Below are 55,252 nucleotides of genomic sequence, written 5' to 3' on the forward strand. Positions count from 1 at the left end.
GACGGCCATGAGGGGGAGGATCCAGATGCGCCCGGCCACCGACGCCTTGATCGTGATCGACATCCAGAACGACTTTTGCCCCGGCGGCGCGCTGGCGGTGGCGGATGGCGATGCGATCATCCCCCGCGTGAATGCCCTGATGGATGATTTCGCAACCGTGGTGCTGACGCAGGACTGGCACCCGGCCGATCATGCCAGCTTTGCCGCCAATCACCCCGGCAAGGCCCCGTTCGAGACGGTGGACATGCCCTATGGTGCCCAGACGCTGTGGCCTGCCCATTGCGTGCAAGGCACGGATGGCGCCGCCTTTCACCCGATGCTGCGCACCGATCCGGCGCAGCTGGTGATCCGCAAGGGGTTCCGGTCCGGCATCGACAGCTATTCGGCGTTTTTCGAGAATGACCGCACCACGCCCACGGGTCTGGAGGGGTATCTGCGCAATCGCGGCGTGACCTCGGTGAGGCTGGTGGGTCTGGCGACCGATTTTTGCGTCGCGTTTTCCGCGCTGGATGCGGCGCGGCTGGGCTTTGCGGTGACGGTCGATCTGGCCGCCTGCCGCGGGATCGACCTTGGCGGATCAATGGACACCATGCGGGGCGCCATGATCGCCGCCGGTGTGGCGCTGGAGGGCTGAATGGACATTGCAACCCGCGTTCACAACCACAACTGGAAGATCGACCCGATCGTGCGGTCACTGATCGACACCGACTTCTACAAGCTGTTGATGTGCCAGTCGATCTATCGCAACAAGCCCGACACGACCGTCGAGTTCAGCCTGATCAACCGCACGAAATCGGTGCGGCTGGCCGATCTGATCGACGAGGGCGAATTGCGCGAGCAGCTGGACCATGTGCGCTCGCTCAGCCTGCGGCGGGGCGAAAGCACCTGGCTGCGCGGCAACATGTTCTATGGCAAGCGCCAGATGTTCCGCCCCGATTTCATGGAATGGTTCGAGGGGCTGCGCCTGCCGCCCTATCATCTGGAAAAGCGCGACGGACAGTACGAGCTGACCTTTGAAGGCAAATGGCCCGAGGTCATGCTGTGGGAAATCCCCGCGCTGGCCGTGCTGATGGAACTGCGCAGCCGCGCGGTTCTGAAAGGCATGGGCAAGTTCGAGCTTCAGGTTCTTTATGCCCGCGCCACCAGCCGGCTTTGGGAAAAGATCGAACGCCTGCGCCGGCTGGATCGGTTGAAGATCGCCGATTTCGGCACAAGGCGGCGGCACAGCTTCCTGTGGCAGGACTGGTGCGTCCAGGCCATGCAGGAAGGTCTGGGCGACAAGTTCACCGGAACCTCGAACTGCAAGATCGCCATGAACCGCGACATCGAGGCGATCGGCACCAATGCGCATGAACTGCCCATGGTCTATGCCGCACTGGCCCGCGACGATGCGGAACTGGCCGAGGCCCCCTATCGCGTGCTGGCCGACTGGCACGAGGAACACGAGGGCAACCTGCGCATCATCCTGCCCGACACCTATGGCAGCGAGGGGTTTTTGAAGCGGGCGCCCGACTGGCTGGCCAGCTGGACCGGCATTCGCATCGATTCCGGCGATCCGGGTCTGGGCGCGGAAACCGCGATCCGCTGGTGGCAGGAACGGGGCGAGGATCCGCGCCGCAAGCTGGTGATCTTTTCCGACGGGCTGGATGTGGACAAGATCGAGGAGCTGTATCACCAGTTCCTTGGCCGGGTGAAAGTGTCGTTCGGCTGGGGCACCAACCTGACCAATGATTTCCGCGCTCTGGTGCCGAACGATGCGCTGGCGCCCTTCAGCCTGGTGTGCAAGGCGGTCGCAGCGGACGGACGGCCCACCGTCAAGCTGTCGGACAACCCCAACAAGGCGATGGGACCGGCCGACGAGATCGCCCGCTACAAGCGCGTCTTTGGCGTGGGCGAGCAGACGGCGCGCGAGGTGCTGGTCTGACCCTTGTGCGGGGCCGGGCTGATCCTGTTCGGGCCCGCAGGCGGCACTTGCCGCATGTGGTGATCGCGGTCGCCTCTTTGGCCGTGGCGCCTTTGGCAGAGGGGGGCCTCCGGCGGGGATATTTGGGTCAAGGCGAAAGATGGGGGCGGGCGCGCCCCTGACTTCCCCTTGACTTCGGGCGCGCCCCGCGCTTTCACGGCGCGGTCACGAAAGCCCCGCGGAAAGGGAAGCCCATGCACGCCTATCGCAGCCATACCTGTGCCGAACTGAACAGCGCGAATGTCGGGCAGGATGTGCGCCTGTCGGGCTGGGTGCATCGGGTGCGCGACCATGGCGGTCTGCTGTTCATCGACCTGCGCGACCATTATGGCGTGACGCAGGTTCTGGCCGATGCCGACAGCCCGGCGCTGCCCGCGCTGGAGCGGCTGCGCGCGGAAACCTGCGTGCGCATCGACGGCAAGGTCAAGGCGCGCGATGCATCGCTGGTCAACCCCAAGCTGCCGACCGGCGAAATCGAGGTCTACTGCACCTCGGTCGAGGTGCTGGGGCCGTCGGACGATCTGCCGCTGCCGGTGTTCGGCGAGCCGGATTACCCCGAGGAAACCCGCCTGACCTATCGCTTCCTCGATCTGCGGCGCGAGACGCTGCATGCCAACATGATGCTGCGCTCGAACGTGATCCGGTCCATCCGCAACCGGATGTGGAACGCGGGCTTCAACGAATTCCAGACGCCGATCATCACCGCCAGCAGCCCTGAAGGGGCGCGAGACTTTCTGGTGCCCAGCCGTCTGCATCCGGGCAAGTTCTACGCCCTGCCGCAGGCGCCGCAGCAGTTCAAGCAGCTGCTGATGGTGTCGGGCTTTGACCGCTATTTCCAGATCGCGCCCTGCTTCCGCGACGAAGACCCGCGCGCCGACCGCAGCCCGACCGATTTCTACCAGCTGGATCTGGAGATGTCGTTCGTCACCCAAGAGGACGTGTTCGCCACCGTCCAGCCGGTGATTCAGGGCCTGTTCGAGGAATTCGGCCGCGGCCGCCCGGTCAGCACCGACTGGCCGCGCATCGCCTATCGCGATGCGATGCTGTGGTATGGCTCGGACAAGCCCGACCTGCGCAATCCGATCAAGATGCAGGTGGTGAGCGAGCATTTCCGCGGCTCGGGCTTTGCGATCTTTGCCAAGCTGCTGGAACAGGACGGCACCGAGATCCGCGCCATCCCCGCCCCGACGGGTGGCAGCCGCAAGTTCTGCGACCGGATGAATGCCTTTGCCCAACAGCAGGGTCTGCCGGGCATGGGCTATATCTTCTGGCGCGAGGAAGGCGGCCAGATGGAGGCGGCCGGCCCCCTGGCCAAGAACATCGGCCCCGAACGGACCGAGGCGATCCGCCAGCAGCTGGGCCTTGGCGTCGGCGATGCGGCGTTCTTCCTGGGCGGCAAGCCGGAAACCTTCGAGGCCGTTGCCGGCAAGGCCCGCAACGAGATTGGCCGCGAGCTTGGGCTGACCCAGACCGACCGCTTCGAATTCGCTTGGATCGTCGATTTCCCGATGTACGAAAAGGATCCGGAAACCGGCAAGGTTGACTTCAGCCACAACCCGTTCTCGATGCCGCAGGGCGGGCTGGATGCGCTGAACGGCGATCCGCTGAAGGTGCATGCCTATCAGTATGACCTGGCCTGCAACGGCTACGAGCTGATTTCCGGCGGCATCCGCAACCATACGCCCGAGATCATGTTCAAGGCCTTTGAACTGGCCGGCTATGGCAAGGACGAGGTCGAAAAGCGCTTTGGCGGCATGGTCAAGGCGTTCCGCTATGGCGCCCCGCCCCACGGCGGCTGCGCGGCGGGCATCGACCGCATCGTGATGCTGCTGGCAGACGAGGCAAACATCCGTCAGGTGATCCTGTTCCCGATGAACCAGCGGGCCGAGGATCTGCTGATGGGCGCCCCGTCCGAGCCCACGAACGATCAGCTGCGCGATCTGCGCCTGCGCGTGCTGCCGAAAGACGCCTGATGCTGGCGGATCTGCGCGCGGCCGGGTTCGACGTTCTGGCGCTGAACCATGCCGAGGCGATCCTCAGCCATGACTTTCCCGACGAGCTGGGCGGCCTAGTGGCCGCCCTTCGCGCTTTCCGCGTCGGCATTGCCGAGATGATCGGCGGGGGCGGCGGCGAAAGCGGCCAGACCCGCCGCCTGCGCCATGCGCTGACCGATGCCGGATGGCACAAGCACAAGTTCGGCGTGCTGACCATCGTCGACGGGTTTGAACGCGCTTCGATCAGCCACGAGGTCGATCACGTCCGCTTTGCCCGCAATGGCCGGCTGGCGCTGGAGATCGAATGGAACAACAAGGACCCGTTCTTCGACCGCGATCTGGAAAACTTCAAGCGCCTGCACGCCCTGTCGGCGATCAGCCTTGGCATCATCGTCACCCGCGGCCGCAGCCTGCAAGAGGCGCTGCTGCCCCGCATCCGCAGCTGGATGGACGCGCAGGGCCTTGCCTCCGAGGATGATCTGGACCGGCTGGGCATTTCGGAACGCACCACCGCCCAGCGGCGCGCGGTCGCCGCACAGGTCGCGCGCGGCACCGGCTTTGCCGAAGCCTTTGCGCGCAAGTTCGTCGCGGACAAATTCGGCGCCGCCAGCACCCATTGGTCAAAACTGGAAGATCGCGTCAGCCGCGGCGTCGGCAATCCCTGCCCGCTTCTGTTGATCGGCCTGCCCGAAGGCACCCTGTCGGACACCACACCGCAACTGCCCCCTGAACCGGACCTCTTCGCCTGATCGGCCGGCGCGGCCTCATTTCGCCTTGATCCAAATATCCCCGCCGGAGGCCCCGGCCCGCCACAGGCGCACCGCCGGGGATGCGCTGCGCATATCTCCGGCCAGCTCCCTCGCCAAACCGGGCGCAGGCCCGCCCCCCGGTCCCTTCCTATTCCGCCGCCATGCCGGAATTGTAGCCGTAGGTCTTCCAGGTCGGCTTGTAATCGGCATCCGCCTGGTTGCCCCAGACCGTCCAGCCTGGCCGCACACCGCGCCCGAACAGTTCCAGATAGGGCCCCCAGGAGCAGGATTCGATGATCTCGTATTGCTCGTCCGGCTTGCGGGAATGTTCGCGCTTGCGGGTGGACAGGAAATTCACCTGCCGCCGCCCGGCTTTCAGCGTCCGGACACTCTTGCCCCGCGTGCCGAACAGGATGATTTCCGTCACGTTACGGAAATAGAACCCCACGCCGCGACCGTCGGATCCGCCGTCCTTGCGTTCCTTGTGCCAGATCAGGTTCGACTTGTATTCGAACCCCCAGGCCGACAACACCTGAAGCCCTTCGGGCAGCAGCGCATTCGGCACCCAAAGGTAGCAATGCGCCCGGTCCTCCAGGTGCTCGGCCACCGGCAGGGCGCAGATATCTTCCAGCGTCATGGTCGGATAGCGCGACAGCCGCCGGTGTTCCGGCGCCACCTTGCCGGTGCGGTTGGCAAAGCGCCATGGCGGATCGGCCATCACGCAACCGAACCTGTCGGAGCCAAGAAAGCGGCGAAGATCCTGGATTGCGTCAGAGGTCATGGGCACAGATCGCGGGCAAGAGGTGTCCGGCCACTGTGAACAATGCCGGAACCGGAGTAAAGCGCCGATTGCCCCCGGGCAAGGTTGTGCCTGCCGACGAATGCGGTATGGTTGCCCCATCGCTCCCGACGAGGCCGCCGGAACCGCAGATGCCCCGACCAAGCCCCAATGCCGCCGGAGCACTTCTGGCGCTTGCCGCCTTCGGGATTTTCGCGACCCATGACGCGCTGATCAAGTCGCTTGCAAAGACCTATTCCCCGATCCAGATCGTGTTCTGCATCGCGCTGTTCAGCTTTCCGCTGTTGCTGGTCATGCTGGCGCGCGACAGGGTCAGCGGAACGCTGCTGCCGATCCACCCGCGTCTGATGATGTTTCGCGGCGTCTCGGTTGCGGTGTCAGCCCTGTCGGCGTTCTATGCCTTTTCGGTGCTGCCGCTTGCCCAAGCCTATGCGATCCTGTTCTCGACCCCGCTGATGATCACCGTGCTGGCCATTCCCCTGCTGGGGGAACGGGTCGGCCTGCGCCGCGCGCTGGCCGTGGCGGCAGGGCTGTGCGGGGTGCTGATCGTGCTGCGCCCGGGCAGCGCCGATCTTTCGCTCGGGCATCTGGCCGCGCTGACCTCGGCCACAGCCGGGGCCTTGAATGCCATCATCACGCGGCGGATCGGGCGACGCGAACGCTCGGCGGTGATGCTGCTTTATGCGATGGGCGGGAATTTCGTGCTGATGGGGCTGGCCATGCCCTTCGTCTATGTGCCGATGCCGGGGCCGGACATCTCGGTGATGATCGTCATCGCGGCGATGGCCTTTGCAGCTATGCAGCTGATCATCATGGCCTATCGGCGCGGCGAAGCGGTCATCGTCGCCCCGATGCAATATTCCCAGATCCTTTGGGCGACGGTCTATGGCGCGCTGTTCTTTGATGAACTGCCCACCCCGACAACCCTGATCGGCGCCGGACTCGTGATCGCAAGCGGTGTCTACATCCTGCTGCGCGAATCGAACGCGCGCACATCAGAGATCCGCCCCGTGCTGGGGCCGGACAATGGCAAGCCACCCACACTTTGACCGCATTATCCCCCTTGCGTTCCGCCCGCGAAGGGTTTACCCCGCCGCTCACGGTCGGAGCGTAGCGCAGCCTGGTAGCGCACCTGCTTCGGGAGCAGGGGGTCGGAGGTTCGAATCCTCTCGCTCCGACCAAGTCAAAATCCCGAAATCGTCGTGAATATCGCAGCACGCTGGAGCTGTCCTGGCAGCCAATGCGGGCCGATTCCGCTGCGCGCGTGGCGGCGGTCATCGAAGCCAGCCCCCTTTTGTCATGCACCGCATTCACGCGGCAAAACGTGGACCTGTGGGGCACCGCGCGGGCAGGGTCAACCCGTCAGTGCCGCCTTCAGCAGCGTGAACAGCCAGTTCAGCCCCGGATCAGCGGCAAAGGCCTCGTGCACCCAGAAGTTCACGTCAAAGGGCGGCACGTCAAAGGGCAACTCGCGGTGATCGAATTCGCCGTGGCGGTTGGTCTCGACCAGCACCGACACCGGAAACAGCGCGGCGTGATCGGTGCGGCGGATGATCTCGGGCAGGATGGTAAAGTGGTAAAGCTGCGCCGCCATGCGGTAGGGCAGCCCCAGTTCCGCGACCCGCTGCCGCGCCATGCGATAGCCGGTGGCATCGGGTGCGACATCCAGAAAGGTCAGGGACGAAAACGCCTCGACCGTCCAGGGCTGGCTGGCCAGCGGATGACCGGCGCGGAACAGGCAGATGATGCGGTCGGTGGTCAGGTGGCGCCCGACGCATCCGGCGGCCCCCAGCAGCGGCTGATAGCCGACCGCCGCATCGACCTGCCCGGTGCGCAGGGCCGCCGCCAGATCATCCGGCGGCACCCGGATCGACCGCACGCTGACCCCCGGCGCCTGCACCTGAAGCGCGGCCAGCAGGCGCGGCAACATGACGAATTCGCCGGTATCGGTCAGGGCGATGCGGAATTGCCGTGTCGCCGTTGCGGGATCAAAGCTGCGCGCCTGCCGCATGGTGCCCGCGACCAGATCCATCGCCTCCTCGAAGGCGCCGCGCAGGCCGATGGCGGTTGGTGTCGGCTCCATCGTCTTGCCGCTGCGCACGAAGAGCGGATCGCCGAATTCGTCGCGCAGCCGCTTGAGCGCGTGGCTGACAGCGGGTTGGGTCAGGCCCAGACGTTTGGCCGCAAGGGTCAGGTTGCCGGCATCCCAGATCGTCAGGAACACCTTGATCAGGTTCAGATCGAACCGCAACAGTGCCTTGCTGTCCATGCCGCCCCCGCCCGCCTGCGGCCCGATGTTACGGGAAGGCGCGCGGCGGTTCGAGCCCCAGAAGCACCTGCCCGGCCTGTTCGATGGTCAGGTCGGTCACCGCCGAATGCTGCGTGACCACCATCGCATCGCGCATGTAGCGCTGCATGGGGTTGGTCTTGGCGATCACGCCCATGCCGGCCAGACGCCAGGCAAGCTGCACGACCTCGGCCCCGACCTGCGCCGCGTTGGTCGCGCTCAGCCGCATCAGCGTGGTCTGTTCCAGCGAGACGGGATCGCCCTTGAGGATGCTGTCCCACGCCGCCTCGGCCGCCTCGTAGAAGAACGCCCGGGCAGATCGCAGCTTGGCCTCGCATTCTGCAATACCCGACAGGAAATAGCTCCGCTCGCACAGGCGCGAGAAGCCGATGTTGATCTTCTTGGCGCCGGATACCGACTTGGCATGTTCGATCGCCGCGCGGGCAAGGCCAAGGTTGCAGGCGGCATGGACCTGCGCCTGATAGGCCATGGCCGGATAGCGATAGAGCGGCTCGTCGATCACGCCGGGCGCGCCGCGTTCGCAAATCCACAGATCGGGATAGAACTTGTTGCTGACGGTGGTGTCATGGCTGCCGGTGCCCTGCATCCCCGAGACGTCCCAGGTCTCGATGATCTCGACCTCGGCGGCCGGGGCGACGGCCATCATCACCATCGGCGCATCGTTCGGGCCGGCGTTTTCGCGCTGGCCCAGGATGCCGACGCCGATCCAGTCTGCCCCCATGCAGCCCGAGGCGAACTTCCAGCGGCCCGAGACATTCCAGCCGCCGTTCACCCGCTCGGCCTGCTGCACCGGGTGCAGTCCGCCGGCAAAGACCTGATCGGGGCCGGTGGCATACATGATTTCCTGCGCGGCAAGCGGCAGGGCGGCGGTATAGGTATTTGCCGATCCAAAGGCTGCGACCCAGGCGGCCGATCCGTCAACCGTGCCGATCTTGTCCACCATCTTCAGGAAGTGATGCGGCGCCATCGCATCGCCGCCAAACCGGGCCGGGGTCGAGGAACGGAAGATCCGCGCCTTCTTCATCAGCGCGATCACATCGCGCGGGATATGGCGCAACTGTTCGAATTCGGCCTGACGTTCGGACAGAACCCGCAGCAGCTCTGCGAATTCCGGCGTTTCGGTGGCCTTGGCAGGATCAAAGCTGGCAACAGGGGCGCCGGTCTGGGCGCTGGTGCGGTCGATGGCGGTCATGGCGCGTTCCTTTGCTGATGTCTCAGCATGCGCCAGGTTATTTTATTCTTCAAATTCATAATAATAATCATGCAGATTAGCTGTATCTATAGTCAGGCGCGCTGGCATCGTCTGGAAACAGGCGCTGGCGCAACCGTCCGCCCGCCGATGCGGCAATGCGCAGAACGCGCCGCCGATCCCGCTCCATCGCGGCATCCAGCAGCCCTTGCAACGCTCCGCGCGCCTTGAGGTGCGGCACAAGGCCGGAATGGTCGAGATCAGGGAACAACACCTGATCAACCCCCGGCTGGCGCGGAAAGCGCAGCGCATGGGGCAGATCGTCCTGCGCGCCATGGAACAGCCAGGCATGACCGCGCACCGGCAGGGGGGCCACCGGCCAGCGCAGCTTGGGCAAGGCGTGGGTCCAGCGCGCCCAGCGGGTTTCCCCCGGCACGACGCCCGGCGCGACAGACCATTGCGGCGAGAACGCCAGCACCACATCCACCGGCAAGACCTGCGCGGCCACCAGCGCCGAACAGCCGCCCATCGACAGCCCGATCGTTGCGATTCGGGTGACCGGGGCGCGAGCTGCCATCAGCGCCAGCGCCTCGGTCAGCACATCCTCGAACCCCGGCGCATTGGCCCAACTGCGGCTTGCATCCGTCACGAACAGCGCGCGGCGCCCGTCCTGCCCCCGCGCGGTCGCCACGAATTCGGGGGACGGGACACGCCCCGGATCATGCCCGACCGAGGAAAACGCGATCACCAGACCCCCGCCCTCGCCATCGGCCAGATCGACCACATAGGGCGGCCGCGCGATCAGCCGGATCAAGGGGGTGGGCGGGCGGCGGGCGGTCATGTCATCTGCTGCATCTGGGCTTGCCAGCAGATACCACACCCGCCCCGATAATCGAGCGCCCGATCGAGCGGACAGGGTGCCGCAAGGCCCCCGGTGTTCCGATACGCAAGGCGCTGCGGGTGCTGCAAGCCGAAGGGCTGGTCGAAATCCGGCCAGGTCGCACTGGCGGGGCGCGGCTCACGCCCCCCAGGAAACGGCGCTGCTCGGGGCTCTGCACGGGACGCGAGGGGGAAACGCTGGGCGATATGGCCGCCACCGCAACCCGCAATCTGGATCAATCCGCCAGCCGCACAAAGGCAAATCTGACGGCCATTTCATCATCGTGACCAGGATCGAAGGACCATGACCGCCTGTATCGGTCGATCCGACGGGCGAAATTATGCCGGGATCGCAGCAGCAACCCGATGGCGCCTTGCAAATTGCAAATTACACGCATAGGGTGAAATTTCTGGTAATCTGCCCTGCGTGCGACTGGGATTCGCGTTGAACTTTCTTCCCTCATATCGGAAAGGCCGGTTATGACAGTGCAAGATCGCGTCAACGAGCCAACCATATAATTCGCGCTGCTGACACTGGCCCGCGAATGCGAAGAGGCGTTCGCGCCGCTGCTGGCAGCCAAAGGCGCCACGCTTGAGGTTGCGGTGGCGCTCGGGGCCGGCAAGTTGCGCCGGGGCGATCCCTTTCGTCTGCGCGAAACGCTTGACCTGCTGCTGGAAAAACCGGCCGACGGGGCAGAAACCGTTCGGCTGTTCTTCAGCGGCCGCCCCGAACGCCCGCTGACGATCGAGCTGTCAGGCGTGCCGCCGCCAACCTCTCGCATCAGGGAACTTGTGGCCCGGATGCGCGGCAAGATCGAAGATACGCCCTCGGGCTCCATTCGCCTGACGCTTCCCTTCGGAACAACCGACAGCAGCAGTCTCGTTCGCGGGCCTGCCTCTTCCACGACCGCCCCGGCACCCTTTGCCGGCCTGCGATTCCTGATCGCGGATGACAGCCCAACGAACCTGATGGTCATGCGCGAGATGCTGGCAAACACCGGCGCGACCATCACCTCTGTCAGCAATGGCGCCCAGGCGCTGGAGGCCTGGCGCAATTCCCCGCTGGACATGCTGCTGCTGGATATCGCGATGCCCGTCATGGATGGGCTGACCGCACTGCGCACCATCCGCGCCGAAGAAAACGACCGGGGCCTTGCGCCTATCCCTGCAGTTGCCGTGACGGCGAATGCCCTCAGCCATCAACTGGACGAATATGTCGCAGGCGGCTTTGACAGCCATCTTGCCAAGCCCTTTCGCCGCCAGCAGTTGATCGACACCATCTCGGCGCTGCGCGAGCGGGCCTAGCGGCCGCTCCGGCGCGAAAGTTCGCGCACCATTCATCTATTGCCGGTATCCTGACCCACGATCGCACTCTTGGGTTGCGAGGTCGCGTGCAATCTGGTCCACATTCCAACAGCAAAGACACGACAGCCGAAAGCCACCCCCCGCATGATGCAGTGTTTCCGCCCGCATATCATCGACGACAGGGTGGTGTTCACATTCCTCGTCATGCTGGGCGTCGTTGGCGTTGCAATCTGGCTGCGCAGGCAGAAGGGCTTTTTCGGCAAGCAGAATTTCCTGATCGCGCTTGGCGCCATGGCGCTGTGGCTGATCGGCGGCGCCATGGAAATGTCGCAGGTCTCGCTGGAATGCACGGTGTTCTGGGCAAGCGCCAGCTGGCCGATGATCGTGCTGTTGCCGACGGCCTGGTCGTTCTTCCTGATGGAATACTGCTTTCCCCATATCGCGGAACGCGTCCGCCCGCTGGAACGGGCGCTGCTGATCGCCGGGCCGGTCACGGCACTGCTTGTGGCGGCGACCAATCCGCTACACCAGATGTTCTATGGCCCCGACACCCGGCTGGAGCAGGCGGAAGACATACTTTCCGGTCAGTTCGATCACGGCCCGCTGTTCTATCTGCTGGCCGGCTATCTTTACATCTTCCTGGGATATGCCATCGCCCAGACCCTGCTGGGTGCCTTGCGCGCCCAGCGGCCGTTTCGCACCTTTTTCAGCGCGCTCTTTGTCATCACGCTGGTTCCGGCCATCGCGAACCTGTCCTATCTGCTGTTCGGCGTGACGGTCTTTGGCTTTGACCCGACCCCCTTCGCCTTTTCCGCCGTGCTGACGGTGCTGGCGCTGCTGATCGTCAACAACCGGCTGATGGACACCGACGCCATCGCGCGCAACGTGCTGTTCTACATCGTGCCGGACCCGGTGATCGTGATCGACCCCGCCGGCAACCTGCTCAGCGCCAACCCCGAAGGGCGCCGGCTGATCGGCACCGATCACCCGCAAGCCGGGCTGCCGCAACAGGCGGCCGACTGGCTGGAGCCGCTGGTGCGCGCCATCCTGACCGGCAAGCCCGACGCGCTTTGTGTCCAGACCGTCGGCGGGCGCGATTATTCCGTTTCGGTCGCGCCGATGACCCGGCCGCTGAATGAAAAGGCGGCACCCGTGGGCTGGGTGGTGCGGATGCACGACGTCACGCAGCGTCAGCAGCTGCAACGCGCGCTCAGTGCCGAACGCGATCTGCAGGCCGCGCTGACCGAAACAAGCCTGGCAGGCCTGCTGGCGCTGGACGAAACCGGCACCTTCCTGTTCGTCAACGCCGAGGCCGAGCGGATTCTGGGCATCCGCCTGACACCCGGCACCCCTATCCGCCATGACGATCCCGAATGGGATATCCGGCTTCCCGATGGCAACAGCATCCCCGGCCTTGACGACATGTTGCGCCGCGCCCTGATTGACGGCACGCCGATCCGCGATGAACGCCTGTCGCTGATCCGCCGATCGGATGGCGAGCGGCGCATCGTCTCGCTGAACGCAACGCATCTGGCCCCCGAACGCCACAGCCGGGTGCGCATCGTCTTTTCCATTGCCGATGTGACCGAGCAATATCGCCACGAACAGCACCTGACCGAGGCCGTTCAGCGGGCCGAGGCTGCAAGCCGCGCGAAATCGCAGTTCCTTGCCAATATGAGCCACGAGATTCGGACCCCGCTGAACGGGGTTCTGGGCATGGCCGAGGTGCTGTCCGATGCCGTCACCACACCGGAACAGCGGGCCATGGTGGCCACCATCCGCGATTCGGGCGAATTGCTGCTGGCGCTGTTGAACGACATTCTGGACATGGCCAAGATCGAGGCGGGCAAGATGGTGCTGGAAAGCGCGCCCTTTGCCCCGATCGACCTGGCCGAGCGGATCGACACCCTGTTCTGGCGTCAGGCCGATGCCAAGGGCCTGTCCTTTTCGGTCATGGTGCCGGGCGGGGCGCTGCAATCGCGGATCGGCGATCCGCATCGCCTGCAACAGGTCATGCAGAATCTGGTCAGCAATGCCGTCAAGTTCACTGTCTCGGGCGAAGTGCTTGTCACCCTGTCGGACGCCAGGGACGGCGCGCTTCACTTCGAGGTGCGCGATACCGGCATCGGCATGACCGCCGAACAGACCGCGCGGATCTTTGACGAATTCGAACAGGCCGATGGCAGCACCACCCGGCGCTTTGGTGGCAGCGGGCTGGGCATGGCCATCGTGCGCCATATCGTCGAGGCGATGGGCGGCACCATCGCTGTCGAAAGCCAGCCGGACAAGGGAACCACGGTGCGCGTCCGCTTGCCGCTGCCGATCGCCTAGGGCTGCCCCTTGCAACCCGCCGCGCCGCGCCCCATCCTGCGCGCAACATACGAGTGGGGCATGGGTATGGTGACGCAAAGCGGCTGCGAACTTGTGGTGATCGGCCTGGGCGCCATGGGCAGCGCGGCGCTGTATCAGGCCGCCCGGCGCGGCGCGCGGGTGATCGGCATCGACCGCCACGCCCCGCCGCATACCCTGGGCTCGACCCATGGCGAGACGCGGATCACCCGGCAGGGCATAGGCGAGGGTGCGGACTATGTGCCGCTGGTGCTGCGCGCGCATCAGATCTGGGACGAGCTGGAAGCGGCCACCGGCACCCGCATCCTGACCCGCTGCGGCGCGCTGTTGATCGCGCGTCCGGGCGATACGGCCGACCGTGGCCTGCGCACCGATTTCCTTGGCCGCACGCTTCAGTCGGCCAGGACCTTTGGTATCGCGCATGACGTGCTGGGCACCGACGATCTGCGCCACCGTTTCCCGCAATTCGCCATCGCAGACGACGAGGTCGGCTATTTCGAACCCGGCGGCGGCTGGGTCAGCCCCGAAGCCGCGATCACCGCCCAACTGACCGAGGCCGCGCGGATGGGCGCCGAGCTGCGCACCCAAACCATCGTCACCGGCATAAGCCAGCATGGCGCCGGTGTGGTGGTGACACTGGCCGATGGCGCGACGATCCAGGCGGATCGGGCCATCCTGTCGGCCGGGGCCTGGGTCGCGGATTTCCTGCCATCCGCGATGCGCCCGCTGTTCCAGCCTCATCGCCAGATGCTGCACTGGTTCGCCCTTGAGGCCCCGGACCTCGCGCCGACCTGGGTGAACGGCCCGGTCTACATGTGGCCGCACGGCGATGGTCAGGACGATTTCTTCTACGGCTTCCCCAGTCTTGACGGTGGGCTGACGCTGAAGGTCGCGAACGAGCAATACGATGCGCTGGTCGATCCGAACGATTTCAACCGGCAGGTCGGCGCCGATGAATCGCGCCGCTTCTTTGACCACAGCCTTGCCGGGCGCTTGCGCGGGCTGACCCCGCAGGTCGTCAAGGCATCGACCTGCCTTTACACGGTGACGCCCGATTCCGCCTTTGTCATCGACGATCACCCGGATATGGACCGCGTTCAGCTTGTCTCGCCCTGTTCGGGCCACGGGTTCAAGCATTCTGCCGCAATCGGCGAATGTGCGGCGCTTCGCGCGCTGGACGGCACCAGCCCGATCGACCTCTCGGCCTTTGCCCTGTCGCGGCAGACCGGCGGCTAGGGCGCCTCGGCCGGCGGGCGGATCAGCGGGGCCGCGGCGATCACCATGGGCATCAGCCCCGCGCCGCCCCGCGCCAGGTGATCAAGCAACCGGCCCCGCATCCGCGGATCCCAGAAATCGTTGATATGACCGGCAAGGCCCGCCACCCCCTCGGCCTCGGGTTTCGAGGCCATGAAGGTGGCGATCTGGTTCGCCATGCGGATCAGTTTTGCATCGCCCTGATCCATGGCTATTCTGCCGCCGGAAGGATGCGCCGGGCCTGCGCGGCCTGGGCGGCATAGTCCTTTTGCCAGTCCGTCGGGCCGTTCGAGGGGCTGACCTGCACCGCCGTCACCTTGTATTCCGGGCAGTTGGTCGCCCAGTCCGAATAATCGGTGGTGATGACATTGGCCTGCGTCTCGGGGTGGTGGAAGGTGGTATAGACCACACCGGGGGCCACGCGGTCGGTCAGGTTCGCCCGCAGGGTGGTTTCGCCCGATCGGCTGGCCAGCCGCACCCAATCGCCGTCACGGATCCCGCGCACCTCGGCATCATGTGGGTGGATTTCCAGCACGTCCTCGGGGTGCCAGGCTACGTTGTCGGTGCGCCGGGTCTGGGCGCCGACGTTGTATTGCGAGAGGATGCGCCCGGTGGTCAGCAGCAGCGGATAGCGCGGCCCGGTCTTTTCATCCGTCGCGACATAGTCGGTGCGGATGAACCGGCCCTTGCCGCGCACGAAGCCATCGACATGCATCAAGGGCGTGCCCTCGGGCGCCGCCGCATTGCAGGGCCATTGCACCGATCCCAGCCGGTCCAGCAGATCATAGGTCACCCCGGCAAAGCTGGGCGTGGTCGCCGCGATCTCGGCCATGATCTGTGAAGGGTGCGTATACCCCCAACCCGCGCCCATGGCATTGGCCAGCATCTGGGTGACTTCCCAATCGGCAAACCCTGCCTTGGGCGCCATCACCCGGCGCACCCGGTTGATGCGGCGTTCGGCATTGGTGAAGGTGCCGTCCTTTTCCAGAAAGCTGGATCCGGGCAGGAAGACATGGGCATAATTCGCCGTCTCGTTCAGGAACAGATCGTGGACGATCACGCAGTCCATCGCCGCCAGACCCGCCGCGACATGGTGGGTGTCGGGGTCGGATTGCAGGATATCCTCGCCCTGACAGTAAAGGCCGCGGAACGTGCCCTCGACCGCCGCGTCCAGCATGTTGGGGATGCGCAGGCCCGGTTCATGGTCGATGGGAACGCCCCAGGCGGCCTCGAAGATCGCCCGCACCTCGGGGTGTTTGACATGGCGATAGCCGGGCAATTCGTGCGGGAACGATCCCATGTCGCAACTGCCCTGCACGTTGTTCTGCCCGCGCAAGGGGTTCACCCCCACGCCGGGGCGGCCGATATTGCCGGTCAGCATTGCAAGGTTCGCAATGGCAATCACGGTGGTGGACCCTTGCGAATGCTCGGTCACGCCCAGCCCGTAATAGATCGCCGCATTCCCCCCCGTGGCATAGAGCCGGGCCGCCGCGCGGATTTCGGCTGCGGGAACGCCGGTGACGGATTCCACCGCCTCGGGGGAATGGCGCGGGTCCGCGATGAATTCGGCATAGTCCAGAAACTCGTTCCAGTCGCAGCGGTTGCGGATGAACCCCTCATCATGCAGCCCTTCGGTGACGATCACATGCGCCAGCGCCGAGACCACGGCCACATTGGTGCCGGGTGTCAGTGCCAGATGATGGACGGCGCGGTAATGCGCGCCTTCGACCGTTTCGGTCCGGCGCGGGTCGATGACGATCAGCTTGGCCCCCTGCCGCAGTCGCCGTTTCAGGCGGCTGGCAAAGACCGGATGCGCGGCCGCCGGATTGGCCCCGATCACCAGCGCCACATCGCAATGATCCACGCTGTCGAAATCCTGCGTGCCCGCGCTGGTGCCATAGGTCTGGCCCAGCCCGTAGCCGGTCGGCGAATGGCACACCCGCGCGCAGGTATCGGTGTTGTTGTTGCGAAACACCGCGCGGGCCAGCTTTTGCACCAGATAGGTTTCCTCGTTGGTGCAGCGGCTGGAGGTGATGACCCCGATCGACCGCCGGCCATGGCGTTCCTGAATGGACCGCAGGCGCGTCGCGGCGAAATCCAGCGCCTCGGCCCAGCTGACCTCTTGCCACGGGTCGGTGATCGCCTCGCGGATCATCGGCTTCAGGATGCGGTCCTTGTGGGTGGCATAGCCCCAGGCAAAGCGGCCCTTGACGCAGGAATGGCCGCGGTTGGCCTTGCCCTGTTTCCAGGGCACCATGCGCACCAGCTCCTCGCCGCGCATCTCGGCCTTGAACTGGCAACCGACACCGCAATAGGCGCAGGTGGTCAGGACCGACCGCTCGGGCGCGCCGATCTGGATCACGGTGTTTTCGGTCAGGGTGGCGGTCGGGCAGGCCTGCACGCAGGCGCCGCAAGAGACACAATCCGACGACAGGAAATCCGCCGCCCCGGTGGAGACCCGGCTGTCCCAGCCGCGTCCGTCGATGGTCAGCGCAAAGGTGCCCTGCACCTCTTCGCAGGCGCGGACACAGCGGTTGCAGACGATGCATTTCGCCGGATCATAGGTGAAATAGGGGTTCGACTGATCCTTGGGCAGCCAGTCCGGGTTCGGCTCGCCCGAGGTGTTTCGCGCGCGAAAATGTGTTGCCATTTCATTAACTTGCGGCGAGTCATACCGCACCTCGCGCAGGCCGACCGCCCCGGCCATGTCCTGCAGTTCGCAATCGCCATTGGCCGCGCAGGTCAGGCAATCCAGCGGGTGGTCCGAGATATAGAGCTCCATCACCCCGCGGCGCAGCTGTTTCAGCTTGGCTGTCTGGGTGTGAACCTTCAGCCCCGCCGCCACCGGGGTTGTGCAACTGGCCGGCGTGCCCGCGCGGCCCTCGATCTCGACAAGGCACAGACGGCACGATCCGAAGGCCTCAAGGCTGTCGGTCGCGCACAGTTTCGGCACGCTGATGCCGATTTCCGCCGCCGCACGCAGGATGCTGGTGCCTTCGGGCACCGTCACCGCAAAGCCGTCGATTTCCAGCGTGACCATGGTGGTCGACCGGCTGGCCGGCGTGCCCATGTCGCGATCGGATGGCAGGATGAAATCCTTCATTCGGCAGCCTCCCGGTGGGGGATGAAATCGCCCGGAAAATGGGTCAGCGCGGACATCACCGGATAGGGGGTAAAGCCCCCCAGCGCGCACAAGGATCCGGCCTTCATCGTCTCGCACAGATCGGTCAGCAGCGGGATTGCGGCGGCGTCGCCTTGCGCGATCCGGTCCAGCGTTTCGACACCGCGCACCGCGCCTATCCGGCAAGGGGTGCATTTGCCACAGCTTTCGATGGCACAGAATTCCATCGCAAAGCGGGCCATCTGCAACATGTCGGTGCGCTCATCGACCACTGTCAGGCCGGCGTGACCGATCAGCCCGCCGGCCGCGGCGAAATGTTCATAGGTAAAGGGCGTGCCGAACAGCGCAGGCGGGAACCAGGCCCCCAGCGGCCCGCCCACCTGCACCGCCTTGACCGGCCGGCCCGAGGCCGTGCCGCCGCCGATATCGTTGACGATCTCGCCCAGTGTCAGACCAAAGGCTGCCTCGAACAACCCGCCAAAGCGCACATTCCCCGCCAGTTGCAGCGCCATGGTCCCGCACGAACGGCCCATGCCGAAATCGCGATAGAACGCGGCCCCCCGATCCAGGATCACCGGCACCGAGGCCAGCGAGATCACATTGTTCACCACCGTCGGCCGCCCCAGAAATCCCTGCAGCGCCGGCAATGGCGGCTTGGCGCGCACCACGCCGCGCTTGCCTTCAAGGCTGTTGAGCAGGCTGGTTTCCTCGCCGCAGACATAGGCCCCGGCGCCAACCCGGACCTCGATGTCGAAGGCATGGGCCGATCCAAGCACCGATGGCCCCAGCACCCCCGCCGCGCGGGCAATGGCGATGGCGCGGCGCATCTGGTCCACCGCCCCCGGATATTCCGACCGAATATAGACATAGCCCCGGTCGGCCCCGACGGCGATGCCGGCAATCGCCATGCCCTCGATCAGCGTGAAGGGGTCGCCCTCCATCAGCATCCGGTCGGCAAAGGTGGCGCTGTCGCCCTCGTCGGCATTGCAGACGATGTATTTCTGCGGCCCCGGCGCATCGTGAACGGTCTGCCACTTGAGGCCGGTGGGAAAGCCCGCCCCGCCCCGGCCCCGCAGGCCCGAGTCGGTGATCTGCCGCACCACCTGCGCGGGGGGCATTTCCAGCGCGCGGCGCAGGCCCCGCAGGCCGCCGTGCTGTTCGTAATCTGCGATCGACAGCGGGTCGATCACCCCCACGCGGGCAAAGGTCAACCGGGTCTGACGGGCCATCCACGGCAGATCGTCCGTCCGCCCCAGCGCCTTGGGGTGCGCGCCGGGCGCATCGAACAGCGCAGGAACATCGGCAGGTTCCATCGGCCCAAAGGCAAGCCGGCCCTGATCGGTTTCCAGCTCTACCAGCGGCTCGAGCCAGATCATCCCCCGGCTGCCATTGCGCACGATGGCCACGTCCAGCCCGCGCGCCTTTGCTTCGGTGCGGATCGCGTCGGCCACCTCATCGGCGCCCAGTGCGCGGGCGGCAGTATCCATGGGAACATAGATCCGCATCAGTCCAGCCCCGCGACAATCCGGTCCAGCCGGGCGGCATCCAGCCGGGCGACTGGCCGGCCATCCACCATGGCCGCAGGACCGCAAGCGCACAGGCCCAGACAGAACACCGGCTCCAGCGTCACGCGGCCATCGGGGGTGGTGCCGTGCCAGTCCAGCCCCAGACGATCGCGCGCATGATCGGCCAGCGCGGCGCCGCCCACGGCCTGACAGGCCTCGGCCCGGCAGATCCGCAGCACATGGCGCCCGGCCGGCGCCTGCCGGAAGTCATGGTAGAAGCTGACGACGCCATGCAGCTCGGCCGCCGGGATCGGCAAGGCCTGCGCGATCTGCGGCAGCACATCGGGGGGGATATGGCCAAAGGCCGCCTGCACATCGTGCAGGATCGGCAGCAACGGCCCTTCGGCGCCGTGATGGCGCGCGACGATTTCGGCGACCGCGGCCCCGCGCGCGGATGCCGGCTCGGCGTCATGGGTCATCTGAACTCTCTCCCTGACGCCAGCATAGGCGCGCACCCCGCCGCGCGGCAAATCAAAGATCGCGCCAGCCGGCCGCAAAGGCGATGCACCGTGATATGATGACGCGGCCGGGGCAAAATCCTCACCCCCGCGTCACATGCCGGGTATAGTGAGAAAGCCCCAGACACGACACCACAAGGAGAATGGCCATGGATCTGCGTTTCGACGGCAAGACGATCATCGTGACGGGGGCCGGCTCTGGCATCGGCGCCGCGACCGCCGAGGAACTGGCCAGCAGCGGCGCAACCGTGATCGTGGCCGACCTGAACCTTGCCCATGCCGAAAAGATCGCCGCAGACATCGCGGCCAAGGGGGGGAAGGCCCATGCCGTGACGGTGGATGTCGCCAAGGCCGAAAGCGTCAAGACCATGGTCGAGACTGCCGTTGCCAGGACCGGCGCGCTGCATGGCATCGTCAACAATGCGGGCATCGGCGGGCCGCAGGCGCCAACGGGCGATTACGACCTGTCGGGCTGGCAAAAGGTGATCGACATCAACCTGTCGGGCGTCTTTTACGGCATGCGCTTTGCCATCCCCGAGATCGCCAGGGCAGGCGGCGGCGCGGTGGTCAACGTGGCCTCGATCCTGGGGTCGGTCGGGTTTGCGAATTCGGTCGCCTATGTCAGCGCCAAGCACGGCGTGGTGGGCGCGACCAAGAATGCCGCGCTGGAACATGCGGCCGCAGGCGTTCGGGTCAATTCGGTTGGTCCGGGCTTCATCCACACGCCCATGGTCGAAGAGGCGCTTGATGCCGACACGCTGAAGTTTCTGGAAGGCAAGCACGCCCTCAATCGCCTTGGCCGGGCCAATGAGGTGGCGGCGCTGATCGTGTTCCTGCTTTCGGACCGGGCAAGCTTCATCACCGGATCCTATCATCTGGTCGATGGCGGTTATACCGCCCAGTGACCCGACCAGTGACCCGGGGGCCCGCAGGTCATCCCTGCGGGCCCCCCGTGGTTACACCAGCCCGGTCACCACCGCACCGACAAAGGCAACATTGGCCAGCACCATCAGACCCACGGCCAGCGAGCCCAGATCCTTGGCCTCTTTCGCCATGCGCGACCAGCCAGGCGAAAGGTGATCGACCAGAACCTCGATGGCGGTGTTCAGCGCCTCGGTTGCCAGCAGCGCGCAGAACAGCGCGGCAAAGCCCAGCCAATGGCCAACCCCGGCGCCGGCCCAGATCAGCAGCCCCACCCCCACCGCACCGCCCAGCAGTTCATGCCGCGCGGCGGTTTCGCCCATCAGCCGCCGAAAGCCCGCCAGCGAATAGCCCGTGGCATCGATCAGGTGCATCAGGCCGCCCCGCGGGGGGACGACCTTGGGCTGAGCGTCGTTATCTTGTGCCTGCGGCATCAGGCCCCCTCCTTGGTCCGGCACCCTGCCGTCAGATCAAGGCCAGAATCGCGCACCGAGGTGGTGATGTCCAGCAGGCCCAGCACCGTGTGGAACAGGTTGTCATGGCTGACCGGGCGGTCACCCAGCTTGCTCAGGCAGGCCTGGTCCAGCTTCATCGTGCTGCGGAACGTGTCGCCCAGCCACATGACAAAGGGAACCTTGGTCTGCACTTCGGGCGCCATGAAGCGGGGGGCGGCGTGCAGGTAAAGCCCGTCCTCGCCCAAAGATTCGCCGTGGTCCGACATGTAGACCATGGCAGGCAGCACCCGATCCGACGCCGCCATCATGTCGATGGTCCGCGACAGCACATAATCGGTTTCAAGGATCGTGTTGTCATAGGTGTTCACGATCTGCTCTACCGTGCAGTCCGAAAACTGCGCCGTGCTGCATTCGGGCTGGAACACCGCCCGCGCCGGCGGATAGCGCAGGTAATAGGCCGGGCCATGGCTGCCGATCATGTGCAGCACCAGCACGGTGTTGCGCTCCATCGTGGCGATGGTCTTTTCGATCAGCGGCAGGAACGCTTCGTCCGTGCACTCGCCCGTGCAGGCCTCGGGCGAAAGGGTGGCGTCGACATGGCTCCAGCCAAGGCGCGCGGCGATGCGCTGATCGCCCGTGTTGTTGTCATACCACGCAACACCCAGCCCGGCATGGCCCAGCACGTCCAGCAGGTTTTCTTCGCTCAGAAAGCCCATGCGGCTGTATTCGGCCTGCGTGAGGCGCGAGAACATGCAAGGCAGCGAAACCGCGGTCGAGGTGCCGCAGGCCGTCACATCGCTGAAGTTGATGACACCCCGCTTGCGCAGTTCCGGCGTGGTGTCGCGCGCATAACCATTGAGGCCGAAGTTCTGGGCCCGCGCGGTCTCGCCTGCAAAGACGACCAGCAGCACCGGCTTGTCCGCCGCCGCCAGCAGCGGGCCGGGCCGGGCATCGGTGCCCAGCGGGCGGGCAACGGGATCGGCGGTCTTCCACTGCTCGCGGGCAAAGCGCACGAATGCATTGACCGTGGCGCCCGGCTGATAGGCCGCCATCAGGTCATGCCGCTGGCGCAGGGCGGCGGAAAACGACTTGTAGTCGGCAAACAGCGCACCGGCCATCAGAGCAAAGGCGATGCCCACGCCTGCCGGCCAGCGCCACAGCTGATGCCACGGCCCCAGCCGCCGCACCCGCGGCCAGAAGATCAGGGCAGCCGGCACAATGCCCGTCAGCACGATCTGACCGACCGCGCCCCAGGTGATCAGATGCCGCCCTTCGGCCACCGTGGTCTGAAAGACGTTGCGGATCATCTCGCGGTCGATCAGCACGCCAAAGTTGCGCTCATAGTAATGCGCGCCGGCCGCGATCATCACCAGCAGGGCAGCCGCCGGCTTTTGCAGCCGCCAGGGGCCAAGCAGTTCCAGCAGCAGCACCGTCAGCGCCCACACGCCCGCCCCGAACAGCACGGGCTGCATCGTCGAGCCGGGGAAGACATGCACGACCCGTTCCCAGAACCCGCCGTTCAGGACAAGCATGATATAGCTGGCCACGATCAGGTTCAGGGTTGTCTGCCCGATCATGGGCCGTGGCAGCCGGAACCCGGCTGGCGGTGTCTTGGTGTCGTCGGTCATGTGATGCATCCGTTCGGCTGTCGTTGCTGCCCGAACCCGTGGCGATCCGTTGCCGGAATCGGTCCTTCCGGGCGCCGGTCCTGTTGCGCCCAGATCGCGCCGCCAGCTTGCACCAGCCTTACAGCGGGCGACAGGATCGCATTTTTCTGTCGCCCGGATGCGGCGGGGGCGGTATGCAGCACCATGCGCCTGCTTCTGGTCGAAGATGCCCCCGATCTTGCCCGATCTGTCCTGCAATTCCTGCGGGCCGAAGGGCATGCCGTGGATCATGCCCCGGATGTGGCGACCGCACTTGCGGCGCTGGACGTTGCGGACTTTGCCTGCGTGGTTCTTGATCTTGGCCTGCCGGATGGCTCGGGGCTTGCGGTGCTGCGCCACCTGCGCCGCAAGGGGGACCGCACGCCCGTCATCATCGCGACGGCCCTTGACCAGATCAGCGACCGCATTGCGGGGCTGGATGCCGGGGCCGACGATTATGTCAGCAAGCCCTATGATCTTCAGGAACTGTCCGCCCGCATCCGCGCCCATGCCCGCCGCGCACAGGGCGTGCCGGAAACGCGCCTGCATGTCGGCACGCTGGAAATCGACCGGGCCGCCGCGCGGGTCTGGCGCGCTGGGACCGAGATTCGGCTGACCTCGCGCGAATGGGCGCTGCTGGATGCGCTTGTGGGCGCGCGGGGGCGGGTGCTGGCGAAATCGGCGCTGGAGGATGCGCTCTATGCCTTTGACACCCCGATCGAGGGCAATGCGGTCGAGGTCTATGTCTCGCGCCTGCGCCAGAAACTGGGCGCCGATGTGATCGAGACCCGCCGCGGGCTTGGGTATATCGTGCCATGAGCCCCGCGCCCGATCGCCCCTGGTCGCTGCGCCGCCGCCTGACGCGGCAGGTGGTCGGGCTGGTGGCGCTTGGCTGGGCGATCACCATCGCGCAGGCGGTCCACATGCTGGACCGCGAGATCAACGAGATGTTCGACGAGGAACTTTCGGCGCTGGCCGAGGCGACGGTGCTGTTCCTTGATGCCTCGGGCACCGGAACCATCGCGCGCGAGGTCGGGATCGAGACCAACGATGGCGAACGTGTGCTGCGCACCTATGCGCTTGGCGGCACGGAACCGCCCGCGTCCTGGGCGCCGCTGACCCGCGACGGATTTGCCGACAGCAACGGCTGGCGCATCTTGCGCCATACCAGCGAAGGCACGGTGATCGAGGTTGCGCACAAGCGATCCTGGCGGCGCGAGGAGATGTTCGAGGCCGCAACCGCCTTTCTGGTGCTGATCCTGCCGCTGCTGATCGGGCTGGTCTGGGCGCTGCGCCGTGGTCTGGCCCGCGGGCTGGCCCCGGTCGAGCGGTTGGCAAAGACGGTGTCCGGGCGCCGACCCGACGATCTGTCGGCCATGCCTGCCGAGGGCTTGCCCACCGAACTGCACCCCTTGGTGGATGGCATGAACGAGCATATCGCCCGCATCGAGGCCCTGCGCCATGCCGAGCGGCGCTTCATCGGCCATGCCGCGCATGAATTGCGCACCCCCATCGCCGCTGTGCGCGCCCGGCTGAACCTGTCGTCCGACCCCGAGGCGCAGGCCGCGCTGCCCATTCTGGATGCCCTGACCCGCCGGACAGAACGCCTGCTGCAACTGTCCCGCGCCGAGGCAGGGCTGGGCCTGGGCCGTGGCCCTGCCGATCTGATCCAGGTGCTGCGCCTGCTGATCGACGAGCTGCGGCCCCGTGCAAAGGGCCGCATCCGCATGGATGACAGCGATCTGGACTGCCTGATGGTGGCCAGCGATCCCGATGCGCTGGCGATCTTGCTGCGCAACCTGCTGGAAAACGCCATCGAACATGGAACCGGCGACATCACGATCCGCGTCAGCCCGGCCGCCGACGTGACATTCGAAAACACGACCACCCGCACCGCATTGCTCGATGACCCCTATCAGAAGGAACCGGGATCGGCCGGGTCGGGCCTTGGGCTGTCCATCGTGACGACGCTGGCCTCGGCCCTTGGGGCAACGGTGGACAAGCAGATCCGCAATGGCCTTGCGACCGTGACCGTCCGGTTGCCCCCGGCGGCCTAGCGGCGGATCGTATCCACCGGAAAGGCGGTGGTGAACTTCACCCGCTCGATCGCCAGATGCGAGGTGATCTCGCGGATCGGCACTTCACCGGCCAGACGCTGGCACAGCTGGTCAAAGGCCGCCATGTCGGCCACGGCGATGCGCAGCAGATAGTCATTTTCCCCCGCGACGCGCCAGACCTCCATGATTTCGGGGATGGCCGCGACGACGGCGCCAAGCCGCTCGCGCCATTCGGCGCTGTGATCGGGGGCGCGCAGGATGACGACCGCGCAAACCCCCAGCCCCAGCGCCTGCGGGCTGGCCAGGGCCACGCGCCGTTCGATCACCCCGTCGCTTTCCAGCCTGCGGATACGCTTCCAGCACGGGGTGGACGACAGCCCGACCTGATCGGCGATCTGCGCCACCGATTGCGTCGCATCGCGCATCAGTTGCGCCACGATCTTGCGGTCGATCAGGTCCAGCGCGGTCATGCAAACCTCCTTGGTTGGGGGCAGCATGACTCATTATCAACAAATGTCCAGTGATTATGTCGTTATTCTTTGGGCTGGGCAGGCAGGCGCAGGGCAGGTCGGAGAATTATATTCTATAATCACGACAAAGAATGGCGAGATTATTCCATTGCTAATCACTACTGACTTGGTCGATATTTAACCCATCAGATGTGTCATCAGCCGGAAAGGAGACGCCCATGACGCAGATCGTCCCGCTTGCTCCCGCTGCCCGCAACCGGGCTTCGCTGAGCATGACCATGCCCATGACCTGCACGATGCCCCGCCACGGCGGCCCCGCCGGCCGCCTGTCCCGGAGGATCGCGCGATGACCAGTCACCCCAGGAATGAGCCCCTGATGCTTACCACCATCCGCATGTCACGCCATATCAGCGCGCAGGGCCCCAAGATCCACGATCACGCCGATGGCCGCGTGACCATCCGCGATGGCGCCCGCACCCTGACCGGCTGGCCGGTTGCCCGCGTGATCCGCAGCGCGATCGCCATTCTGGCGCTGTCGGTGGCCGCCCTTGGCGGCGCGCCGCAGGCACGGGCCGAGGCGCTGCTGAACGTCAGCTACGACCCCACCCGAGAGCTTTACCGCGACGTCAACGCCGCCTTTGCCAAGCACTGGCAAGACCAGGGCCATCCGGCCCCGCGCATTGAAACCTCGCATGGCGGATCGGGATCGCAGGCCCGTTCGGTGATCGAGGGGCTGAAGGCCCAGGTGGTCACGCTGGCGCTGGCCTCGGACATCGACCGGATCGCACAGGCGGGCAAGCTGCCCGCCGACTGGCAGGCCAGCCGGCCGCACAATTCCTCGCCCTATACCTCGACCATCGTGTTCCTGGTCCGCAAGGGCAACCCCAAGGCGATCAAGGACTGGGGCGATCTGGTGGCCGAGGGCGTCGAGGTGATCACCCCCAACCCGAAAACCTCGGGCGGGGCGCGCTGGAACTATCTGGCGGCCTGGGCCTGGGCGGAAAGGAACGGCAAGGATCCGAAAGCCTTCGTCGGCGATCTGTTCCGCCATGTGCCGGTGCTGGACAGCGGCGCCCGCGGCGCGACCACCACCTTTGCCCAGCGCGGCATCGGCGATGTGCTGCTGGCCTGGGAAAACGAGGCCTATCTGGCGCTGAAGGAACTGGGCGCGGATCAGTTCGACATCGTCGTCCCCTCGGTCTCGATCCTGGCCGAGCCACCCGTCGCGCTGGTCGAGGCGAATATCGAGACGCCGGAACAGCGCGCGCTGGCGAATGCCTATCTGGACTTCCTGTATACGCCCCAAGGGCAGGCGCTGGCCTTCAAGCACTACTACCGCGCCTGGGATACCTCGGCCGCCGCCCCCGAAGATGTTGCCCGCTTCCCCGCGCTGGATCTGGTCGACATCGGCCACTTTGGCGGCTGGGCGAAGGCACAGCCGGAACATTTCGGCGACGGCGGCATCTTCGATCAGATCTACACCGGGAAGTAGGATCATGGCCCTGATCCAGCGCTCCCCCATGCCCGGCCTCGGGCTCAGCATGGGGATCACCCTGACGATGCTGTCCATCGTCGTGCTTGCCCCCATCGGTGCCCTGCTTGTTCAGGGTGCCGGCTTCGGCCTTGCCGGACTTTGGGACACGATCAACCGGCCCCGCGTCTGGGCGGCGCTGTCGCTGTCGTTCCGCCTGTCGCTGCTGGCGGCGGCGTTCAACCTGTTCTTCGGCATCCTCTTGGCCTGGGTTCTGGTGCGCTACCGCTTTCCGGGCCGCCGGTTGATCGACGCGGCGGTCGACCTGCCCTTTGCGCTGCCAACGGCAGTGGCGGGCATCGCGCTGACCGCGCTTTATGCCCCGAACGGCGCCTTTGGCAGCCTGGCCCGCGAGATCGGCTGGAAGATCGCCTATGGCCAATGGGGCATCTTCATCGCGCTGGTCTTCGTCGGCCTGCCCTTCGTTGCCCGCACCGTACAACCCGTGATCGAGGAAATCGACCGCGAGGTCGAGGAAGCCTCGGCCACGCTAGGCGCCTCGCGCGCCTATACGCTGCGCCGGGTGATCTGGCCGATGCTGATGCCCGCCGCGCTGACCGGCTTTGCGCTGTCGCTGGCGCGGGCGGTCGGGGAATACGGCTCGGTCATCTTCATTGCCGGGAACATCCCGCTGAAGACCGAAATCGCCCCCCTGCTAATCGTCATCCAGCTGGAAGAGTTCAACTACAACGGCGCCACCGCCATCGGCCTTGCCATGCTGACAATCAGCTTTGCGCTGCTGCTGGCCATCAACCTTATCCAGATCTGGAGCCGCCGGAGGATCGGTCATGTCTGATACCACCCTGCCCCGCCCCCTGTCGGCCGTGACCGAGCCGCGCGCGATCCGCCTTGCGCTGATCGGCCTTGCGGTGGGGGGCCTGATCCTTCTGGTCTTCGCCCCGCTGGCCGTGGTCTTTGCCGAAGCCCTGGCACAAGGATGGCTCGCCGCCCTTGCCAGCCTTGGCAACCCCGATGCGCTGGCGGCCATACGGCTGACGCTGACCGTCACCGCCATTGCCATGCCGCTGAACGCCGCCTTCGGTCTTGCCGCCGCCTGGTTCATCACCCGCTTCGACTTTCGCGGCAAGGCATTGCTGATCACGCTGATCGACCTGCCCTTCTCGGTCTCGCCCGTGGTCGCGGGGCTGTGCATCGTGCTGCTGTTCGGCGCCAATTCCGCGCTTGGCGGCTGGCTGGTGGCAAACGGCCACCCGATCGTCTTCGCCCTGCCCGGCATCGTGCTGGCGACCCTGTTCGTCACCTTCCCCTTTGTCGCGCGCGAGCTGATCCCCGTGATGATCGAACAGGGCCGGTCCGAGGAAGAGGCCGCCCTTACCCTTGGCGCCTCGGGCTGGCGGGTGCTGTTCACCGTCACCTTGCCCAACATCCGCTGGGCGCTGCTGTATGGCGTGCTGCTGTGCACCGCACGGGCCATGGGCGAATTCGGCGCGGTTGCGGTCGTCTCGGGCAAGATCCGCGGCCAGACCGCGACCATGCCTATCACCATCGAGATGCTCTATAACGAATATCTCTCGGTCGCCGCCTTCTCGATGGCGGGGGTGCTGACGATGCTCGCCCTGCTGACCCTGCTGCTGAAGACCGCGCTCGAGCTGCGCCACGCCGACCAGCTTGCCGCCACGCGCCGCCACTGACCTGCTTTGCCTTTTTCCAAATACCCATTGCCCCGGCCAGCCAAGGAGACATCGCCATGCATGTCGAGATCGACGAAATCGCCAAGACCTTCGGGACCACCGCTGCACTGCATCCTGTCTCGCTCTCCATCCCCTCGGGGGCGCTGGTCGCCCTGCTGGGCCCCTCGGGATCGGGCAAGACGACGCTGCTGCGCATTCTGGGCGGGCTGGAATTTCCGGCCTCGGGGCGGGTGCTGTTCGACGGGCAGGATGCCACCAACCTTCGGGTGCAGGACCGGCAAGCAGGCTTTGTGTTTCAAAGCTACGCGCTGTTTCGCCATATGACGGTGTTTGACAACATCGCCTATGGGCTGCACGCCCGCCCGCGCGCCAGCCGCCCGCCCAAGGCCGAAATCGCCCGCCGGGTCGCGCGGCTTTTGCAGCTGATCCAGCTGCCCGACATTGGCACCCGCTACCCCTCGCAGCTGTCGGGCGGCCAGCGGCAGCGCGTCGCGCTGGCCCGCGCCCTGGCGATCGAGCCGCGGATGTTGCTGCTGGACGAACCCTTCGGCGCGCTGGATGCCCGCGTGCGCAAGGAACTGCGGCAGGGCCTGCGCGAAATCCACGATGCCACCGGCCTGACGACGATCTTCGTCACCCACGATCAGGACGAGGCGATGGAACTCGCCGATCTGGTGGTCGTCATGTCCATGGGCCGGATCGAACAGATCGGCCGGCCGCAGGATATCCGCGCCCGACCCGCCACGCCCTTCGTGCGTGAGTTCATCACGGCCTGAGCCGCCCGCTCAGGCAAACTTGGCCCGCAGATAGTCCAGATAGGGCTCGGGGTCCGAAGGGTCGGCCCCGATCCCGGCCAACAGCTCGGCCCGGCTGCGGCTGCGGCCATGGCGCCAGACCAGATCGCCCAGCGCCGCACGCAGGGGGGCGGTTTCGCCCTGCGCCAGCGCAGCATTCACCTCGGGGCGTGCCGTGCGCAGATGCGCCATCAGCTGCGCCGCCGTCATGTTGCCGATCGTATAGGTCGGGAACGACCCCATGTAGCCATGCGACCAGTGAACATCCTGCAAGCAGCCCTGCCCGTCATCGGGGACCGAAACGCCCAGATCCTCGGCCATGGCAGCATTCCAGGCCTCGGGCAGGTCGGCCACTTTCAGCGAACCGTCCAGCAGCGCCATTTCCATCCGCACCCGCAGCATGATGTGGAAATCATAGGTCAGCTCGTCGGCCTCGATGCGGATCAGGCCAGGGCTGACGCGGTTGACGGCGGCGGCGAATTCCTCGGCCGTCACATCGGCCAGCTGGTCGGGGAAATGCGCCTTCAGCCGGCCGAAATGCGCCTGCCAGAACGCGGCCGATCGGCCGACATGGTTTTCCAAGAGCCGCGACTGGCTTTCGTGCATTCCGAAACTGGTGCCCCCCACGGCATAAAGCCCCGGCAGGTCGGTTGCATGAACCGTGCGCGTCAGCGCCGGGTCCACCCCCTGTTCATAGAGCGCATGGCCCGTTTCATGGATCGTGCCGAAGATCGCCACCGGCAGATAGCCTTCGTTCCACCGCGAGGTGATGCGCACATCGTTGCGGGTAAAGCTGACCTCGAACGGGTGAACCGTGGTGTCCAGCCGCCCGCGCGCATAGTCATAGCCCAGAACCCCCGCGATCTCGGCGCAGAACGCCTGTTGCGCGGCCTTGGGGTAATGGCGGAACAGGAAGTTCGACCGCGGCGCGGGCCGCGCCATGGCTGCCGCCAGAATGGGCCGCAGCCCCGCGCGCAGCCGATCAAACAGCCGCGTCAACGAGGCGGCGGTTTCCCCCGGTTCAAACACCGCGACATGGGCATCATAGGGATGACCGTCATAGCCCAGCGCCTCGGCGGTGCGGCGGGCGATGGCGACGCTGCGCTCCAGATAGGGGCGAAACAGCGCGAAATCGGCGGTGCGCCGCGCCTCGGCCCAGGCGGCACCGGCAAGGGTCGCGTTCTCGGCCTGCTCTTGCAGCAGGGCATCGGGCAGGCGGGCATGATGCTCGCGGGCAGTCAGCACGGTTTCGGCGGCGCGCTGCTGCACGGGATCGTCGCTGCCCAGCAGCGCCTCGGCCGCGCGGGCCAGCGCCGGATCAAGGATCATCGACCGCGCCATCGCCTTGAGCGTGGCGATCTGCTGCCCGCGGGTGGCAGCACCCTGCTGCGGCATCATCACGCGGGAATCCCATTGCAGCGTGTTCACCGCGCAGAGCACATCGTTGATGCGCGCGGTGCGGGTGGCGAAATCGGTGGTCATGCGGCCTCGCTTGCGGCGCCAGTGCCGCCATCGTGCAGGTGACAGGCAACGCTGCGCCCCGCGCCATCGGTCAGGCGCGGCACCTCGACCTTGCAGCGCGGACCGGCGAACGGGCAGCGGGGGTGAAAGGCGCAGCCCTTGGGCGGGTTCAGGGGCGAGGGGATCTCGCCCTGGATCGGGTGGAAATTGCCCTTGCCCGCCCCCAGCCGGGGAACCGAGGCAAAGAGCGCCTTGGTATAGGGGTGCTGCGGGTCGTCATAAAGCTGCCGGGCCGGGGCCAGTTCCACCATGCGCCCCAGATACATGATGGCCACCCGGTCGCAGACATGGCGCACCACCGACAGGTCATGGCTGATGAACAGCGCGGTCAGCCCCAGATCGTGGCGCAGTTCCATGAACAGATTGAGGATCTGCGCCTGGATCGACACGTCCAGCGAGGCAACGGCCTCGTCCAGCACCAGAAGTTCGGGCTTCATCGCCAGCGCGCGGGCAATCGCGATGCGCTGGCGCTGGCCGCCGGAAAACTGGTGCGGCAGGCGTTCGGCATAGGCGCCTTCCAGCCCCACCTGTTCCAGCAGCGCGGCAACGGCGGCCCGCACCTCGTGCGCGGGGGTGATGCCATGGAACAGCGGGCCTTCGGCGATGGTCTCGCCCACCTTCATGCGCGGATTCAGGCTGGCAAAGGGATCCTGGTGGATCATCTGCACCCGCGTCGTCAGCTTGTGGACCGACCCGTCCGGGCCCGTTGCCACCGGCTTGCCATCCAGCATCACCGATCCTTCGGTCGGGGCATAGATGCCGGACACGATGCGGCCCAGCGTGGACTTGCCGCAGCCGGATTCGCCCACGATGCCCAGCACCTCGCCGCGCGGCACGCTCAGCGTGACATCCGAAACCGCATGGACCGTGCGGGTGGAATCGCGGCCCATCAGCCGTTCCACCCCGCGCACCACCGCACCGGGGCGGCGGGTGAAGCGTTTCGAGACGTGATCGACAGTCAGCAGAGTCATGCGGTGCCCTCCAGCGGGTGATGGCACAGAACCACGCGGTCCTGAAGCGCCACACGGGGCGGCGGCGCCTCGCAGGCCGGGGTGGCGCGGAAGCAGCGCGGACGGAACGGGCAGCCCGTGGGCAGGTTGACCAGCTGCGGCGTCGCGCCGGGGATCTGCGGCAGTTTCTCGCCCGGCTCGTGCAGGCCGGGGACCGATCCGATCAGCCCCTTGGTATAGGGATGGCGCGGCGCGGCGATGACCCGATCGGTCGGCCCGGTCTCGACGATGCGGCCCGCATACATCACGCAAACCTCATCCGCGAGCGAGGAGACCACCGCCAGATCGTGCGAGACCCAGACAAAGGCGGTGCCGGTTTCATCCGCCAGCCGGCGCACCTCGGCCAGGATCTGGCCCTGAATGGACACGTCCAGCGCCGTCGTCGGCTCATCCGCGATGATGACCGACGGGCTGTGCAGCAACGCGGTGGCAATCGCCACCCGCTGGCGCATCCCGCCGGACAGCTGATGGGGGTAGACCTCCAGCCGCTCGCGCGCGGCGGGGATGCCGACGGTTTCCAGCGCGGCCTGCGCCCGGTCCAGCGCGGCGCGCTTGCTCATGGGGTCATGGACGCGCACCGCCATGGCCATCTGATCGCCCACCTTCAGCACCGGGTTCAGGGTCATCATCGGGTCCTGAAACACCATCGCCACATCGCGGCCGCGCATCTTGCGGCGATCCTCGGGCGACAGCTTGCGCATGTCGCGCCCGCCCACCAGAACCTCGCCGGCCGAGACCTCGCCAGGCGCGTCGATCAGGCCCATGATGGAAAAGCCGGTGACGGATTTGCCCGACCCACTTTCGCCCACCAGCCCCATGATGCGCCCCGGCGCCACGGAAAAGCTGACATCGTTGACGGCCGTCACCCAGCCCTTGCGGGTTTCAAAACGGGTGGTCAGCCCGCGAACATCCAGTGCCTGCGTCATCGACGGTTCCTCGGGTCCAGCACGGTGCGGACCTGATCGCCCACAAGGTTGATGGCAACCACGGTGATCATCAGCGCAACGCCCGGAAAGATCGACAGCCAGTAGCGGTCGGTATGGATATACTTGAACCCGTTGGAAATCAGCGAGCCCAGCGACGGTTCGGTCAGCGGCAGCCCGACGCCCAGAAAGGACAGCGTGGCCTCCAGCGCGATGGCGCTGGCAACCTGCACGGTCGCCACCACGATCAGCGGCGGCAGCACATTGGGCAAAAGGTGCCGGAACAGGATGCGGCGGGTGGGCAGCGGGGTGGAGCGCGCGGCCTCGATGTAATCCTTGCCGCGTTCGACCGTGGCAGCGCCATGGGTGGTGCGGGCGAAATAGGCGTATTGCGCCACGACCAGCGCCAGGATGATCTGCGGCACACCCTGCCCCAGCATGGCGACCAGCACCAGCGCCAGCAGGATCGCCGGCATCGACAGCTGAAGATCGACGATCCGCATCAGCAGCGCCTCGATCCGGCCACCGGAATAGGCGGCGACCAGGCCCACACAGATCCCCGCCATCAGCGCCAGCGCCCCGGCCGACACCCCAATGACAAAGCTGGTGCGCAGCCCGTAAAGGATGGCCGACAGCATGTCACGCCCGGCATTGTCGGTGCCAAGGACATGGGCATAGCCGCCCGAGCCTTCGGTTCCCGGACGCAGAAAGGCATCCATCCAGTCCAGCGCCGCCATGTCATAGGGATCTTGCGGCGTCACCAGCGGCGCCCCGAAGGACAGCGCCAGCAGCAGCAAGATGACAGCCAGCGAGATCACGGCGACAGGCGAGCGGCGGTAATCTTGCCAGAACTCGCGCAGCTTTTGCCCGCGCGACGGGCTGGCGGTTTCCATTGCAGTGGCCATCACGCACCTCCCTTCAGGCGGACACGCGGGTCCAGCCGGGCATAGATCAGATCGACCACCAGGTTGATCAGCACGAACAGCGTGACCACCATCACGAGGTAAGCCACCATCACCGGCCGATCCAGTTGCAGGATGGAATCGATGATCAGCTTGCCCACGCCAGGCCAGTTGAACACGCTTTCGGTGACCACGGCGAAGGCCAGCGTTGACCCCAGCTCAAGACCAAAGACGGTGACGATGGGGATCATGATGTTGCGCATGACATGGCTGGTCACGATCTGCCGGTCGGGCAGACCCTGCGCGCGGGCGAACTTGACGTAATCGGTGCGCATCGCCTCGACCATGCCGGCGCGGGCCAGACGGATCATCAGACCCATCTTGAACAGCGACAGGTTCAGCGCCGGCAAGATGACATGCGACCAGCCGTTCAGCGTGGCAAGCGACGTAGGAATGCCCAGGATCGTGCCCACCTCGCCCCGACCGCCCGATGGCAGCCAGCCCAGATGCACGGCAAAGGCCATGATCAGCAACATGCCGATCCAGAAGGTCGGCACCGAAAAGCCCAGCACCGACAGCGCCATGATGATCTTGGCGCTTTTGCTGTCAGGCTTGTATCCGGCCCAGATGCCGGCCGGAATGCCGATCAGGCCCGCGATACTGACCGAGACCAGCACCAGATCCAGCGTCGCCGGCAGGCGCGAGAAGATCAGCCCCACCACCGGCACGTTGTAGATCATCGAGGTTCCCAGATCGCCGCGCGCGACGTTCTGCAGGAACAGGAAATATTGCTGCCACAAGGGCAGATCCAGCCCGTAGCGGCGGATCAGCTCGTCCCGCATCTGCTCGGTGGCAGCGGGGTCGATCATCACGTCGATCGGGTTGCCGATGGCAAAGACACCGACAAAGACGATGATCGACATGGCGAAGATCACCACGACGGCTTGCGCGATGCGCTGTGCGAGATAGCCGAGCATCAGGCCCCTAGCTTGTTTGGCAGGCCCCGTAGGGCAAAGGAAACCGGGGGCAGCTCGCCGCCCCCGGCAGGTCGGATCACTTCGCCGGCTGGATGGCGTAGGCGCGGGTTTCCTGATCGACGCGCGGGGTGAACTTCAGCTCGCCCGCCTTGGCGGCCCAGACGGTCTGAAGGATCACGGTCGGGATCAGCGCACGGTCTTCCATCGCGATGAACGAGCCCTGTTCGTAGAGCTTGCGGCGCTCGTCATTGTTCAGCGTCGCGGCACCCTTGGCGAAGACGGCATCGAACTCGGGGTTCGAATAGCCGGTGCGGTTGAAGTTGCCAAAGCCCTTGTCCTTGTCGCGGGTATGCACCAGCGCGCCATAGGTATAGGCCGCCTCGCCCGTCAGCGTTCCCCAGGCCGACATCGCCACCGAGAATTCCTCGCGCGCGGCGGCGGGGAAATAGACGGTGCCGTTCAGCGCCTGCGCATTCACCTTGAGGCCCGCACGCGACCACATCTGCGCCAGCGCCTCGCAGACCACGGCATCGCCGGGCACGCGGTTGTTGGTGCAGGTGAAATCGAACTCGAAGCCCTTGGGATAGCCGGCCTCGGCCAGCAGTTCCTTGGCCTTGGCCAGATCGTATTCGCGCTTGGGCAGTTCGGTCGAATAGCCGAAGAAGCCTTCGGGCATCAGCTGGTTCGCCGGGGTGCCCAGACCTTCCAGAACCACGTTCACCAGAACATCGCGGTTGATCGCATAGTCCAGCGCCTGGCGGACCCGCAGATCCTTGAAGGGGTTCACGTCGGTTTCCTTGCCGTCGATCTTGACCTTCTGGGGCAGGACATCCTTGACGGTCGGCTGCACGTTCAGGATGTAGACCGAATCCGAGATGAACGTGTCCAGCGCCTTGTCGTTCTTGAAGCCCACATAGTCCGAGGCCGGAACGTAGTTGATCAGATCGACCTGGCCCGAACGCAGCGCGGCGACGCGGGCAGCATCGTCGGCGATTTCCTTGCGCACGACATTCTTCCAGTGCGGCGCGCCGCCCCAGTAGTCATCGTTGCGCACCAGAACCAGATCGCCCTTGGGCTGCCAGGAAACGAACTTGTAAGGTCCGGTCCCGATGGCCTTTTCGCCCGAGTTGAACTGCTCGTTCCGCGCTTCCATCCCGGTGTTGGCCGACACGACGAACAGACGAGTGAAGTCGTTCGGTAGCGACGGCGCGACACCCTTGGTCTTGATGCGCAGCGTGTAGTCATCGACGACTTCGGCGGTTTCGACATATTTGGTATAAAGCGTCATCGGCATCGGGCCGGTCACGACCGGGATACGCTCGATCGAGAATTTCACGTCCTTGGCGGTCAGCGGGCTGCCATCGTGGAACTTCACGCCTTCGCGGATCTTGAATTCCCAGGTGGTATCGTCGATCGGCGTCCAGCTGGTGGCAAGGCCCGGCTTGAGCTGAAGTTTCTCGTCCACATCGACCAGGGTGTCGAAGATGTGGCGCAGGGTCTCGGCCTGGCTGCCCAGCGTCGACCAGTGCGGGTCGATCGAATCAGGGCCGGCGCGAACACCGATGGTCAGGTCCTGGGCAAAGGCCGCCGGGGCCGCGACCAGCAGCGCAAGGGCCGCGACCGCGGATTTCAGGGCGCGAACATTCATAGTGTTACCTCCTTGTGTGACAGTTTGGAGAAACACTAGCGGGCAGATTTCCGAATCGTCAAGCAACTTGGTAACTTTATGGCGTAAATGATTCCAGAACTGCCCATAAATTGCACTTGCCTGCCTTAGTGTTTTTCAACATGGTAACACCATGACAGACCGCCAAGCCCAACTAGATCAATCCATTCAGCGCATCGTCGAGGCGATCGACCGCGACTCTTCGGTCTCGTTGTCGGTGCAGTTGAAAGGTGCACTGGAGTTCGGAATCGCCCTTGGCGACCTTCCGGCGGGGGCGCGCATGCCCTCGGTCCGGCAGATGGCGGCGATGCTGGGCATGTCACCTGTAACGGTGTCGGGGGTGTATTCATCCTTGCAATCCGCCGGGCATATCGAGGCCCGTGTGGGCTCTGGCACCTTCGTGTGCGAGGCCAGCGCCAACCGTTCGGTGTCCGATCTGCGAGAGCTGGACCGGCGCATCGCGGACCTGGTCGATCTGGGCCGCCGGCTGGGGATCGGGCCGGCCGAACTGGCCGCGCGGCTGACGCATAGCGGCGCGCGCGCGCCGCGCCCGCTGCGGCTGCTGATGCTGGGGAATTTCCATTCCACCACAGCCTCTTATGCCGAGGCCCTGCGCCCCTTCCTGGCCCCGCAGGACCAGATTGAAATCGTCACCCTGCAAGACGACAACATCCCTGCGCACCTGCCCGCTGCCGATCTGGTGATTGCGCCCCGCACCCTGCTGCCGCGGGCCAGCGAGCTGTTTCCGCAGACCGAATGTTTCGGCCTGACCCTGATCCCCGATCAGGCGACGCGGGTGTCACTGGCGACTGTATCACCCGAGGCCCGCGTGGTCGCCTATTCCTATTTCCCCGGCTTCGTCACCTCGATGAAGGCGGGCGTGATCCGCTTTGCCCCGCATGTCACGCGGCTGACCATGGTCGTCCATGGCGACCCGGATGCCGAGGCGCAACTGGCCGGGGCCGATGTGATCGTCTACGCCTCGGGGACAGAACGGCTGTTCACCGACCTGCCCCCTGGTCAGACCAGTTTCGAATATCACCACACCCCGGACAGCAATGCCGTCCGCGCCGAGCTTTTGCCGGTGCTGGACGCGCTGCGCGTCCGTCCGCCCGGCCTGAAGGAGTCCGCCGCATGAAGATCTCGGAAAGCAACTGGTTCGACATCGAGAAGTATCTCAAGACCGATGACCGCTGCGTGCTTCCGCTGGGCAGCACCGAACAGCACGCGCACCTCAGCCTGTCGGTGGATTCGATCCTGTCCGAAAAGGTCGCCGCCGATGCCGCCGCGCCGCTGGGTGTGCCGGTCTTTCCGGCGGTGCCCTATGGGCTGACCCCGTATTTCATGGCCTTTCCGGGCAGCGTGTCGCTGAAGCTGGCGACCTATGGCGCGCTGGTGCGCGACATCCTGGACAGCCTTTACGCCACCGGGTTCCGCCGTGTCCTCATCGTCAACGGGCATGGCGGCAACTCGCCTGTCCAGCCCGTGACGATGGAATGGATGGAGGCCCATCCCGGCGCCCGTTGCCGGTTCCACGACTGGTGGCGCGCGCCCAAGACCTGGGACGCCGTGCAGTCCATCGACCCGATCGCCAGCCACGCCAGCTGGATGGAAAACTTCCCCTGGACGCGGCTTGCCAACCGGGCGATGCCGACGGAACAAAAGCCCTATGTCGATTTCAGCCGCCTGCGCGACCGCAACGCGGCCGGGGTGCGCGAGCTGATCGGCGACGGCAACTATGGCGGCTTCTACCAGAAACCCGACGAAGACATGGACCGCCTGTGGCAGATCGCCGTTGCCGAAACCCGCGACCAGCTGGCGGGGGACTGGGCATGACCGATCCGATCCTGATCTGGGGGGCCGGGGCCATTGGCGGCGTGCTGGGCGCCTATTTCGCGCGGGCGGGCCATGCCGTTCACATGGTCGATGTGGTGCCCGAACATGTGCAGGCGATGCGCACCACTGGCCTGAGGATCGAGGGGCCAGTCGAGGAGTTCACGCAGGTGCTGCCCGCCAGCACGCCCGATGAACTGACCGGGCAATACAGCCGCATCTATCTGGCGGTGAAGGCGCATCACACCGTTCCGGCGATGGAAATGCTGATCCCGCATCTGGCGCCCGGCGGCTATGTGGTGTCGGCCCAGAACGGGCTGAACGAATTGACCATCGCCGAGATGATCGGCGCAGATCGCACCGTCGGCTGTTTCGTCAACTATGGTGCCGACTGGCATGGGCCGGGGCAGATCCTGTTCGGCAACCGCGGCGGCATCGCCGTGGGCGAACTTGACGGCCGCATGACCGACCGCGTGCGCGAGGTTCACGCCCTGCTGCAACTGGTCGAACCCGATGCCGCGCTGACCGACAACATCCTTGGCTATCTGTGGGGCAAGATGGGCTATGGCGCGCTGCTGTTCGCAACCGCGCTGACGCCGCTTTCGATGTCCGACGCGATGGAACGGCCGCAGGCGCGCGCCAGCTATATCGCCCTTGGGCACGAGGTGATGCGTCTGGCCAAGGCCATGGGTGCGCGGCCGGTCAGCATCTATGGCTTTGATCCAGAGGCGTTTCTGGCGCTGGATCAGGCGGGGATGCAGGCCTCGCTGGAGCGGATGATCGCCAACAACCGCAAGACGGCGAAAACCCATTCCGGCATCTGGCGCGACCTTGCCGTGCGCAAGCGCAAGACCGAGGTGGACGCCCAGATCGGCGTCATGGTGGCAATGGGTGCCAAGGCCGGTGTGCCGATGCCCGTGGTGACCAAGCTGGTGGAGCTGATCCACGATATCGAGGACGGACGCCGCGCACAGGCTGACGACCTTGCCGATACTCTGGTGGCATGATGGATTTGCGACTCGACGGACAGGTTTTCGCAGTGACAGGCGCCGCGCAGGGCATCGGCGCCGCCATCGCGCGTGAACTGGCCGCGGCCGGCGCGCAGGTGGCGGCGGTGGACATTGATGCGGGCGGCATGGCCCCGCTTGCGGCCGAAGGGATGAGCGTTCACGCCGCCGATCTGGGCACCCGCGCGGGCGCCGGGGCTGCGATGGCCGAGGTGATCGCGCGGCACGGCCGGATCGACGGGCTGGTCACATCGGCAGGCGGTGTGCGCGGCCAGGTCGGGCGGCCCATCGAAGAGATCGGCGAAGATGACTGGCGGGTGATCTTTCAGGCCAATGTCGATGCCGCCATGTGGTGCGCCCAGGGCGTTGCGCCCGCGATGAAGGCCGCAGGGCGCGGGCGGATCATCACCATCGCCTCGGGGGCCGGGCTGCGCCCCAGCCTGACGGGGATTCAGGCCTATGCCTCGGCCAAGCACGCGCTGGTGGGGCTGACGAAACAGCTTGCGCTGGAGCTGGGGCCCTTTGGCATCACGGTCAATTCGGTGGCGCCGGGCTTTGTGCGGTCGAACCCCTCGACCGAAAGGCAATGGCACGCGATGGGCGAGGAACGCCAACAGGCGGTGCTGAACCGCATCAACATGCGCCGGCTGGGCCGGGCGCAGGATATCGCCGATGCGGTGATGTTCTTTGCCTCGGACCGTGCTGGCTGGATCAGCGGGCAGATCCTGTCCGTGGATGGAGGACACGCATGACCTTTGCCCCCGATACCCCGCCCCATACCTGGGACGAGCCGACATGGCGCGGCCTTGTCGATTTCGTCCGCGCGGGCCAGTCGCTGAAACCCGCCAGCTGGCCGGGCGGGGCGCGCTGCGCCGTGGCGCTCAGCTTTGACAGCGACCACGAAACGAACGAGCTGCGCGATGGCGGCAATTCCATCGGCCGGCTGTCCTGGGGACAGTATGGCAACCGCCGCGGCATCCCGCGCATCCGGCAGGTGCTGGACCGCTTCGGGGTCAAGGCGAGCTTCTTCGTTCCTGGTGTCGCGGCCGAGATCTACCCGGACGAGCAACGCTCGCTGGCTGATGACGGGCACGAGATCGGCCTGCACGGCTGGATCCATGAGGTGAACACCAAGGTTCCCCCGGCGCAGGAACGCGAGCTGATGCTGCGCGCGGCGGACACGCTGGAACGTGTCACCGGCACCCGCCCGGTCGGGATGCGCACGCCGTCCTGGGATTACAGCCCCACGACGCTGGCAATCGCCGAGGAACTGGGGCTGATCTATGACAGCAGCCTGTTTGCCGACGACGACCCCTACGAGATCATCCACAAGGGCCGCGCCACGGGCATCGTCGAGCTGCCGGTCGAATGGATCCGCGATGACGCGCCCTATTTCATGATGAACCGCTTTGGCGCCCAGCGGCCCTATACGCCGCCTGCCGATGTTCTGGACATCTTCTTGCGCGAATTCGAAGGCGCCTATGCCGAAGGCGGGCTGTTCCTGTTGACCATGCATCCGCATATCACCGGCTACCGCTCGCGCATCTTCATTCTGGAACAGCTGCTGGAGCGGATCATGGACAAGGGCGATTGCTGGGTTGCAACCCATGCCGACATCGCGCGGCATTGCGCCGCCTCGGCCGGGCTGGGGGCAAAGGCATGAGCGGGCGTTGGGCACTGGCGATCCATGGCGGCGCGGGGACCATCCTGCGCAGCAAGATGACGCCCGAAAAGGAGGCTGCCTATCACGCTGGTCTGCGCCGCGCGCTGGAGGCTGGCGAGGCAGTGCTGAAGGATGGCGGCGCCGCGATTGATGCCGTGACAGAGGCCGTGATCGCGCTGGAAGACGAGCCGCTGTTCAACGCCGGGCGCGGGGCGGTCTATACCGCCGCCGGCGCGCAGGAGATGGACGCCGCCGTCATGGACGGGCGCAACCGGCAGGCCGGCGCGGTGGCGGGCGTCTTTGGCCCGCGCAACCCGGTGCGGCTGGCGCGGCTGGTGATGGACAGCCCGCAGGTTCTGATGATCGGCGCCCCGGCGGTGGAGCTTGCGCGCAAGGCCGGCCTGCCGTTTGGCGACCGCGACTATTTCTTTACCGAAGCACGCTGGACCGCCTTGCAGGAAACGCTGGCCTTGCAGGCGGCCGGCAAGACCAATGACGACCCCGCCCGCCGCCACGGCACCGTGGGCGCGGTGGCGGTGGATGCGGCGGGCAACCTGGCCGCCGCCACCTCGACCGGCGGGATGACAGCCAAGCCGCCGGGGCGCGTGGGCGATACGCCGATCATCGGTGGCGGCACCTTTGCCGACAATGCGACCTGTGCGGTTTCGGGCACCGGGCATGGCGAGATCTTCATTCGCTGGACCGCCGCCGCCGAAATCGCCGCGCGGATGCGCCATGCCGGGCAATCGCTGGATCAGGCGGCGACGGCCGTCGTGATGGACGATCTGGCGCCCAACGACGGCTCGGGCGGGCTGATCGCGGTGGACCGGCTGGGCAATGTCTCGATGCCGTTCAACTGCGAGGGCATGTATCGCGGCATGGTCCGTCAGGGCGAGGACGCACAGACCCTCATCTATCGCTGAAAAGCCCGCGCGCGGGGTGGAGAGCGCGCGGGGGGCCAGCCCCCCGCCGCCATGGGCGGCTCCCCCCGGGGTATTTCGGGCAAGGTGAAAGCCGCAGGGGCGTTCAGGCGCCCTGGGCGGCCTTCAGCGTTTCCAGTGCATCGCCGATATCGGCGGCAATGGCGGCGCGCAGGCCGGTTTCGTCGCGGGTGCGGATGGCCTCGAGCGCGGCAAGATGCCTGTCAGCGGCCAGATGCGCCGGGGCCTGATCGAACAACAGATGCATCCAGGGGCCGAACTGCAGCCACAGGCTTTCGATCAGTGGGCACAGCACCGATCCGGGCGCGGCGCGGTAGATGCCAAAGTGGAAGCGGTAGTTCAGCCGCATATAGGCCGCCACATTGCGGGCGCGGATCGCCTGCGACAGGGCGGCGTCGGTGGCGGCCAGCCGATCCAGCATCGTCGCATCAAGATAGGGCAGCGCATCCGCCGCCGCCTCGGGTTCCAGCAGCAGGCGGGCGCGGATCAGGGCCTGGAAACGGTCATGGCCCAGCGCGGGCACGGTCAGGCGCCGCGTTTCGCTGGCGGCAAGGCCTCCTTCGGCGGTCAGACGGCGCACGGCCTCGCGCATCGGCATGGTGCCGGTGCCCAGGAGACCGGCCAGCGAGGCCACCGTCACCGGCTGGCCTGGCGCGATGCGCCCTTCCAGCAGCGCCTCCTTGAGGGCGGCATAGGCGAGGTCGTGCAGCGGTATCGCGGCCATCAGGCGGCCTGCCACAGCCCTTCGGCCTTGACCTTTGCCGCCGCCTCGTCGAGCGATGTCCACGCCCGTTCGATCAGCACGTCGATTTCCGCCGGGGTGATGACCAGCGGGGGGGCAATGATCATCCGGTCCCCGACATGGCGCATGACAAGGTTGTTGGCAAAGCAGCGTTCGCGCGTGATCAGGCCGACGGTGCCTTCCTCGGCGGCGAACCTTGCGCGCGACGCCTTGTCCGGGGTCAGGGCAAGCGAGCCCATCAGGCCGACCAGCTTTGCCTCGCCCACCATCGGGTGATCGGCCAGCTGCGCCCATTTGGCGGCAAGGTGGGGGTGCGCCACGTCTCGGACATGGTCGATGACCTTTTCCTCGGACAGGATGCGCAGATTTTCCAGCGCCAGGGCCGCGGCAAGGGGATGGCCGGAATAGGTGTAGCCGTGGTTGAATTCGTCGCTGCCGATCACCGCCGCCACCTCGTCGCAGACGATCAAGCCGCCGATCGGCGCATAGCCCGAGGACAGCCCCTTGGCGATCGTCATGATATGGGGACGGATGCCGAAGGTCTGGCTGCCGAACCAGTTGCCGGTGCGGCCGAACCCGGTGATCACCTCGTCCGCGATCAGCAGGATGTCGTATGCGTCGCAGATGCGCTGGATTTCCGGCCAGTAGGTCGCGGGCGGCACGATCACCCCGCCGGCGCCCTGGATGGGTTCGCCGATGAAGGCCGCGACGTTCTCGGGGCCAAGCTCCTTGATCTTGTCTTCCAGCTCGCGCGCGCGCAGCAGGCCGAAGTCGTCGGGCGACATGTCGCCGCCTTCGGCATACCAGTGCGGCTGGCCGATATGGACGATACCGGGGATCGGCAGCCCGCCCTGTTCGTGCATCGGCTTCATGCCCCCAAGGCTGCCGCCGCCCATGGTCGACCCGTGATAGGCATTGCGGCGGCTGATGAGGATATGCTTTTGCGGCTGGCCCTTGAGCGCCCAATAGTGGCGCACCATGCGGATGTTCGTATCATTCGCCTCGGATCCGGACCCGGCAAAGAACACATGGTTCAGATCGCCCGGCGCCAGTTCGGCGATGCGCGTGGCCAGCGCGATGGCCGGCACATGGGTCGTCTGGAAGAAGGTGTTGTAATAGCTCAGCTCCAGCACCTGGCGCGCGGCGGCCTCGGCCATTTCCTCGCGCCCGTAGCCGATGTTGACGCACCAGAGGCCGGCCATGCCGTCGATGATCTCGTTGCCTTCGGAATCGGTCAGGAACACGCCCTTGGCCCGGGTGATCACCCGCGCGCCCTTGGCCGCCAGCGCATTGCCGGTGGTGAACGGGTGCATGTGGTGGGCAGCGTCCAGTGCCTGAAGCTCGGCCGTGGGAAGGTGGTTGGTAATGATGGTCATGGCAAATCCCCTTTGGCGCAAGGTGCGCCAGCCGGGGCGCAAGGTCAATGGATTTTGATCAAAATTCTTTCGCAAGCGAAAGGCCCCGGCGAACCGGGGCCTGCGCGATCACTTGGCCGGAACGGCGGCGGTGACGATGATTTCCACCTTGTATTTCGGCGCGGCCAGCTTGGCCTCGCCCGTGGCACGGGCCGGGGTGTGGCCAGCCGGAACCCACTTGTCCCACACGGCGTTCATCTCGGCGAAATCGGCCATGTCCGACAGCCAGATGATGGTCTGCAGGATGTTTTCCTTGGAGCTGCCAGCCTCGGCAAGGATGCGGTCGACCTGCGCAAGGCAATCGGCGGTCTGTTCGGCAACGGTCGCGCCTTCGCCGACCTGGCCAGCCAGCCAGGCAATGCCGTTGTAGACGACGGCTTCGGACATGCGCGCGCCGGGATTGATACGCTGGATCATGGGACACCCCTGTGTTCGATATGGTTTCGGCCCCGGATACAGGCGGTTCGCTGCCCCCGGAAACCCCGTAAGCGTTGGTAGGAACTGCCAGCCCGGAAGGCAACCCCGGACAAGCCGCCGCATCCGAGCCGGGACATCGCGCCGGGCCAACCCGATCCGGGCATCAACCGCCGGACTGCGGGATGCCGGCCACCGCGCCGCCAGCTGCGCCAAGGGTCTCGGCCTCGCGTTCGGCGCGGACATGCGGCAGGTGGGAATAGGCGACCTCGGCCTGATGCGCGAACAGGAACATGCGCTGCGCGACCTGCAGGGTATCGCGCCGCTGAAAGGCCTCGAGCAATCCGACCATGCCGTCCAGAACGATCTGCTGCGTTCGCGGATCGACCAGTGTCGCGTGGCGGACGATTTCCACCTGATCGGTGAAGTGTTGCAGCATGTCGGCCAGCCGGCGATTGGGGCTGGCCGCGATCCAGATCGCCCGGAACGCGGCATTCGCCGCCCCGAAGTCAGGCACATCGGACCTGGCAACCGCCGCCCGTGCCTGTTCGACAAGCTCTGACATCCGGCTCAGCGCCTCGTCGCTCAGGGTCCGCGCGGCATTCGCGGCGATCTGCGGCTCGATCAGCTTGCGCGCTTCAAAGATCTCGGCCACGTCGCGCGCGGTCGGGCGGCATAGCTCGAACCCGCGCGAGGTGGATCTGACGTGCCCCTCTGCCGCCAGTTGCAGCAGCGCCTCGCGCACCGGCATCCGGGAAATCCCCAGCGATTTGGCGATCGCCGCATCGACCAGCTTGGTGCCGCCCGCGATCTCGCCCAGCCGGATCTGGCGGCGCAGATTGTCATAGACATGCTGGCGCAAGCTGATGCCGCGCGGGCGCAAGGTCGGGGATTTCACATACGGGGCGCCCATGGGAATACTGTATTCAGTTCATGCTGCCGTTTTGATCAGTCAAACAGGCCACTGGTGCCAACGTCAACACAGGCGCCTGGGGATGGCCTGCAAAACAACCCGTTTCAGCAGGTTTGTTTGAGTTCGAAACAATTCTCTTGACGCAAGGGAAAACGCAAGCAAGTCTGACTCGCAGAAACAGAATTCAGTTTCCGCGCTGCCCCGCCAGCCACAGGAAAGCTGAACGCCAAGACGCCGCGCCTTGATGCTGTGTTTCCTTCAGGAGAGATCGCCATGACATCCGACCTATCCCGACGCCATCTATTGCAACTCATGGGGCTGGGGACCGGGGCGGCCGCGCTTGCCTCTGTCGCGCCGGGCCTGGCCTGGGCGCAGACCAAGGACACGGTCACCATCGCCTGGCCGACCGATGTTCCGACCTGGGATCCCAACCAGCGCACGTTCCCCGACGGTCAGGCACTGTTCAAGCTGATCTTCGAACAGCCGATCATGCAAGATCCAAAGCTGAACTTCGTGCCCGGCCTGTTCACCGAATGGACAACGTCCGAGGACGGGCTTTCGCTTGGCTTCAAGCTGCGCGAAGGCGTGAAGTTCCACGATGGATCGCCCCTGACCAACCGTGACATCCGGTTCAACTGGTTTGACCGGGTCAAGGAAAGCCTGTCGGGCGGCAACAAGCTGGATGCGGCCAACACCTGGAAGAACATCCAGGACATCGAGCTGGACGGCGACTATGCCGGCACCTTCCGCTTTGGCGCGCCGATCACGACCGCCGTGCCGTGGCTGGCCTTCATGGCGAATTATGTGGTGCCCGAGGCCTACATCAAGTCGGTCGGGATCGAACAGTTCCGGTCCAAGCCCATCGGCACCGGGCCCTACAAACTGGCCGAATATCAGGTCAACAGCCGCATGGTCTTTGAACGGAACGAGGATTACTGGGGCGAGAAACCCGCGATCAAGACGGTCGTGGTCAACATCATCAAGGACCCCTCGGCCCGCGCGGCGGCCATGCAGTCGGGCCAGGCCGACCTGACCGTCAACATCCCGGTGCGCGAGACCGAGCGTCTGGGCAAGGTGCCGGGGCTGGTGTCGGAACTGAACCCGATTCAGCGCGTCGTGCTGATCCAGCTGCGCAGCGATCTGGCAACGGCCGATCAGAACCTGCGTCTGGCGCTGCACCATGCGATCGACAAGCAGGCGCTGTCCAAGGCGTTCTACGGCGGCGGCGCCGTGCCGCTGAGCGTGCCGGCCCCGCCCGGCACCGCAGGCGATGTGCCCGGCTTTGTCTTTCCCTATGACCCCGAGAAATCCAAGGCACTGCTGGCCGCAAGCGGCTATGGCCCCGGCAAGCCCGCCACGCTGAAGATGGCCGCGACCAACGGGCATTTCCCTTCGGACTTCGACATTGCCCGCGCACTGGTCGGCATGTGGAAGAAGGTCGGCATCGAGGTCGAGCTGGAAACCATCGAATACGCCAAGTATTTTGAGCTGAACCGCGGTGGCCAGCTGCCGGAACTGACGCTGTATTCGTGGGAAAATGCCACCGGCGACCCGGAAATCTTCACCGGATACCTGCTGAACCCGAAGATGCCGTTCTCGCCCTGGCGGGGCGAGCAGCCGGGCGATCAGATCGCCAAGCTGTTCGTTGAAACCAACACCGAAAAGCGCCTTGCCGGCTACCGCGAGCTGAACCGCTTTGCGGTCGAGATGGGGGCGACCATTCCGCTGCTGCAAAGCGTGCAGACGCTCGTGCGCAAGGACAACCTGAACTACCTCAAGTTCGGCAATGGCTGGGTGCTTGCCCAGACCATGACCTGGGGCTGACCGGATCTGGCCGGGGCGCCACTGGTGCCCCGGCCGACCGGCCAGCCCGCCCCGGAAGCCCGCATGTTCGCAACCCTCCTCTCCTTGTTCCTGCGCCGCCTTGCCGTCGCGGTGCCTACGCTGTTCGTTGTCTCGGCCCTGCTGTTCATCGTGCTGCGGCTTCTGCCGGTGGACCCGGCAGCCATGTCGCTGCCGCCCAACGCGACCAATGACGAGCTGGCCGCAATGCGCAGCACCATGGGGCTGGACAAGTCGCTGGTGACGCAATTCCTGATCTGGCTGGGCCAGATTCTGGGGGGCGATTTCGGCAATTCGATCCAGTATCGCCTGCCGGTCTGGCAGCTGATCGGCGATGCCCTGCCCGCGACGATCGAGCTGGCCTTGCTGTCGATGGTCGTGGCCACCATTGTCGGCCTGGCGGGCGGGCTGGCGGCATTCTATTTCCGCGATGGCGCGGGCGAGGCGGTGCTGGATCTGGGTTCCGTCGTCATCCTGTCGCTGCCCGATTTCCTGTGGGCGCTGCTGCTGATGCTGGTGCTGGGGGTGTGGCTGAACGCGCTGCCCTTCATGCTGCGGCTCGATCCCGGGATCGAGCGGCCGGTGATCACCGGCTTCCTGCTGATCGACACCTTGCTGACCGGCCGGCTGGATGCCTTTGCCAGCGCCTTGAAACATATGGTGCTGCCGGTGCTGGCGCTGGGGATTTCGGCGGCACCCTCGATCATGCGGGTGCTGCGATCCAGCCTGCTGGACGTCTATCAGGAAGATTACATCCATCAGGCCCGCCTGCGCGGCCTGTCGGAACGTCAGGTGCTGCTGCGCCACGGGCTGAAGAACGCGATCCTGCCGACGCTCAGCCTGATGGGGGTGCAGTTCGGCTTTCTGTTCGGGGGCACCCTGCTGGTCGAGGTGATCTTTTCCTATCCCGGCATGGGCAACCTGATGATCGATTCAATCCGCAACGTCGATCTGCCGGTGATCCAGATTGTCGGCCTGACCTATTGCGTCATGGTGTTGCTGATCTCGACGGTGGTGGATGCGCTGCATCTGGTGCTCAACCCCAAACTGCGGGCGCGATAGGCGATGGCGGCACTTCCTCTCTGGCTTCGCAACACCCGCAGCGTGATCGGCCTGACGATCCTGGTGCTGGTCTGCGCCGCGGCGCTGCTGGCCCCGGTGATCGCACCGCATGATCCGAACGAACAGGATCTGCTGAACACCCTGCTGCCGCCGGTCTGGGCCGATGGCGGCGATCCGGCCTTTGTCTTCGGCACCGACAGTCTGGGTCGCGATATCCTGTCGCGCCTGCTGCATGGGGCGCGGGTGGCGATGACGGTGGCCATATCGGCCTCCTTCGGGGCGATGCTGCTGGGCGGGTTCCTGGCCCATGTCGCGGGCTATTTCGGCGGCTGGGCCGATTGGCTGATCGGCCGGATCATCGACGTCTGGCTGTCGTTCCCGCCGGTCGTGCTGTCGCTGATCCTGATGGTGGGGCTGGGGTCGGGCCTGTGGAACGTGATCCTGGCGATCATCCTGGTGGACTGGACCCGCTTTTGCCGCGTCCTTCGGGCCGAGGTTCTGGTGGTGCGGCGGCGCGATTATGTGGCGGCGGCGCGGCTCCTGGGCTTTTCGCACCTGCGCACCATCGTGCGGGAAATCCTGCCGGCCACGCTGCCGCTGCTGATCACGCTGATGGCGCTGGAAATGGGCATTGCCGTCGTGGTCGAGGCGATCCTGTCCTTTGCCGGCATGAGCGTCGGCAACGAGGTGCCGGCCTGGGGCCAGATGATCGCCGATGCGCGGCAAGACATCTACACCTCGCCCTCGACGCTGATCCTGCCGGCCTTTGCGGTGTTCATCACGGTCTTCGGCTTCAACATCCTTGGCGACGGGCTGCGGCGCAGTCTGGACACCCGCCTGACCCAGACGGAGCGCGCCTGAGATGAGCTTGCTGGATGTCGACCGCCTGACCGTCTCGGTGGGCAATTCCAAGGGCACCTTCACCGTGCTGAGCGAGCTGACCTTTAGGCTGGAACCCGGTCAGGTGCTGGGGCTGGTGGGCGAATCCGGCGCGGGCAAGTCGATGATCGGCCGCACCATCGCGCAGCTTCTGCCCAAGGGGTTCCATGTCAGCAACGGCACGCTGGTGTTCGATGGCCATGACATGCTGGGGATTGATGAAAGGCAACGCCGCGCCCTGCTGGGCCGCGACATCGCCTTTATCCCGCAAGAGCCGCTGGCAGCGCTGAACCCGGTGCTGACCATCGGCCAGCAGATCCGCGAACATCTGGCCCATGTCGCCCGCGGCGAGGGGCGCACGCGGGTGGCCGACTGGCGCGCCACCGCCATCGAGGTGCTGCAATCGGCCCATCTGAACGACCCCGCAGGCCTTTTGAACAAATACCCGCACCAGCTGTCGGGTGGCATGTGCCAGCGCATCCTGATCGCCATGGCCTTCCTGTCGCGCCCAAAGCTGCTGATCGCGGATGAGCCGACGACGGCGCTGGATGTGTCAGTTCAGGCGCGCATCATCGACCTGATCAACGAGATGCGGCGCGCGAATGGCACAGCGGTGATCTTCATCACCCACGATCTGCGGCTGGCCCGGCAGATCTGCGATGAGGTGCTAGTGCTGTATGCGGGCAAGCAGGTGGAATTCGGCCCCGGCCCGGCCGTGTTCGACGCGCCTGCCCACCCCTATACCCGCGCGCTGCAGCTGGCGATTCCGCCGACAATGGCGGAACATCGGGGCCTCTTCACCCTGCCCGACCGGATGCCGGGGTTGATGGCGCTGAACGACATGCAGGGCTGCCGCTTTGCCGCCCGCTGCCCCTTGGCGATGGACGCCTGCCTCAGCACCGTTCCGGCAGATGTGACGGTCGGCCAGGGCCACCGATCCGCCTGCCTGCGCCCGATGGATACCGGGACGATCCAGCCCCCGCCGCCCCCCGAACACCGCCAGCGCCAGGCTGGCACCACGCCGCTGTTCACCGCGCGCGATCTGTCCAGGCATTACGTCACCCGCGCCCGCCTGCTGCGCAAACCCGACACCTTCGCCGCCGTCCGCTCGGCCAGCCTCGATCTGGCCGAGGGCGAGTTTCTGGGCATCGTCGGCGAAAGCGGCAGCGGCAAGAGCACCCTTGCGCGCCTGCTGGTCGGGCTCGAGGGCGCAAGTTCCGGCCAGATGACCTATCAGGGCCGCGACATTTCCGGGATGGACCCGGAAACGGCGGCCTTCCGGCGCCGAAACATCCAGATGGTGTTTCAGGATCCGCAATCCGCGCTGAACCCGCGCCGCCGGGTCGGTGCCATCGTCACCCAGGCAATGGAGGTGATGGCCAGCACCGCCGCCGACCGGGCCGACCGCGCGGCCGAGTTGCTGTCGGAAATCGGCCTGTCGCCGGAAATGGCGGCGCGCTACCCCTCGCAGATGTCGGGCGGGCAAAAGCAGCGGGTGAACATCGCGCGGGCCCTGTGCAACGTGCCGCGCTTGCTGATTGCCGACGAAATCGTCTCGGGCCTGGATGTGTCGGTGCAGGCGCAGCTGCTTGAACTGTTGCTGCGCCTGCGGCAGGAACGGGCACTGTCGATCATCATCATCTCGCATGACCTGTCAGTGGTGCGCTACCTGTGCGACCGGGTGATGGTGATGTATCGCGGCGAGGTGGTGGAAAGCGGCGCGGTGGATACAGTGTTCGCCAATCCGCAGGCCGACTATACCCGCAAGCTGCTGGCGGCGATGCCGGGGGAAACCGGCCAGGGCTGATCGGAATTCCGGGCACCGGCTGCGTGGATGGCCCCGAAATCCCCTGCTTTCCCTCCATCATCTTGCCGAAAATAGCCCACGGGGAGCGCCGGTTGGTGCGCCATCGGTTCGAGAACCAACCGGCGCGGAGGGGTGTGAAACCCCTCCAGCGGCCGGGGCCAGGCACGCATGCCTGCGAAGGCCGCTCCCTAACGGATCTCGCTGACATAGCGGTGGCGCGAGGTATCGGCATGGTGCCGCGCCAGCACCACCGGCCGCCCGGCCGCATCATAGGCCATCTCGTCGATGCACAGCAGCGGCGCGGTTTCGGGCAGACCCAGCGCGCTGGCGGCCTCGGGGTCCAGCACGGCCGACAGATGTTCGCGCACCGCCGCCAGCCGCAGCCCGTGGACCTGTTCCAGATGCAGGTATAGCTGGGCGGGCACGCTGTCTGGCAAAGACCCCGCCAGCCGCGACGCCTGAACGGCATAGTCGTCCAGCATGACCGCCCGCCCCTCGACCAGCCGCAACCGGCGGAACCGGGCCAGCGGCGTGCCGGGCGGCAGATCCAGCGCCTGCGCCTCGGCCCCGGTCGCGGGCGCCGCGCCGACCGACAGCGACACGGACCGCGCCTGCACCAGCCGCCCGTCCAGCCCGTGCAGCCGGAAATAGCGGATCAGGAACCGCAAGGTCAGCTGCGGCGATCGCCCGGTGACCACGGTTCCGGTGCGGCGGCGGCGGGCCAGCAGGCCTTCCTCGGTCAGCGCCATCAGGGCCCGGCGCAAGGTGCCGACCGCGATGCCATAATCCTGCGCCAGCTCCTGTTCTGCGGGCAGCACCGCACCGGGCGCCAGATCGCCGGACAGGATCGCCTCGGTCAGCCGATCCTTGACCTGCTGGTGCAGCGGCGCACGCGCCAAGGGAGATTGGGGGTTCTCGGCCATGTTTAATACTATATAGTTTATAGGAATCAGATCAAGACTCGGCGAAAGGTCCAACACATGCGGAAACTGCGTCTCGGCTTGTCGATGTTCCGGCTGGGCTATCATGTCGCCGCCTGGCGCCACCCCGATGTGCAGGCCGATGGCGCGATGGATCTGCGCTTTTTCGCCCATATCGCCCGAACCGCCGAGCGGGGCCTGTTCGATCTGGTGTTCATGGCCGACGAGCTGGCCATTCGCGGCGGCACCAAGCCCGAAGGCGCCGCCGAGCGCATGGCCAATGTCGCCGAGCTGGAGCCGCTGACCCTGCTGTCCGCCATCGCCGCACTGACGGAGCGCATCGGCCTGGTGTCCACCGTCTCGACCACCTACAGCGAGCCCTACAACCTGGCCCGGCAGGTGCTGTCGCTGGATCACCTGTCAGGCGGACGCGCGGGGTGGAACCTTGTCACCTCATGGGGCGCCGAAGATGCGCTGAACTTCGGCCATGCCACGCTGCCCGGCTATGACCAGCGCTATGCCCGCGCCGGGGAATTCGCACAGATCGTCCGGGGCCTGTGGCATTCATGGGACCCGCAGGGACTGCTGCGCGACAAGGCGTCGGGGCGCTTTTCCGATTTTGCCCATCTGCATCCGGTCAACCATGCGGGGCCGTATTTCCGGGTGCGTGGCCCGCTGAACATGGCGCCATCGGTGCAGGGCGAGCCGGTGATCTTTTCCGCCGGCGACAGCGACGAGGGCCGCGACATCGCCGCGCGCGAGGCCGATGTGGTCTTTACCGCCAAGCAGGACATCGACAGCGCGCGGGCCTTCTACGCCGATATCAAGGCCCGTGCGGTGCGCCATGGCCGCGACCCGTCCGAGGTGCTGGTGATGCCGGGCCTGATGGCGATCACCGCCCCCACCAGCCCCGAGGCCAACGCGAAACTGACCGAGTTGCAGGCGCTGCTGGACCCGCTGGTCGGCCTTGCCTCGCTTTACGACCGCTTGGGCGATCTGAGCGGCCATGACATCGACGGCCCGGTCCCCGAACCCAAGGACCCCGCGTTCCGCAGCCGGGCGCAGGTGATGTATGATCTGGCGCGCGCCAAGGGCTATACCATCCGCCAGCTTTATGAGCTGATGGCCATCGGGCGCGGGCACCGGATGCTGGTCGGCACCCCGGCCGAGATCGCGGACGAGATGCAGCTGTGGTTCGAAACTGGCGCCGCGGACGGGTTCAACATGATCCCGACGCATCTGCCCGCGGGCATCGAGGCGATGGTCGATCTGGTCGTGCCGGAACTGCAACGCCGCGGCCTGTTCCGCACCAGCTATGAGGCAACCACTCTGCGCGGCAATCTGGGCCTGCCCCGGCGCGATCGCGCCGTCGCCTAGGCAGGCTCCGGTCTTGTCGCAGACGCGGCCTCTAGGTCGGAACCGGGGCCTGCCAGTCGATCCAGCGGCCATGAAAGTCGATCCGGCCCAGCGCAATGCGCTGCCCGCCGGGCCACAGGTCAAGATACAGCGCGGCACCCGGCAGGCCCGAGCTGTCCGCCTCCATCCCCAGCCGGGCAAGCGGTGCATCCACGCTGGCCCGCGCGCCATGTTCGGCCAGCAGCGCCTCGCCCCGGGCCTGCGCGGCGGCGGGAAAATACTGCCAGGCGATGGTGTGGTAGATCAGATGCAGCCGCCCCGGCATGGGCGCGGCCAGCCGCCCGGCCAGCCAGTCGATCGCATCGCCGCGCTGCACCGGCGGGCGTTCATGGGCGGCAATGTCCAGCGCGGCTTGGGTGCGGGTCAGCCGGTCCTGCTGATCGGCCCAGATATAGGACAAGAGCCTTAGCCGGTCCGCCACCGGATCCAGCGGGTTCAGGTCGATCCCGGCCCGCCCCACCACCCGAGGCGTCGCCCGGACCGGCGCATGGCCGCGCCATTCGGGCGTCAGCACCACCGGCGCCCCCGCAGGGCCCAGCGCACCCGAGGGTGTTTCCAGCCGCCAGCGGTCCCAAAGCAGGTTCAGCCCGGCGCTGGCGCCAAGCTCTGACAGCTCCAGCGGCAGACCAAGGCAGGCGGCCAGCCAGTTCCCCGCCGCGATCAGCGCGGCCGAGCGGCGCACCTCGTTGGTCTGCGGCGCGCTTTGCAGCCAGTGCAGCAGATGATCCTCGTGCCGCGCGATGGCAGGGCCGACGACCGACCACAGATGATCGTCCGACAGCAGGCGCGCGGCGGCATAGGTCTCGGCCAGGGCAGGATCGGCGCCGCTCAGCACCAGCGCGTGCAGCCCGCCCATCAGCCGCAAGGGCACCGAGTCGCCCTTGCTGGAGGCATCACCAGGCCAATGCAGAACCGCAGCGCCGACCGGGCCGCTGACCTCCAGCCGGTCGGCACACAGCCGGCACAGCCGTGCGGTCAGGGGCGAGCCAAGGCCCTCGCAACTTGCCGCCTGATCGCGGAAGGCGTCACGCACATTCATCTGAATTTCTCCGCCAGGCGTTGCAGGGGGGATTTCGCGGGTTCCGGCTCGGGCGCCGGGGCGGCTGCGGGGGCCTTGCCCTCGGGCGGGGCCTTGCGTTCGCGCGGGGGCGGCGCAAGGCGGGCGTTGACCGCGTTCAGGAACCGCGTGCCATCCCCGGCCACCAGATCGGCGGCCCCGTCCGATATGCCGCGCAGCAGATCGTCCAGCCAGTCCTGATCGGCCTTGGCAAAGTCATGCAGCACATAGGCGGCCACCGCATCCTTGTGCCCCGGATGGCCGATGCCCAGCCGGACCCGGCCATAAGCCTCGCCGATATGGGCATGAATGGATCGCAGACCATTATGCCCGGCATGTCCGCCGCCCTGTTTCAGCCGGATGCGTCCGGGCGCCAGATCCAGTTCATCATGGAACACCATGACATCGGCGGGGGTCAGCTTGTGAAAGCGCATCGCCTCGCCCACCGACTGGCCCGACAGGTTCATGAAGGTCTCGGGCTTGAGCAGCAGCACCTTGTCCGGGCCCAGCCGTCCTTCGGCCACCAGCCCCTGAAACCCGCGCTTCCAGCCGGAAAACCCGTGATCCGCGGCAATGCGGTCCAGCGCCATGAAGCCGATGTTGTGCCGGTTGCCCGCGTATTTCGCGCCCGGATTGCCCAGCCCGACCCAAAGTTTCATCGCATGTCCCCTGCACGTTCCGGATTGGGGATCTGCCCGTTGCGTCACGATGCGTCAAGCGGCCAGCAACCGAACGCGTCGATCCGGCCCGAATCTGGACCCGCCCGGCGGACTTCCGCGCCTGCGGCATGTCGTCCGGTTCCGGCGCGGTTCGGCCTGGTGTGTCCTGTATCGGCCCCGGGCCAGATCTTCGACCATGGCCGCAACCATCACCCATGAACGAG

The 55,252-nt window shown here is 66.2% G+C and carries 52 protein-coding genes and 1 tRNA gene; 28 read left to right on the forward strand and 25 right to left on the reverse strand.

The features are described from left to right. Nucleotides 1-25 precede the first annotated feature (25 nt). From pncA to G481_RS0106370, 4 genes are all read left to right on the forward strand, one after another. Nucleotides 26-634, forward strand: a complete 609-nt coding sequence (pncA, locus tag G481_RS0106355) for a bifunctional nicotinamidase/pyrazinamidase (RefSeq protein ID WP_028029283.1) — start codon at nucleotides 26-28, stop codon at nucleotides 632-634. Continuing rightward, nucleotides 635-1,924 carry a nicotinate phosphoribosyltransferase gene (gene pncB, locus G481_RS0106360; RefSeq protein WP_028029284.1) on the forward strand — a complete coding sequence of 430 codons (1,290 nt, stop codon included), beginning with the start codon at nucleotides 635-637 and terminating at the stop codon, nucleotides 1,922-1,924. It abuts the gene before it with no gap. A 233-nt stretch (nucleotides 1,925-2,157) separates the two neighbouring features. Then, entirely contained in the window at nucleotides 2,158-3,936 is a 1,779-nt protein-coding gene (gene aspS / locus G481_RS0106365) for an aspartate--tRNA ligase (RefSeq protein ID WP_028029285.1), read from the forward strand. After that, complete coding sequence (locus tag G481_RS0106370; RefSeq protein ID WP_028029286.1) at nucleotides 3,936-4,706, forward strand: BglII/BstYI family type II restriction endonuclease; 771 nt, start codon at nucleotides 3,936-3,938, stop codon at nucleotides 4,704-4,706. The genes aspS and G481_RS0106370 overlap by 1 nt, the downstream gene beginning before the upstream one ends. 148 nt (nucleotides 4,707-4,854) lie before the next feature. Here G481_RS0106370 and G481_RS0106375 read toward each other — a convergent pair whose 3' ends face one another. After that, nucleotides 4,855-5,487, reverse strand: a complete 633-nt coding sequence (locus G481_RS0106375; RefSeq protein WP_028029287.1) for an MT-A70 family methyltransferase — start codon at nucleotides 5,485-5,487, stop codon at nucleotides 4,855-4,857. A 149-nt stretch (nucleotides 5,488-5,636) separates the two neighbouring features. Between G481_RS0106375 and G481_RS23020 the strand changes: the two genes are divergently transcribed. Both G481_RS23020 and G481_RS0106385 read left to right on the forward strand, forming a co-directional pair. Then, nucleotides 5,637-6,554 carry a DMT family transporter gene (locus G481_RS23020; protein ID WP_051294339.1) on the forward strand — a complete coding sequence of 306 codons (918 nt, stop codon included), beginning with the start codon at nucleotides 5,637-5,639 and terminating at the stop codon, nucleotides 6,552-6,554. A gap of 55 nt (nucleotides 6,555-6,609) precedes the next feature. Next, nucleotides 6,610-6,686 (forward strand) — tRNA-Pro (locus G481_RS0106385). Nucleotides 6,687-6,859: 173 nt separating this feature from the next. Here the strand turns inward: G481_RS0106385 and G481_RS0106390 are convergent. From G481_RS0106390 to G481_RS0106400, 3 genes are all read right to left on the reverse strand, one after another. Next, entirely contained in the window at nucleotides 6,860-7,774 is a 915-nt protein-coding gene (locus G481_RS0106390) for a LysR family transcriptional regulator (RefSeq protein ID WP_028029288.1), read from the reverse strand. Nucleotides 7,775-7,802: 28 nt separating this feature from the next. Continuing rightward, on the reverse strand, nucleotides 7,803-9,005 hold the full coding sequence (locus tag G481_RS0106395; RefSeq protein ID WP_028029289.1) for an acyl-CoA dehydrogenase family protein: 1,203 nt from the start codon (nucleotides 9,003-9,005) through the stop codon (nucleotides 7,803-7,805). 76 nt (nucleotides 9,006-9,081) lie between these two features. Beyond that, the gene (locus G481_RS0106400) at nucleotides 9,082-9,843 is read right to left on the reverse strand and encodes a hypothetical protein (protein WP_028029290.1); all 762 of its coding nucleotides are present in this window, start codon (nucleotides 9,841-9,843) and stop codon (nucleotides 9,082-9,084) included. Between the two features lie 641 nt (nucleotides 9,844-10,484). Here G481_RS0106400 and G481_RS0106405 point away from each other — a divergent pair. From G481_RS0106405 to solA, 3 genes are all read left to right on the forward strand, one after another. Beyond that, nucleotides 10,485-11,186, forward strand: coding sequence for a response regulator (locus tag G481_RS0106405; RefSeq protein ID WP_028029291.1), 702 nt, complete (start codon nucleotides 10,485-10,487; stop codon nucleotides 11,184-11,186). A gap of 144 nt (nucleotides 11,187-11,330) precedes the next feature. Then, a complete protein-coding gene (locus G481_RS25025) occupies nucleotides 11,331-13,517 on the forward strand; it encodes a sensor histidine kinase (RefSeq protein ID WP_051294340.1) in 2,187 nt (728 codons plus the stop codon). 60 nt (nucleotides 13,518-13,577) lie between these two features. Beyond that, nucleotides 13,578-14,771 (forward strand): N-methyl-L-tryptophan oxidase, encoded by a 1,194-nt coding sequence (gene solA, locus G481_RS0106415; protein ID WP_028029292.1) that lies wholly within the window; start codon nucleotides 13,578-13,580, stop codon nucleotides 14,769-14,771. Here solA and G481_RS23030 read toward each other — a convergent pair. From G481_RS23030 to G481_RS0106435, 4 genes are read right to left on the reverse strand one after another with little or no spacing between them, the layout of a single operon-like run. Then, nucleotides 14,768-14,998: a formate dehydrogenase subunit delta gene (locus G481_RS23030; RefSeq protein ID WP_035025271.1), complete on the reverse strand. Its 231-nt coding sequence runs from the start codon at nucleotides 14,996-14,998 to the stop codon at nucleotides 14,768-14,770. The genes solA and G481_RS23030 overlap by 4 nt on opposite strands. A 2-nt stretch (nucleotides 14,999-15,000) precedes the next feature. Then, nucleotides 15,001-17,892 carry a formate dehydrogenase subunit alpha gene (gene fdhF, locus G481_RS0106425; protein ID WP_028029293.1) on the reverse strand — a complete coding sequence of 964 codons (2,892 nt, stop codon included), beginning with the start codon at nucleotides 17,890-17,892 and terminating at the stop codon, nucleotides 15,001-15,003. Beyond that, nucleotides 17,889-19,415: a formate dehydrogenase beta subunit gene (locus G481_RS0106430; RefSeq protein ID WP_028029294.1), complete on the reverse strand. Its 1,527-nt coding sequence runs from the start codon at nucleotides 19,413-19,415 to the stop codon at nucleotides 17,889-17,891. The genes fdhF and G481_RS0106430 overlap by 4 nt, the downstream gene beginning before the upstream one ends. Next, a complete protein-coding gene (locus G481_RS0106435; RefSeq protein WP_028029295.1) occupies nucleotides 19,415-19,894 on the reverse strand; it encodes a formate dehydrogenase subunit gamma in 480 nt (159 codons plus the stop codon). Before G481_RS0106435 ends, G481_RS0106430 begins: the two co-directional genes overlap by 1 nt. Nucleotides 19,895-20,082: 188 nt before the next feature. Here G481_RS0106435 and G481_RS0106440 point away from each other — a divergent pair, with 188 nt between their 5' ends. Next, on the forward strand, nucleotides 20,083-20,838 hold the full coding sequence (locus tag G481_RS0106440) for an SDR family NAD(P)-dependent oxidoreductase (protein WP_028029296.1): 756 nt from the start codon (nucleotides 20,083-20,085) through the stop codon (nucleotides 20,836-20,838). A gap of 51 nt (nucleotides 20,839-20,889) precedes the next feature. On the opposite strand, the gene G481_RS0106445 is transcribed toward G481_RS0106440, so the two are convergent. From G481_RS0106445 to G481_RS26210, 3 genes are read right to left on the reverse strand one after another with little or no spacing between them, the layout of a single operon-like run. After that, a complete protein-coding gene (locus G481_RS0106445; RefSeq protein WP_028029297.1) occupies nucleotides 20,890-21,288 on the reverse strand; it encodes a diacylglycerol kinase in 399 nt (132 codons plus the stop codon). Further along, nucleotides 21,288-22,937, reverse strand: coding sequence for a phosphoethanolamine transferase (locus tag G481_RS23035; protein ID WP_028029298.1), 1,650 nt, complete (start codon nucleotides 22,935-22,937; stop codon nucleotides 21,288-21,290). The genes G481_RS0106445 and G481_RS23035 overlap by 1 nt, the downstream gene beginning before the upstream one ends. Continuing rightward, nucleotides 22,934-23,122 (reverse strand): hypothetical protein, encoded by a 189-nt coding sequence (locus tag G481_RS26210; RefSeq protein WP_161630506.1) that lies wholly within the window; start codon nucleotides 23,120-23,122, stop codon nucleotides 22,934-22,936. Before G481_RS26210 ends, G481_RS23035 begins: the two co-directional genes overlap by 4 nt. Here G481_RS26210 and G481_RS0106455 point away from each other — a divergent pair. Both G481_RS0106455 and G481_RS0106460 read left to right on the forward strand, forming a co-directional pair. After that, a complete protein-coding gene (locus G481_RS0106455) occupies nucleotides 23,121-23,774 on the forward strand; it encodes a response regulator transcription factor (RefSeq protein WP_028029299.1) in 654 nt (217 codons plus the stop codon). The two genes, G481_RS26210 and G481_RS0106455, sit on opposite strands and share 2 nt — an antisense overlap. Further along, complete coding sequence (locus G481_RS0106460; protein WP_028029300.1) at nucleotides 23,771-25,012, forward strand: ATP-binding protein; 1,242 nt, start codon at nucleotides 23,771-23,773, stop codon at nucleotides 25,010-25,012. The genes G481_RS0106455 and G481_RS0106460 overlap by 4 nt, the downstream gene beginning before the upstream one ends. Here G481_RS0106460 and G481_RS0106465 read toward each other — a convergent pair. Continuing rightward, a complete protein-coding gene (locus G481_RS0106465) occupies nucleotides 25,009-25,482 on the reverse strand; it encodes an Lrp/AsnC family transcriptional regulator (protein WP_154664536.1) in 474 nt (157 codons plus the stop codon). The genes G481_RS0106460 and G481_RS0106465 overlap by 4 nt on opposite strands. Before the next feature lie 218 nt (nucleotides 25,483-25,700). Here G481_RS0106465 and G481_RS26865 point away from each other — a divergent pair, with 218 nt between their 5' ends. From G481_RS26865 to G481_RS23040, 5 genes are read left to right on the forward strand one after another with little or no spacing between them, the layout of a single operon-like run. Continuing rightward, complete coding sequence (locus G481_RS26865; RefSeq protein WP_281171639.1) at nucleotides 25,701-25,832, forward strand: hypothetical protein; 132 nt, start codon at nucleotides 25,701-25,703, stop codon at nucleotides 25,830-25,832. A 26-nt stretch (nucleotides 25,833-25,858) separates the two neighbouring features. Next, nucleotides 25,859-26,974, forward strand: a complete 1,116-nt coding sequence (locus tag G481_RS0106475) for a sulfate ABC transporter substrate-binding protein (protein WP_035025275.1) — start codon at nucleotides 25,859-25,861, stop codon at nucleotides 26,972-26,974. Nucleotide 26,975: 1 nt separating this feature from the next. Beyond that, the gene (gene cysT, locus G481_RS0106480; protein ID WP_028029303.1) at nucleotides 26,976-27,809 is read left to right on the forward strand and encodes a sulfate ABC transporter permease subunit CysT; all 834 of its coding nucleotides are present in this window, start codon (nucleotides 26,976-26,978) and stop codon (nucleotides 27,807-27,809) included. After that, entirely contained in the window at nucleotides 27,802-28,665 is an 864-nt protein-coding gene (gene cysW, locus G481_RS0106485; RefSeq protein WP_028029304.1) for a sulfate ABC transporter permease subunit CysW, read from the forward strand. The genes cysT and cysW overlap by 8 nt, the downstream gene beginning before the upstream one ends. A gap of 56 nt (nucleotides 28,666-28,721) precedes the next feature. Continuing rightward, the gene (locus tag G481_RS23040; protein ID WP_084450673.1) at nucleotides 28,722-29,441 is read left to right on the forward strand and encodes a sulfate/molybdate ABC transporter ATP-binding protein; all 720 of its coding nucleotides are present in this window, start codon (nucleotides 28,722-28,724) and stop codon (nucleotides 29,439-29,441) included. 9 nt (nucleotides 29,442-29,450) lie between these two features. Here the strand turns inward: G481_RS23040 and G481_RS0106495 are convergent, their stop codons facing one another. The 6 genes from G481_RS0106495 to G481_RS0106520 all read right to left on the reverse strand — a co-directional run bounded on the left by G481_RS0106495 (nucleotide 29,451) and on the right by G481_RS0106520 (nucleotide 36,440). Next, the gene (locus G481_RS0106495) at nucleotides 29,451-30,941 is read right to left on the reverse strand and encodes a carboxypeptidase M32 (RefSeq protein ID WP_028029305.1); all 1,491 of its coding nucleotides are present in this window, start codon (nucleotides 30,939-30,941) and stop codon (nucleotides 29,451-29,453) included. Beyond that, nucleotides 30,938-31,951 (reverse strand): ABC transporter ATP-binding protein, encoded by a 1,014-nt coding sequence (locus G481_RS0106500; protein ID WP_028029306.1) that lies wholly within the window; start codon nucleotides 31,949-31,951, stop codon nucleotides 30,938-30,940. Before G481_RS0106500 ends, G481_RS0106495 begins: the two co-directional genes overlap by 4 nt. Further along, a complete protein-coding gene (locus G481_RS0106505; RefSeq protein ID WP_028029307.1) occupies nucleotides 31,948-32,916 on the reverse strand; it encodes an ABC transporter ATP-binding protein in 969 nt (322 codons plus the stop codon). Before G481_RS0106505 ends, G481_RS0106500 begins: the two co-directional genes overlap by 4 nt. After that, entirely contained in the window at nucleotides 32,913-33,818 is a 906-nt protein-coding gene (locus tag G481_RS0106510; protein WP_028029308.1) for an ABC transporter permease, read from the reverse strand. Before G481_RS0106510 ends, G481_RS0106505 begins: the two co-directional genes overlap by 4 nt. Then, nucleotides 33,818-34,792, reverse strand: a complete 975-nt coding sequence (locus G481_RS0106515) for an ABC transporter permease (protein ID WP_028029309.1) — start codon at nucleotides 34,790-34,792, stop codon at nucleotides 33,818-33,820. Before G481_RS0106515 ends, G481_RS0106510 begins: the two co-directional genes overlap by 1 nt. Before the next feature lie 76 nt (nucleotides 34,793-34,868). Continuing rightward, nucleotides 34,869-36,440: an ABC transporter substrate-binding protein gene (locus G481_RS0106520; RefSeq protein ID WP_028029310.1), complete on the reverse strand. Its 1,572-nt coding sequence runs from the start codon at nucleotides 36,438-36,440 to the stop codon at nucleotides 34,869-34,871. 151 nt (nucleotides 36,441-36,591) lie between these two features. Between G481_RS0106520 and G481_RS0106525 the strand changes: the two genes are divergently transcribed. Genes G481_RS0106525 through G481_RS0106550 form a run of 6 tightly spaced genes read left to right on the forward strand, consistent with a single transcriptional unit; the run spans nucleotide 36,592 to nucleotide 41,884 of the window. Beyond that, nucleotides 36,592-37,596: a GntR family transcriptional regulator gene (locus G481_RS0106525; RefSeq protein WP_028029311.1), complete on the forward strand. Its 1,005-nt coding sequence runs from the start codon at nucleotides 36,592-36,594 to the stop codon at nucleotides 37,594-37,596. Next, the gene (locus tag G481_RS0106530; RefSeq protein WP_028029312.1) at nucleotides 37,593-38,294 is read left to right on the forward strand and encodes a creatininase family protein; all 702 of its coding nucleotides are present in this window, start codon (nucleotides 37,593-37,595) and stop codon (nucleotides 38,292-38,294) included. Before G481_RS0106525 ends, G481_RS0106530 begins: the two co-directional genes overlap by 4 nt. After that, entirely contained in the window at nucleotides 38,291-39,298 is a 1,008-nt protein-coding gene (locus G481_RS0106535; RefSeq protein WP_035025280.1) for a ketopantoate reductase family protein, read from the forward strand. Before G481_RS0106530 ends, G481_RS0106535 begins: the two co-directional genes overlap by 4 nt. Then, a complete protein-coding gene (locus G481_RS0106540; RefSeq protein ID WP_028029314.1) occupies nucleotides 39,298-40,050 on the forward strand; it encodes an SDR family NAD(P)-dependent oxidoreductase in 753 nt (250 codons plus the stop codon). The genes G481_RS0106535 and G481_RS0106540 overlap by 1 nt, the downstream gene beginning before the upstream one ends. Further along, nucleotides 40,047-40,961, forward strand: coding sequence for a polysaccharide deacetylase family protein (locus G481_RS0106545; protein ID WP_028029315.1), 915 nt, complete (start codon nucleotides 40,047-40,049; stop codon nucleotides 40,959-40,961). The genes G481_RS0106540 and G481_RS0106545 overlap by 4 nt, the downstream gene beginning before the upstream one ends. Next, a complete protein-coding gene (locus G481_RS0106550) occupies nucleotides 40,958-41,884 on the forward strand; it encodes an isoaspartyl peptidase/L-asparaginase family protein (protein ID WP_028029316.1) in 927 nt (308 codons plus the stop codon). The genes G481_RS0106545 and G481_RS0106550 overlap by 4 nt, the downstream gene beginning before the upstream one ends. A gap of 103 nt (nucleotides 41,885-41,987) precedes the next feature. Here G481_RS0106550 and G481_RS23045 read toward each other — a convergent pair whose 3' ends face one another. The 4 genes from G481_RS23045 to G481_RS23050 all read right to left on the reverse strand — a co-directional run bounded on the left by G481_RS23045 (nucleotide 41,988) and on the right by G481_RS23050 (nucleotide 45,386). Then, complete coding sequence (locus tag G481_RS23045; RefSeq protein WP_035025352.1) at nucleotides 41,988-42,626, reverse strand: GntR family transcriptional regulator; 639 nt, start codon at nucleotides 42,624-42,626, stop codon at nucleotides 41,988-41,990. Beyond that, a complete protein-coding gene (locus G481_RS0106560) occupies nucleotides 42,626-44,020 on the reverse strand; it encodes an aspartate aminotransferase family protein (RefSeq protein ID WP_028029317.1) in 1,395 nt (464 codons plus the stop codon). The genes G481_RS23045 and G481_RS0106560 overlap by 1 nt, the downstream gene beginning before the upstream one ends. A 108-nt stretch (nucleotides 44,021-44,128) precedes the next feature. Beyond that, nucleotides 44,129-44,476, reverse strand: coding sequence for a RidA family protein (locus G481_RS0106565; RefSeq protein WP_028029318.1), 348 nt, complete (start codon nucleotides 44,474-44,476; stop codon nucleotides 44,129-44,131). Nucleotides 44,477-44,639: 163 nt separating this feature from the next. Beyond that, nucleotides 44,640-45,386: a GntR family transcriptional regulator gene (locus G481_RS23050; RefSeq protein ID WP_051294341.1), complete on the reverse strand. Its 747-nt coding sequence runs from the start codon at nucleotides 45,384-45,386 to the stop codon at nucleotides 44,640-44,642. A 273-nt stretch (nucleotides 45,387-45,659) separates the two neighbouring features. Here G481_RS23050 and G481_RS0106575 point away from each other — a divergent pair, with 273 nt between their 5' ends. The 4 genes from G481_RS0106575 (at nucleotide 45,660) to G481_RS0106590 (ending at nucleotide 50,976) form a co-directional block, all read left to right on the forward strand. Continuing rightward, the gene (locus G481_RS0106575) at nucleotides 45,660-47,210 is read left to right on the forward strand and encodes an ABC transporter substrate-binding protein (RefSeq protein WP_035025283.1); all 1,551 of its coding nucleotides are present in this window, start codon (nucleotides 45,660-45,662) and stop codon (nucleotides 47,208-47,210) included. Between the two features lie 63 nt (nucleotides 47,211-47,273). Continuing rightward, the gene (locus G481_RS0106580; RefSeq protein ID WP_028029320.1) at nucleotides 47,274-48,290 is read left to right on the forward strand and encodes an ABC transporter permease; all 1,017 of its coding nucleotides are present in this window, start codon (nucleotides 47,274-47,276) and stop codon (nucleotides 48,288-48,290) included. 3 nt (nucleotides 48,291-48,293) lie between these two features. Then, on the forward strand, nucleotides 48,294-49,151 hold the full coding sequence (locus tag G481_RS0106585; protein ID WP_028029321.1) for an ABC transporter permease: 858 nt from the start codon (nucleotides 48,294-48,296) through the stop codon (nucleotides 49,149-49,151). Nucleotide 49,152: 1 nt separating this feature from the next. Then, complete coding sequence (locus G481_RS0106590; RefSeq protein WP_028029322.1) at nucleotides 49,153-50,976, forward strand: dipeptide ABC transporter ATP-binding protein; 1,824 nt, start codon at nucleotides 49,153-49,155, stop codon at nucleotides 50,974-50,976. A 188-nt stretch (nucleotides 50,977-51,164) separates the two neighbouring features. On the opposite strand, the gene G481_RS0106595 is transcribed toward G481_RS0106590, so the two are convergent. After that, entirely contained in the window at nucleotides 51,165-51,899 is a 735-nt protein-coding gene (locus G481_RS0106595) for a GntR family transcriptional regulator (RefSeq protein ID WP_028029323.1), read from the reverse strand. A gap of 57 nt (nucleotides 51,900-51,956) precedes the next feature. On the opposite strand from G481_RS0106595, the gene G481_RS0106600 reads away from it, so the two are divergent. Next, nucleotides 51,957-53,273: an LLM class flavin-dependent oxidoreductase gene (locus G481_RS0106600; RefSeq protein ID WP_035025285.1), complete on the forward strand. Its 1,317-nt coding sequence runs from the start codon at nucleotides 51,957-51,959 to the stop codon at nucleotides 53,271-53,273. A gap of 31 nt (nucleotides 53,274-53,304) precedes the next feature. Here the strand turns inward: G481_RS0106600 and G481_RS0106605 are convergent, their stop codons facing one another. Beyond that, entirely contained in the window at nucleotides 53,305-54,351 is a 1,047-nt protein-coding gene (locus G481_RS0106605; RefSeq protein ID WP_028029325.1) for a DUF2332 domain-containing protein, read from the reverse strand. Further along, nucleotides 54,348-55,028, reverse strand: a complete 681-nt coding sequence (gene pth, locus G481_RS0106610) for an aminoacyl-tRNA hydrolase (protein ID WP_028029326.1) — start codon at nucleotides 55,026-55,028, stop codon at nucleotides 54,348-54,350. The genes G481_RS0106605 and pth overlap by 4 nt, the downstream gene beginning before the upstream one ends. Nucleotides 55,029-55,252 lie beyond the last annotated feature (224 nt).

Source organism: Gemmobacter nectariphilus DSM 15620 (genome assembly GCF_000429765.1).
Taxonomy (GTDB): Bacteria; Pseudomonadota; Alphaproteobacteria; order Rhodobacterales; family Rhodobacteraceae; genus Wagnerdoeblera; species Wagnerdoeblera nectariphila.

Excerpts from the sequence above, each read along its gene's own strand:
- G481_RS0106455 (WP_028029299.1), top strand. The coding sequence starts at position 23,121 with ATGCGCCTGCTTCTGGTCGAAGATGCCCCCGATCTTGCCCGATCTGTC.
- G481_RS26210 (WP_161630506.1), bottom strand. The coding sequence starts at position 23,122 with ATGGTGCTGCATACCGCCCCCGCCGCATCCGGGCGACAGAAAAATGCG.
- G481_RS0106535 (WP_035025280.1), top strand. The coding sequence starts at position 38,291 with ATGACCGATCCGATCCTGATCTGGGGGGCCGGGGCCATTGGCGGCGTG.
- G481_RS23050 (WP_051294341.1), bottom strand. The coding sequence starts at position 45,386 with ATGGGCGCCCCGTATGTGAAATCCCCGACCTTGCGCCCGCGCGGCATC.
- pncA (WP_028029283.1), top strand. The coding sequence starts at position 26 with ATGCGCCCGGCCACCGACGCCTTGATCGTGATCGACATCCAGAACGAC.
- G481_RS0106580 (WP_028029320.1), top strand. The coding sequence starts at position 47,274 with ATGTTCGCAACCCTCCTCTCCTTGTTCCTGCGCCGCCTTGCCGTCGCG.
- G481_RS0106590 (WP_028029322.1), top strand. The coding sequence starts at position 49,153 with ATGAGCTTGCTGGATGTCGACCGCCTGACCGTCTCGGTGGGCAATTCC.
- G481_RS0106505 (WP_028029307.1), bottom strand. The coding sequence starts at position 32,916 with ATGACGCAGGCACTGGATGTTCGCGGGCTGACCACCCGTTTTGAAACC.
- G481_RS0106390 (WP_028029288.1), bottom strand. The coding sequence starts at position 7,774 with ATGGACAGCAAGGCACTGTTGCGGTTCGATCTGAACCTGATCAAGGTG.
- G481_RS0106395 (WP_028029289.1), bottom strand. The coding sequence starts at position 9,005 with ATGACCGCCATCGACCGCACCAGCGCCCAGACCGGCGCCCCTGTTGCC.
- G481_RS0106545 (WP_028029315.1), top strand. The coding sequence starts at position 40,047 with ATGACCTTTGCCCCCGATACCCCGCCCCATACCTGGGACGAGCCGACA.
- G481_RS0106605 (WP_028029325.1), bottom strand. The coding sequence starts at position 54,351 with ATGAATGTGCGTGACGCCTTCCGCGATCAGGCGGCAAGTTGCGAGGGC.
- G481_RS23045 (WP_035025352.1), bottom strand. The coding sequence starts at position 42,626 with ATGGCCGCGATACCGCTGCACGACCTCGCCTATGCCGCCCTCAAGGAG.
- G481_RS0106500 (WP_028029306.1), bottom strand. The coding sequence starts at position 31,951 with ATGACTCTGCTGACTGTCGATCACGTCTCGAAACGCTTCACCCGCCGC.
- G481_RS0106435 (WP_028029295.1), bottom strand. The coding sequence starts at position 19,894 with ATGACCCATGACGCCGAGCCGGCATCCGCGCGCGGGGCCGCGGTCGCC.
- G481_RS0106600 (WP_035025285.1), top strand. The coding sequence starts at position 51,957 with ATGCGGAAACTGCGTCTCGGCTTGTCGATGTTCCGGCTGGGCTATCAT.
- G481_RS0106510 (WP_028029308.1), bottom strand. The coding sequence starts at position 33,818 with ATGGCCACTGCAATGGAAACCGCCAGCCCGTCGCGCGGGCAAAAGCTG.
- G481_RS0106495 (WP_028029305.1), bottom strand. The coding sequence starts at position 30,941 with ATGACCACCGATTTCGCCACCCGCACCGCGCGCATCAACGATGTGCTC.
- G481_RS0106515 (WP_028029309.1), bottom strand. The coding sequence starts at position 34,792 with ATGCTCGGCTATCTCGCACAGCGCATCGCGCAAGCCGTCGTGGTGATC.
- G481_RS0106440 (WP_028029296.1), top strand. The coding sequence starts at position 20,083 with ATGGATCTGCGTTTCGACGGCAAGACGATCATCGTGACGGGGGCCGGC.
- G481_RS0106520 (WP_028029310.1), bottom strand. The coding sequence starts at position 36,440 with ATGAATGTTCGCGCCCTGAAATCCGCGGTCGCGGCCCTTGCGCTGCTG.
- cysW (WP_028029304.1), top strand. The coding sequence starts at position 27,802 with ATGTCTGATACCACCCTGCCCCGCCCCCTGTCGGCCGTGACCGAGCCG.
- G481_RS0106550 (WP_028029316.1), top strand. The coding sequence starts at position 40,958 with ATGAGCGGGCGTTGGGCACTGGCGATCCATGGCGGCGCGGGGACCATC.
- G481_RS0106445 (WP_028029297.1), bottom strand. The coding sequence starts at position 21,288 with ATGCCGCAGGCACAAGATAACGACGCTCAGCCCAAGGTCGTCCCCCCG.
- G481_RS0106370 (WP_028029286.1), top strand. The coding sequence starts at position 3,936 with ATGCTGGCGGATCTGCGCGCGGCCGGGTTCGACGTTCTGGCGCTGAAC.
- G481_RS0106530 (WP_028029312.1), top strand. The coding sequence starts at position 37,593 with ATGAAGATCTCGGAAAGCAACTGGTTCGACATCGAGAAGTATCTCAAG.
- G481_RS0106465 (WP_154664536.1), bottom strand. The coding sequence starts at position 25,482 with ATGACCGCGCTGGACCTGATCGACCGCAAGATCGTGGCGCAACTGATG.
- G481_RS0106400 (WP_028029290.1), bottom strand. The coding sequence starts at position 9,843 with ATGACCGCCCGCCGCCCGCCCACCCCCTTGATCCGGCTGATCGCGCGG.
- G481_RS26865 (WP_281171639.1), top strand. The coding sequence starts at position 25,701 with ATGACGCAGATCGTCCCGCTTGCTCCCGCTGCCCGCAACCGGGCTTCG.
- G481_RS23035 (WP_028029298.1), bottom strand. The coding sequence starts at position 22,937 with ATGACCGACGACACCAAGACACCGCCAGCCGGGTTCCGGCTGCCACGG.
- G481_RS0106540 (WP_028029314.1), top strand. The coding sequence starts at position 39,298 with ATGGATTTGCGACTCGACGGACAGGTTTTCGCAGTGACAGGCGCCGCG.
- aspS (WP_028029285.1), top strand. The coding sequence starts at position 2,158 with ATGCACGCCTATCGCAGCCATACCTGTGCCGAACTGAACAGCGCGAAT.
- G481_RS0106430 (WP_028029294.1), bottom strand. The coding sequence starts at position 19,415 with ATGCGGATCTATGTTCCCATGGATACTGCCGCCCGCGCACTGGGCGCC.
- G481_RS0106525 (WP_028029311.1), top strand. The coding sequence starts at position 36,592 with ATGACAGACCGCCAAGCCCAACTAGATCAATCCATTCAGCGCATCGTC.
- G481_RS0106460 (WP_028029300.1), top strand. The coding sequence starts at position 23,771 with ATGAGCCCCGCGCCCGATCGCCCCTGGTCGCTGCGCCGCCGCCTGACG.
- G481_RS25025 (WP_051294340.1), top strand. The coding sequence starts at position 11,331 with ATGATGCAGTGTTTCCGCCCGCATATCATCGACGACAGGGTGGTGTTC.
- G481_RS0106595 (WP_028029323.1), bottom strand. The coding sequence starts at position 51,899 with ATGGCCGAGAACCCCCAATCTCCCTTGGCGCGTGCGCCGCTGCACCAG.
- G481_RS0106575 (WP_035025283.1), top strand. The coding sequence starts at position 45,660 with ATGACATCCGACCTATCCCGACGCCATCTATTGCAACTCATGGGGCTG.
- G481_RS0106475 (WP_035025275.1), top strand. The coding sequence starts at position 25,859 with ATGCTTACCACCATCCGCATGTCACGCCATATCAGCGCGCAGGGCCCC.
- G481_RS0106565 (WP_028029318.1), bottom strand. The coding sequence starts at position 44,476 with ATGATCCAGCGTATCAATCCCGGCGCGCGCATGTCCGAAGCCGTCGTC.
- G481_RS23040 (WP_084450673.1), top strand. The coding sequence starts at position 28,722 with ATGCATGTCGAGATCGACGAAATCGCCAAGACCTTCGGGACCACCGCT.
- solA (WP_028029292.1), top strand. The coding sequence starts at position 13,578 with ATGGGTATGGTGACGCAAAGCGGCTGCGAACTTGTGGTGATCGGCCTG.
- pncB (WP_028029284.1), top strand. The coding sequence starts at position 635 with ATGGACATTGCAACCCGCGTTCACAACCACAACTGGAAGATCGACCCG.
- G481_RS0106560 (WP_028029317.1), bottom strand. The coding sequence starts at position 44,020 with ATGACCATCATTACCAACCACCTTCCCACGGCCGAGCTTCAGGCACTG.
- G481_RS23020 (WP_051294339.1), top strand. The coding sequence starts at position 5,637 with ATGCCCCGACCAAGCCCCAATGCCGCCGGAGCACTTCTGGCGCTTGCC.
- G481_RS0106375 (WP_028029287.1), bottom strand. The coding sequence starts at position 5,487 with ATGACCTCTGACGCAATCCAGGATCTTCGCCGCTTTCTTGGCTCCGAC.
- pth (WP_028029326.1), bottom strand. The coding sequence starts at position 55,028 with ATGAAACTTTGGGTCGGGCTGGGCAATCCGGGCGCGAAATACGCGGGC.
- fdhF (WP_028029293.1), bottom strand. The coding sequence starts at position 17,892 with ATGAAGGATTTCATCCTGCCATCCGATCGCGACATGGGCACGCCGGCC.
- G481_RS0106585 (WP_028029321.1), top strand. The coding sequence starts at position 48,294 with ATGGCGGCACTTCCTCTCTGGCTTCGCAACACCCGCAGCGTGATCGGC.
- G481_RS23030 (WP_035025271.1), bottom strand. The coding sequence starts at position 14,998 with ATGGATCAGGGCGATGCAAAACTGATCCGCATGGCGAACCAGATCGCC.